The following is a 57,671-nucleotide window of genomic DNA, read 5'->3' as shown; positions in this document are numbered from 1 at the left end:
AGAATTTGTCAAAATTATAGAAAATAAAGTTAAATTCATTGCCGAAGTTATTGCTTACCCGGGAGAAGACGAGCTGCTTGCACTTGCAGAGGGCGGCTTGAGAGTTCTGAATAAGGAAGAAGAAGCAAAGCAATATAAATAGCATATGGCTTCGGAAGGAGGATTAATATGCTTGATAAAAGATTAGTTATAATTATAGGGCACTATGGAAGCGGCAAATCTGAATTTGCAGTTAATTATGCGGTTAAAATGAAAGAGAATCACGACTTTGTAAGCATTGCCGATTTAGATATAGTAAATCCTTATTTCAGATCAAGAGAAAAAAGAGAGTTTTTTGAAGAAATAGGTATTAAGGTATATGACTCCAGCATAAGAAACGTCGCTGTAGATTTACCTGCGCTTCCGGCAGAACTGATGGGTGTTATTTTAAATCCGAACAGCAGATCGGTTCTTGATGTAGGAGGGGATCCTGTAGGAGCAAGAGTGCTTGCGAGATACTCGGAACAAATAAAAAATGTTGAATACGATATGTTTTTCGTGATTAACGGAAGAAGACCCGAAACCAGTACGGTTGAAGGCGTTCTTAAATATTTGAAATTAATTGAAGCAACATCAAAATTAAAAATTTCAGGTTTGATAAACAACACGCATTTACTGAAAGATACAACTGTTGAAGATGTTGAATTCGGTCATGAACTGACCAAGAAGGTTTCTTGGGAAACAGATATTCCAATCAGGTATGAAGCTTGTATCAAGGATACTGCTTTACAAATAACAAATAAAGAGATTTTAGAAAAATTATTCCCCATAAATCTATATATGAGGGAAGAATGGATGAGTTAAGAATGGAGGTATTATAATGGCTAAAGGTAAGGTTACATTTATTGATGATGCATGCAAGGGTTGTGAGCTTTGTGTGACTGTATGTCCCACAAAAATAATCGAGCTTAACAAAGAAAAGATAAACGACAAGGGATACAGTCCTGCTCATGTAATTGATCAAGAAAAATGCATTGCATGCGGAAACTGCGCAATTATGTGTCCAGATTCTGTAATTACGGTAGAAAGATTATAATATTGGAGGGTAAATTATGTCTAAGGTATTAATGAAAGGTAATGAAGCTGTTGGAGCTGCAGCTATAAAAGCCGGCTGCAAATATTTTTTCGGTTATCCTATAACTCCATCAAGTGAAATTCCGGAATATATGTCAAAAGCATTGCCTGAAGCAGGCGGAGTATTTTTACAAGCGGAAAGTGAAGTAGCGGCAATAAACATGGTTTACGGAGCAGGCGGAGCAGGAGCAAGGGTAATGACTGCATCATCAAGCCCCGGAATTTCCTTAAAGCAAGAAGGTATTACGTATATTGCGGGAGCGGAAGTTCCGTGCGTTATAGTTAACATGATGAGAGGCGGCCCGGGACTCGGTAGTATACAACCCGGACAGGCAGATTATTTCCAATCAACAAGAGGCGGCGGAAACGGTGACTACAGAACACTTTGCTATGCACCTTCAAGTATACAGGAAATAGTTGATTTAGTTATACTGGGATTTGATAAAGCAGATTATTACAGAAATCCTGTTTTGATAGTTGCGGACGGTATGATTGGACAAATGATGGAAGCTGTTGAATTTAAAGATCCTGCACCGATTGATTTACCTGAAAAAGATTGGGCAACTACAGGAACAGGCGGAAAAAGACAGCCTAACGTTGTTAACTCATTGTTCTTACAGGCAGAAGAATTACAGGCGCATAATGATAGATTAGAAAAAAAATACAAATTAATTGAAGAAAATGAAGTGTTATACGAAGCTTATGGTTTGGAAGAAGCTGAAGTTGTTTTAGTTGCATACGGTACTACATCAAGAATAGTTAAAACAGCTATGAAGCAAGCTGAAGCAAAAGGCATAAAAGTTGGTATAATCAGACCGATAACATTATGGCCATTCCCACATGATGTTTTCAAAACTATAGGGAATAATGCAAAAGGTATACTCACTGTTGAAATGAGTGCAGGTCAGATGATAGATGACGTTAAAATCGCTGTTGAAGGAAGACTACCTGTTTATTTCAACGGAACACAGGGCGGTATGGTTCCTACACCGGCTAGTGTATTGGCGGATATTGAAAAAATAGCAGGAGGTACAAAATAATGACAATGGTATATGAAAAATCTAAGGGCTTAACAGATGTTCCTTTTCACTACTGCCCGGGATGTACTCATGGAGTTATTCATAAATTAGTTGCAGAGTCTTTGGTTGAATTAGGTGTTTTAGATGATACAATCGGAGTTGCTCCTGTTGGATGTTCAGTATTGGCATATAAATATTTCAATTGTGACATGCAGGAAGCTGCTCACGGTAGAGCGCCGGCTGTAGCAACAGGTATTAAAAGAGTTCACCCTGACAAAGTTGTATTCTCATATCAGGGAGACGGAGACTTGGCATCAATCGGTGCCGGTGAAATAGTACATGTAGCTCACAGGGCTGAAAAAATTACTACAATTTTTGTTAACAACGCTATATACGGTATGACAGGCGGACAAATGGCTCCTACGACATTAGTAGGACAAAAAACAACTACATCACCTCTGGGCAGGGACGAAGCTCTGAGCGGTAAACCGATAAGAATATCAGAAATGTTGGCAACCATAGACGGAGCTAAGTTTGTAGAAAGAGTATCCGTAGATACTCCGGCAAATATCAGAAAAGCAAAAAAAGCAATAAAAAGAGCTTTTGAATGTCAGATTAAAGGCGAAGGCTTTGCTATAGTTGAAGTATTGTCAACATGTCCTACAAACTGGGGATTAACTCCTGTTAAAGCATTGGATTGGTTAAAAGATAATATGATTCCATATTATCCGTTAGGAAACTTCAGAAATTTTGAGGAGGGTAAATAGTATGGAACAAAAAGTAATAATGGCCGGATTTGGTGGTCAGGGTATAATGGCTATCGGTAAATTATTGGCATATGCAGGAATGCTTGAAAACAGAAACGTAACATGGATGCCTTCTTATGGTCCTGAAATGAGAGGGGGTACCGCTAACTGTGCAGTGGTTGTATCTGATGATGAAGTTGGTTCACCACTTATATCAAGAGACGGTACCGCAGCCATAGTTATGAATCTGCCATCTATGACAAAGTTTGAAAAAGAGTTGGTGACCGGCGGAAAATTAATTATAAACAAATCATTAATAGATGCAAAACCAACAAGAACAGACATAGATGCTTACTATGTAAATGCTAACGAGCTTGCAATGGAATTAGGAAATGCCAAGGTAGCTAACATGGTTATGTTAGGTGCATATCTTGAATTGGCTAAAACAATAGAAACAGAATCAGTGCTTCAGGCATTTGTAAAAGTATTCGGTGAAGAAAAATCTCACTTGGTGCCGCTAAATAAAGAAGCGTTGATAAAAGGTGCGGAAGCAGTGAAGGCTTAAGTATAATAAAAAAATATCCCTCTTAGGTCATTCTGAGGCGTAGCTGAAGAATGACCTTTTATTTTTTTGTGAATATGGTATAATAAATATTATGTCGTATTATAGAGTAAAAGATATGAAACAAAAGATAACTGAAATAGCAAATTCCATGGGAATAGATATAATTGGTTTTACATCTTTGCTGGACTATGGATATTTAAAGGATTTGCTGATTAACAGGGCAGATAAAGAATATAATAGCGAATTTGAAGAAAATGAAATTAATAAAAGATTGGATGTAAGAAATATATTACCTGAGTGTAAAAGTATTATTGCAATAGGTATTCCATATGCAGAGGGTTATAAAAAACCCGTAACAAAGGATATGGGACTATTAAGCGTGTCTTCATACGGAATTGATTATCATAAAAAATTAAGTGGTATTTTATATAATTTAGCAGAAGAAATAAAAAAGCATAAATGCTTTGAGTACGTCATATGTGTTGATACATCACCTCTGATTGACAAAGAAATTTGTAAAAACGCTCAGTTAGGAAACTACGGTAAGAATAGTCTGTTAATAAATGACAGATATGGTTCCTTTATACATCTTGGCTACCTTCTGACTGATTTGGATATAGAAAATTCAAAAACAATTGGTATGGATATTTGCGGAGAATGCGACATATGTGTTAAAAGCTGCCCCAATAATGCAATTTTTAAAAATGGTGGATTAAATTCAAAAAAATGTGTATCTTATTTAACACAGACGAAAAATTATATCCCTGTTGATTATAGGAAAAGTATGAGCAATCAAATATACGGCTGTGATGTGTGCCAGCTTGTATGTCCAAAAAACAGATTAAATTCAGAAAAAGATACGAAAAATGATTATAGGTCGCTTTTAGTAGATTTAAATGAATTAATGCATACAGGTAACAGGGATTTTATTAAAAAGTATGGAGCATTATCCGGCAGCTGGAGGGGTAAAAATGTTTGGAAAAGAAACGGACTTATTGCAACCGGTAATTTGCAGTTATTGTCCATGTATGATACAGTTAAGGAAGAATTAGGCAATCCTTCAGAATTAATAAGAATATATGCAGCGTGGTCCTTGCTGAAATTAAAAAAAGAAGATGCAAGAGATGTGTTGAATAACAAGCTTAAATATGAGGATGATAAAATTAAACGAGAATATATGAAATTAATGGAGCTTGAGTTATGATTGTCGGAACATGTGAAATAGAACTTATTATATATGAAGCAAATTCTTTAAAGGAAAAAAGACACGTAATAAAAAGTATAATTGAAAGAATCAAAGCAAGATTTAATGCATCTGCAGCAGAAGTGGACTATAATGATTTATGGAACAGATCTGTGATTGGTGTTGCAGTGGTTTCAAATAAAAAGGCGTTATGTGAATCAATGATAACCAAAATAATTGATTTTATAGATAATGATGAAAGAGTTGAAATAATCAATCATATAATGGAGGTTATGTGATGACAAAAGCGGATAAAGCGTATGAATTATTAAAAGAATCATATCCGCATGCAAAATGCGGTCTTGATTATGGAACACCGTTTCAATTGTTAGTTTCTACTATGTTAAGCGCACAAGCAACAGATAAAAGCGTTAATCAGGTTACCGAAGATTTGTACAAGCAATATCCTGATTTGAACAGTTTTTTAGAGCTTACTCAGGAAGAAATAGAAAATAAAATAAGAAAAATTGGTCTTTATAAGAACAAAGCTAAGAATATATATAAAATGCTAAGAGAGCTTAAAGAAAGACACAATGGAGAAGTGCCGAAAAATATGGAAGATTTAATGTCGCTTTCAGGTGTCGGCAGAAAGACTGCTTCTGTCGTATTGGTAGAGGCATTCAAAATTCCTGCTTTTCCTGTGGACACTCATGTTTTCAGGATTACGAGGCGCATAGGACTTTCTACGGCAACAACTCCGGATAAAGTATCTGATGAAATGATGTCCAAGCTTCCCAAATATAAATGGCATCTCATGCACCATCTTTTGATTACACACGGTCGCGAAACGTGCATAGCACAAAATCCAAAATGTGAAGCTTGCAGTGTAAGTAATATTTGTAATTATTTTAGAAATAATAAAAAATAAGTGATAAAAAATTGTAATTGCCAAAAAATTACATATAATTTATCTTTGATATATGTACATTCGGTGATATAATACTTTTGGTTTATCACAATTATTACTCAAATAAACCCTTAATTGAACAGGAGAAAAAAATGCCATTAAATATAGTGTTATTTGAACCGGAAATACCGCAAAATACAGGCAATATTGCAAGAACGTGCGCGGCTACGGGTTCAAACCTTCATTTAATTAAGCCCCTTGGCTTTTCGGTAACGGACAAGTATTTGAAAAGAGCAGGTCTTGATTATTGGAGCTTGGTAAATATAACTTATTATGAAAGTTTTGATGAATTTAAGGAAACAATAAAGGATAAACACGTTTTTATAGCGACTACCAAAGAAAGCAGATTTTATACAGATGTTAAATATTCAGAGGGTTGTTATATTTTATTCGGCAAGGAAACAGCAGGACTTCCGGATTATATACATTCGGCTTTTCAAGAAAACAGGATTAAGATTCCGATGATAGATAATGAACATGCAAGATCATTGAATTTGGCGAACTCGGTAAATATAGTAATGTACGAGGCCCTAAGACAATTTGGATTTCCACAAATGATGTAGGAGGAGTTATGAGTATTGCTATTAGTTTAATTGGAGGCTTGGGATTATTCCTGTTTGGAATGAGCTATATGAGTGATGGTCTTCAAAAAGCAGCCGGAAGTAAAATGAAGGATATTTTAGCTGCCTTGACAAAAAACAGGTTAATGGGTGTATTGGTAGGAGCTTTAGTAACGGGTGTAATTCAGAGCAGCAGTGCTACTACGGTTATGGTGGTTGGCTTTGTAAATGCAGGATTAATGAATTTAAATCAAGCAGTCGGAATTATAATGGGTGCTAACATCGGTACTACTGTCACTGCTTTTTTAGTGTCATTAAATATTACGCAATTTGCCACCCTTATGGTTGGTGTCGGCGTGTTTATGTACTTAGCTTCTAAAAAGAAAAAAATAAAAAGTATTGCAGAGGTTATAATAGGCTTTGGTATTCTGTTTATAGGTATGAAATTAATGGGTGATGCTATGAAGCCATTGCAATCCAATCCAATGTTTACAGGACTTATAACGAAATTTAATAATCCATACCTGGGAATACTTGTGGGATTTATTATAACTGCAATTCTTCAAAGCAGCAGTGCCACCACAGGTCTTTTAATTGCCGTTGCCACAACCGGTGTTATAACTTTTGAGCAGGCATTTCCCATAGTTTTCGGACAAAATATAGGTACGTGTGTCACTGCACTTCTAGCAAGTATAGGAGCAAATAAAACTGCAAAAAGAGCTGCTGTAATTCACTTACTGTTTAATATTTCGGGTACGCTGCTGTTTATGATATTCTTAAGAGGACCTGTTGAATGGATAATATTTAACATGGTTCCCAATTATGTTCCGCAAGAGATAGCGGCAGGTCATATATTTTTTAATATAATCAATGTGGTTATTATGTTGCCCTTTGCAAATTTATTAGTTAAAATTTCTCAAATTTTAATAAAAGATAATGGCGATGAAACGCAGCAAGTTACAAAATATATAGATGACAGATTATTGGTCACTCCGTCAATTGCATTAACACAGGCCTCTAAGGAAGTGTTGCATTTAGGAAACTTGGCTCTTAAGGAATTTGAAACAGCAATTAAAGCCTTTTTTACTAATGATGAGGAAACCGCCCTTAAGGTATTTGAAATTGAATTGAATGTTAATGAATTAAATAAAAAAACTATTGAATATTTAGTAAAATTAGATAAGGTATCTTTAACTAATTATGAAAAAGATAAATTGGTTGTATTGTTAAATTCTATTAACGATATCGAAAGAATCGGAGACCATGCTGATAATATCGGAGAATTGGTTTTAGATAAAATTGAAAACAAAATAATTTTTTCCGACCAAGCAAATGAAGATTTAAGAGAAATGTTTGAAGAAACAAAGAAAATGTACAAAGAAACTTTAACCGTTATTGCAACCATGGATTGTGATGAATGTAACAAAATAATAGCCAATGATGATATAGTAGATGAAATGTATAAAAATTTAAGAAAAAATCATATTGAAAGATTGAACAATTTTGTTTGCGAACCAAGCGCGGGAATAGTGTTTTTGGATATTATAAGCAATCTTGAAAGAATAGGCGACCATTCAACAAATATTGCAGAGTCAATACTTGAAGCTGTTGCGAATAAAAATGAAAAAAAGTCATAAATACTACTTGATTTCCTATGTGTTTATATATATAATTAAATAAAATTGAATAGTTTGGATGAAGTTTGCGGGAGAGACTGTTATGATATTAACAGCGCCGAAGGAGTAAGTATATAATGTTAGCCATATTATAGATGATGCTCTCAGGCAAAAGGACCGTATACTGACAAATCTCTGAAAAGCGAAAGCACCGTAGGGGCAACTCATTATAATTATATGAGGAAACTCTCAGGTTTAATACAGAGCAGCAGGCAGAATATTTTTTATTTTCCTTGCTGCTTTTTTATATAATAAGGGGTTCCTATTATTAAAAAAACTTAGGAAGGACGTCAATCCTTTCTATTGAGCAAGAGAATTATTATGTTTGCGTTAGTTATATTTTTAACGGGTGGTTGTATGATAATAACGAATAATGATTGGGTATATCAAAAATTTAAAGATAGTTGCAATGTACTGTTTATTAAAGGAAGTTACAGGGATGTGCTTGTAAAAGTCAGGGACAAGATTCAGGAGGGGCATGAACTCCTGACTCATCCGTTATCAAGCAGTTTAAAGCCAAATGAAACACCTTATAAATCTATCATAATTTCAGAAAATAAGGGTACATTAAATTTTGATTCAGTATATATAATTGAGAATTCAATAATGTCTTATGACAAATTTAACAAGAATAAACTAATAAATTTGACAGATAAAATAATAGAAGATTTTAAGTTAATTGATTTAACAGTGCTTGAAAGCGCGTTAGATATATAATTAAAATTGCAAGAAATTATGGAGGTGAAAATTTTTGAAGTTAGAATTAGGCAGTATTTTTATTAAGGACATACAGTTTGCGGCAGAGTCAAAGGTTGAAAATGAAACACTGTATGTTAACAAGGAAGAAGTAAGGCAAATAATTCTTGAAGATCAAAATTTTAAATCAGCTGATGTTGAATTAGCTAAGCCCGGTGAAAGCATCCGTATAATGCCTGTTAAGGACGTTATAGAGCCAAGAGTTAAGGTTCAAGGACCCGGAGGAATATTCCCCGGCATGGTGAATAAGGTTGAAACTGTTGGTTCCGGAAAAACTAATGTTTTAAAAGGTGCAGCTGTTGTTACAACCGGTAAGATAGTCGGCTTCCAGGAAGGTATCATTGATATGACAGGACCCGGAGCCGAGTATACACCGTTTTCACAGCTAAATAATTTAGTCCTGGTTTGTGAACCGATTGATGGATTAAAACAGCATGAACATGAAAAAGCATTACGATTTGCCGGCTACAAGGTAGCAATTTATCTTGGAGAGCTTGCAAGAAACTTAACTCCTGATGTTGTTGAAACATTTGAAACACCTTCAATTATAGAAGGATTTAAAATGTATCCTGAATTACCGAGAGTTGCTTATGTCTTAATGCTTCAGAGTCAAGGCTTAATGCACGATACATACGTATACGGTGTTGATGCAAAGCAATCATTGACAACTATGATTTATCCGACCGAATTAATGGACGGAGCAATCGTAAGCGGCAATTGCGTATCTGCATGTGACAAAAATACTACGTATCATCATTTAAATAACCCTGTGATTCATGACTTGTTTGCAGAGCATGGCAAGACATTAAACTTTGTAGGTGTTATTATTACGAATGAAAATGTTTATCTTGCAGATAAGGAAAGATCTTCTAACTGGAGTGCTAAGCTTGCTGAATTTTTAGGAGTTGACGGAGTTATTATTTCACAGGAAGGCTTTGGAAATCCTGATACGGACTTAATTATGAACTGCAAGAAAATAGAGGCAAAAGGAATTAAGACAGTTATTATAACTGATGAATATGCAGGCAGAGACGGGTCTTCCCAGTCCCTTGCAGATGCCGATGCCAGTGCTGATGCAGTTGTAACAGGCGGCAATGCAAATGAAGTTATTGAACTTCCTCCTATGGACAAAATAGTCGGTTATGCTGATGTTGCAGATATAATTGCAGGTGGATTTGACGGAAGCTTACATGCAGACGGAAGTATCACCGCAGAACTTCAGGTAATTACAGGAGCTACAAATGAAATGGGCTTCAATAAATTGAGTGCAAGATAGGAAGGAGGAGAAAAAATGTTAAAAGTTGTTCATTATATAAACCAGTTCTTTGCTAATATCGGCGGAGAAGAAATGGCTCATGTTCCGGCTGAAGTAAGAGAAGGCATTGTTGGCCCCGGTCTTGCTTTTCAACAGGCATTTGGAGAAGAAGCTGAAATTGTTGCTACTATTATTTGCGGAGACTCATATTTTAATGAAAACCTTGAAGAAGCAAAGCAGACAATAATCAATATGGTTAAAAAATATAGCCCTGATTTATTTATAGCAGGTCCTGCATTTAATGCCGGAAGATATGGTGTTGCGTGCGGAACTATTGCTATGGCTGTAAGAGATGAATTAAACATTCCCGTACTCAGCGGAATGTATCGAGAAAATCCCGGTGCAGATATGTTTAAAAACAGTATATACGTTGTTTCTACAAAAAATTCAGCAGCAGGTATGAGAGATGCAGTTAAAAAAATGGCTCCTCTTGCACTTAAATTGGCAAAGGGAGAAAAAGTTGGTGCATCTGCAGAAGAAGGCTACATGCCAAACGGTAAGAGAGTTAACTTCTTCGAAAAAGAAAGAGGTTCAAGAAGAGCAGTTAATATGCTTATCAAAAAGTTAAACGGTAAAGAATTTGAAACAGAATTTCCTATGCCTGACTTTGATAGAGTTGATCCAAACCCTGCGGTTAAAGATATTACGAAGGCAAAAATTGCTTTAGTTACATCAGGGGGTATTGTTCCAAAAGGAAATCCGGATCATATTGAATCATCAAGTGCTTCAAAATACGGCAAATATGATATTGACGGCATTATGGATTTAACTGAAGCCGACTTTGCAACGGCTCATGGCGGATATGACCCTGTATATGCTAATTTAGATCCGGACAGAGTATTGCCTGTAGATGTTTTAAGAGAATTTGAAAAAGAAGGTAAAATCGGCAGCATTCACAGATATTTCTATACAACGGTTGGTAATGGAACTGCTGTTAAAAATTCCAAAGCATTTGCTGAAGAATTTGCAAAAGAATTATTAGCTGACGGAGTGGATGCAGTTATACTTACTTCAACCTGAGGCACCTGTACACGTTGCGGTGCAACGATGGTTAAAGAAATTGAAAGAGCGGGAATTCCTGTAGTACATATGTGTACGGTAGTTCCTATTTCATTGACGGTTGGAGCTAACAGAATAGTGCCTACAATAGCCATTCCTCATCCGCTTGGCAATCCAAGCCTAACAATGGAGGAAGAAAAAGATATCAGGAGAAACCTGTTAACAAAAGCATTAAAAGCATTAGAAACAGAAATTACAGAACAAACAGTATTTGAAAAGTAAGCAGATGACCCAAATCTCTGATTTGGTGTCAGTCGCTTATCCTGAGCGAAAGCGAAGGATCTCGTTGTACAAAAGATGAGATTCTTCACTACGTTCAGAATGACATGTAAGTTATCCTGAAACTGAGGATTTGAGGGCAATTCTGATTGCTTGATATAATTAGGCTTGCCCTTATAAAAATGTTTTTTGTAATCATGATTATTAAAAACATTTACTTACTGTTTATTACGTTATACAATGTATATATGACAAAATTTCTAGGAAAAGAGGTGTAAAATGAGCAAGATATATGACGTATTAATTATAGGCGCCGGTCCTGCAGGGCTGTCAGCAGGTCTATATGCAGGAAGAGCTCGACTTAGCACGTTGATAATTGAAAAAGAAAAGGATGGAGGACAAATTGTTCTTACGTCCGAGGTAGAAAATTATCCCGGTTGCTTAGAAGGTGAATCAGGACCTACGTTAGTAGACAGAATGGCCGAGCAAGCTAAGCATTTTGGAACTGAAAAAGTATATGACGAAATAGTTGAGGTCAGACTGGAAGGCAAGGAAAAAGTTCTTGTAGGGAAAAAAGGTGAATATGTTGGCAAGACAGTTATAATTGCAAGCGGAGCTACTTCAAAACCAATCGGTTGTCCGGGTGAAAAAACATTTACCGGCAAAGGAGTGTCTTATTGTGCAACATGTGATGCGGCATTTTTCGAAGATTTTGAAGTGTTTGTAGTAGGCGGTGGAGATACTGCAGTTGAGGAAGCATTATACTTGACTAAATTTGCGAGAAAGGTTTCGTTAATTCATAGAAGAAATGAATTAAGAGCGGCTAAATCAATACAGGATAAAGCTTTTGCAGAGCCAAAATTAAATTTCATATGGGACTCTGTAGTCAAGGAAATCAAAGGTGACGGAATCGTTAATTCTATGGTTTTAGAAAATGTTAAAACAGGTGAATTGACTGAAGTTGTTGCCGATGAAGATGACGGCATATTCGGTATATTTGTATTTATCGGTTATGAACCAAAAACTAAATTATTTGAAGGTATATTAAATTTAGAAAACGGCTATATTGTAACTGATGAAAATATGAAAACCAATATTGACGGTGTTTTTGCAGCAGGTGATATCAGGGTAAAAAGCTTGAGACAGGTTGTTACTGCAGCAGCAGACGGTGCAATAGCAGCGGTTCAGGCGGAGAAATTTATAGAAAACATATAGGAGGTGTGCAATGTTAATACTTGATAAAACTAATTTTGAACAAGAAGTATTGCAAGGTGAAGGCTACATATTAGTTGACTTCTTTGGAGACGGATGTGCTCCATGTGAAGCTTTGATGCCCCACGTGATGGAGTTATCCGAAAAATATGGTGACAAAGTTAAATTCACTAAATTAAATACTACTAAAGCAAGAAGAGTTGCTATAGGACAAAAGGTATTAGGTTTACCTGTAGTTGCTGTTTACAAAGATGGAGAAAAAATTGAAGAATTGATTAAAGAAGATGCCACTCCTGAAAATGTAGAAGCAATGATTAAAAAATACGTTTAACGGAAAGGGGACACACCTCTTTATGACGGGGATAGTCTCTGCGGGATAGGAGGAATGTCCCCAATTGAAAAGGTGACACACTTTAGTACAGGGATAGTCTTTGGAGTGTAAGGAATGTCCCCAAATAAAATAAAATAATTATGGAGGAAAGAAAATGAGCTTATTACAAGGTAAAAAAGTAATTATAATAGGCGACAGAGACGGAATACCGGGACCGGCTATAGAAGAATGTGTAAAAACAGCCGGAGCCGAAGTTATATTTTCGTCTACAGAATGCTTTGTCTGAACTAGCGCAGGCGCAATGGATTTAGAAAATCAAAAAAGGGTTAAAGAATTTGCAGATAAGTACGGTGCTGAAAATATAGTAGTTGTACTTGGAGCAGCAGAAGGTGAAGCGGCAGGTCTTGCTGCAGAAACCGTAACAAACGGAGACCCTACTTTTGCAGGTCCATTGACAGGAGTTCAGTTAGGACTCTCAGTATTTCATGTATGCGAACCGGAAATAAAAGATGAAATTGATGAAGCGGTTTATGATGAACAAATCAGTATGATGGAAATGGTATTGGATGTTGATGATATTATAAATGAAATGACTCCAATCCGTGAAGATTATTGTAAATATCTGTAAATAGGAAAGGGGACACACCTTTAGTATAGGAAAGTCCATGAAGAAAAAAGAATGTCCCAGATTAGAACATATAGGTTTGCTTCGCAGAGATGCGAAGCAAATTTCAAATAACGGAGGTTATTATGAACAGTGTAATTAAAGGTACCAGTTATGTATTGGTGCATGTACCTGATATGGTTATTCATAACGGTACTACTCAAACAACCGAAAGAACCGTTAATCCGAATTCTGAGTATTTAAAGCAGATAAAAGATCACCTGAGATCTTTTGAACAAGTAGTGGCATATTTGCCGAATCAAACGTATATCGGAAATTTAATTCCCGAAGAGTTAGGTAAATATGAACAGCCTTGGCACGATAAAAATTTAGATAATGCAGATAGATTTGGAAAATACGGAGAAATCATGCCTCAGGACGAATTTATTATCTTGATGCAAATGTGTGACGTATTTGATTTAGTAAAGCTTGAAAGCAGTTTTTTAGAAGGAACAAAAAAGAAGCTAAAAAATCATCCGCTGTTTGATGATGACTTAATGCAAAGAATTAAAGCAGGCGAGGATGTTGCGGTTATAAAAAAATATGTTGAAGAAGAACATGCAGAGCCGCTGTATCACAATGGTAATTTAGTGGGATGTGTTAAGAGAGCTCATGATCTGGATGTAAATTTAAACGCTCATGTTATGCATGAAAATCTTGTTTCTAAGGCATCTAATGTTCTTGCATTATTAAATTTAGTTTATAAAAACAATATAAACAGAGAAGATATTGACTATGTAATAGATTGCTCTGAAGAAGCCTGCGGAGATATGAATCAAAGAGGCGGCGGTAACTTTGCCAAAGCATGTGCGGAGGTAGCAGGATTTGTAAATGCAACCGGTTCGGATACAAGAGGTTTCTGTGCGGGACCAACACATGCATTGATAGAGGCAGCTGCATTAGTTAAGGCAGGTGTGTTTAGAAATGTTGTGGTTTCAGCAGGAGGAGCTACCGCAAAACTTGGTATGAACGGTAAGGATCACATTAAAAAAGGTCTTCCTGTATTAGAGGATGTGCTTGGTGGATTTGCTGTTTTGGTAAGTGAAAATGACGGTATCAATCCGGAAATCAATCTTGATTTAGTAGGCAGACATACTGTAGGAACCGGTTCATCACCACAGGCAGTTATTACTTCATTAGTTTCATCACTGGATAAAGCAGGAATGAAGATTACTGATGTAGATAAATATTCGGTTGAAATGCAAAATCCTGATGTGACAAAACCTGCAGGGGCAGGGGATGTTCCTTTGGCAAACTATAAGATGATAGGTGCTTTGGCGGTTAAACGCGGGGACATAGACAAAAAGGATTTAGCCTCATTTACAGAACAGCATGGTATGCAGGGATGGGCTCCTACACAGGGACACATACCTTCAGGAGTTCCGTATATAGGCTTCTGCAGAGAGGATATATTAGAAGGAAAAATTAAGAATACCATGATAGTAGGAAAAGGAAGCTTATTCCTCGGAAGAATGACAAATTTATTTGACGGGGTGTCCTTTATTATTGAAGCAAATAAAGGTAAATCAGAACCACAATCAACTATATCAGAGGATAAGATAAAAGAATTAATTGCACAGGCATTAAAAAATTTCGCTTCGAATCTGATGGCTGAGTAGGAGGTAACATGTCCGAAAAACAAGTAAATCAAATTATCGGTAAAGTGTTCAATCAATTGGCTGATACGTTAATAAGCGGAGAATATGGACAAAAGCCGAAAGTTTTAGTTACGGCAACAGGCAGTGAGCACGGTGAAGACAATATTTTCAGCGCGTCTTTAAATGCAAACAGGAACGGTGCCGATACAACGGTTATTGCTACAAAAGAAGCAGATGGAGTTAAAACCGTACTGGTAAAATCTGAAGATGAAGCTCACAAGGTAATGGAAGAAATGCTTAACAACAAGGAAGTTGATGCTGCGGTTACTATGCATTATCCGTTCCCCATTGGGGTGTCAACTGTTGGTAGAATTATAACTCCGGGCACCGGTAAGGAAATGTTTATAGCTACTACAACAGGTACTTCATCAACCGATAAAGTTGAGGGTATGATTAAGAATGCCATTTATGGTATCATAACAGCTAAAGCATGCGGCATCAAAAATCCTACGGTAGGTATACTTAATGTTGACGGAGCAAGGCAAACAGAAATTGCTTTAAATAAGCTTAAAAAGCAGGGCTATGACATAAACTTCGCATCGTCTAAAAGATCAGAGGTTGGTGCGGTTATGAGAGGAAATGATCTTTTAATGGGCTCCTGCGATGTAATGGTTATGGATTCCCTGACAGGCAATTTAATGATAAAAATATTCTCATCATTTACGACAGGCGGCAGCTATGAATCACTTGGCTACGGATACGGACCCGGCATCGGAGAAGGCTTTGACAAATTAATATTAATTATCTCAAGAGCTTCAGGTGCACCATTGGTAGAAGGAGCGATTAAATTTGCTTCTGATCTGGTAAGGGGCAATTGCATGAAAATAGCTAAGGAAGAATTTGAAAATGCTAAAAATGCAGGTTTAACAGATATTTTAAACGGTTTAAAGGCTTCTAAAAAAACTGAAGAAGCTGAGGAAGTAAAAGCTCCCGAAAAAACTGTTGTAACTTCTCAAATTTCAGGTATAGAAGTTATGGATTTAGAAGATGCCGTTAAAATATTGTGGAAAAATAATATATATGCAGAAAGCGGCATGGGCTGCACGGGACCTATAATTTTAGTCAATGATGCAAAAGCGGAAGAGGCAATCAAAATTCTTGAAGCCAATGAATTTATTGCAGCAGAAAAAACCGATTGCTAAGAACGGCTGCAGAACAATAGCACAACAATTGGAGAACTATAGGAAAATAAATGCTGAATAGTTGGAGAGTTATTGTATAGCATTATGTGAAATAGTCATCCTTAATATTACGAAAGAAACTGATATTTCTTTCCGGTGTTCAGGATGATTTTTTTTGTCTTTATTCAGAATGACATTTTTTTATTGTAAAATTAATATTATTTGATATAATAATATATTGAGGAGTGATATTATGAAAATGGGTTTTGAATTAAACCTTACTCAGACTCAAAAGCTTATTATGACACCTGAATTGAGACAAGCGATTCAGATATTACAATTTAATAATGTGGAATTGATGGAATTTATATACAAGCAGTTGGAAGTAAATCCTTTTCTTGAATCGGTTGATAATAAAAATCAAGATTCTTCTAATGAGGAAATCGATACAAAATATGAAAAAGAAGAGAGAAATGACGATGTAGATTGGAAGGATATTACTGAACGATATGATGATTTGAGCTATAAAGCTTATGAGAGAAATATAGATTCCGATGAAAAACAATCCTTTGAAAGCTATACATCCAAAAAAATGTCTCTGAAAGACCATTTGATGGTTCAACTTGGTGTGTCAGTTAAAACTAATAAGGAAAAAAGAATCGGAGAGTTTATAATTGAATCTCTTGATAATAAGGGCTACTTAAGCTGTTCGGTACAGGATATCAGCTTATTGTTAAATGAAGATGTTGTTGAGGTTGAAAGAGTTTTAAGATTAATACAAACTTTTGACCCTGTAGGTGTTGGGGCAAGAAATTTAAGCGAATGTCTTATGATTCAACTAAAGGAAAAAGGAATTCAGGACAAAAATGCTTATATTATCGCAGAAAGCTATTTAGAAGATATTGCATCTAACAGAATTCAAAAGATAGCGAAGGATTTGCACATAACGGTGTCTCGAGTCCAAGGTATTTGTGATATAATAAAAATGCTTGAACCAAAGCCCTCAAGAGGATTTATAGTTGATAGTGATAACATAAGATATATAGTTCCCGATGTAACCGTAGAAAGAATAAACAATGAGTATATAATTATTGTTAATGATAACAATTTACCTACGCTTACAATCAGCAATTATTATAAAAGCATGGTCAGTGACTTAGATGATAAGGAAGCAAATAAATTTTTGACCGATAAATTAAATTCTTCAATGTGGCTTATTAAGAGTATAGAACAAAGAAGAAAGACTTTGTACAAGGTAACTGAATCTATTTTGAAGTTTCAAAGAAAGTTTTTCGATGAAGGTAAAACGTCTTTGAAGCCGTTGGTTTTAAAGGATGTGGCTGACGATATAGGCGTACATGAATCAACAGTCAGCAGAGCTACAAACGGTAAATATGTTCAAACACCAAGAGGGTTATTTGAGCTTAAATATTTTTTTGCAAGCAGTATAAATGAATCTGACGGAGATGGAATATCTTCAACAAGCGTTAAAACTCAAATACAAAAATTTATAAATGAAGAAAATACTCAAAAACCTTTAAGTGATCAAAAAATTGCTGAAATGCTAAGTGAAAACGGTATAAATATTTCAAGAAGAACTGTTGCCAAATACAGAGATGAGATGAGAATACCGGCATCATCAATGAGAAGAAGATATTAAGGAGATTCCTCATTGTGTTCAGGATGACATATTTCATGTCATTCTGAGCGCATCGAATACCAAAAATATACGACCGCAGGGAGTGTATATTTTTGTGAATGAGACTGGGAATCTCTTTTTTTATTTAAAAAAGGTCCTGTACATTAATATATTACTGTGCTATAATTTAAATAACAAAACACATATAAAAAATCAAGGTATATAGTATAACACATATCAATTTTTTCTAATCTGATACTAATCAAAAATAATTTCCAAATTTATAAAAATACTATTGCAATTAAAACTAAATATGATAAAATAAAGTTAGGGACAAAAAACATACACATGGGACGCAATACATCCCGGAGGGTTTATGAATATAGATAAAATACTTGATATACAAAATAAAATAGTTCCCGAAACAGCAGATTTACTGATGAGAAGATATGAGATTTTAAAAATTATCAGTAGCTTTGAACCTATCGGCAGAAGAACTCTGGCTAATAAGCTAGGGATGTCTGAACGAACCATGCGAACTGAAATTGACAGGTTAAAGGAATTAAATTTAATACATATTCACTCTTCCGGAGTAAAATTGACGGATATGGGTATAGACATACTATCAGAGGTGCATAATACTTTTTATTATATTAAAAATTTATCCGATTTAGAAATAAAATTGAAGGATAAATTAAACTTAAGACGTGTTTTGGTTGTTGCCGGCGACACGGAAAATGATATATATGCATTTTATGACCTAGGAAAAAAAGCAGCTGAAATTATGCTGAATTTCATTAAAAATGATACTGTGCTGGGAATAACGGGCGGCACAACGATGGCATGCACAGTTAATCATATGAAAAGTAAGAAAGGCCTGAAAAACCTTTTAGTCCTGCCTGCAAGAGGCGGATTGAGCGAAGAATTAGAAATTCAGGCAAATACTATAGCCGCAAATTTAGCCGAAAAATTAGACGCACGCTATAAGCTGCTGCATATTCCGGATAATTTAGACAAAGAAGGGCTGAATGTTTTAAAAAACAATAAATTGATAAATGAAGTTTTAGAAGATATTAAAAAAATAAATTTGTTGGTTTTCGGTCTGGGTAATGCTAAGAAAATGGCTGCAAGAAGAAAGTCCGATAAAGAAGTTTTAAGAAAAATTGAGTCTGAAAATCTGATTGCCGAAACCTTTGGATATTTTTTCGATCAGGACGGTAATGTAAAAATTGAAACTAACTCTGTGGGAATCACGTTGGACAATTTCAAAACAATTAAAAATGCCATAGGCGTAGCGGCAGGAAGCTCAAAGGCGGAAGCGATCTATGCGTTTTCTAAATTTAACAATAACTTTATCCTTGTAACAGACGAAGCTGCGGCAATCAGGATATTAGAGTTATAACTGCGTTGAATAACGGGCAAAGCCCGTATTGAATTTTATAATTAAAAACAATATAAATATAAATTAGGAGGATTTTATGGTTAGAGTAGCAATTAACGGATTTGGCAGAATAGGAAGATTGGCATTAAGATTGATGGTACAGGATCCTGATTTTAAGGTTGTAGCAATCAACACCAATTCTAACGCTGAAACATTGGCTTATTTACTTAAATACGATACGGCCCACGGAAACTTTATGACAGACAAAGTAACGTACAATGATAATGCATTAATAGTTGACGGCAATGAAATATTGACTTCAAGCATTAAAGAGCCCGAAAACTGTAATTGGAAAGAATTGAGTATTGATTTAGTAATTGACTGCACAGGTAAATTTAATGATAAAGAAAAGGCAGAAGCCCATATAAAAGCCGGAGCAAAAAAAGTTTTACTGTCAGCACCGGGCAAGGGAGATTTAAAAACTATAGTTTACAACGTAAACCATGATATACTTGACGGCAAAGAAACAGTTATTTCTGCAGCATCGTGCACAACTAACTGTCTTGCACCGTTAGCAAAGGCATTAAACGATGAATTTGGAATTGTAAAGGGTCTGATGACTACGGTACACGCCTATACAAACGACCAAAACATTCATGACAATTCACATAAAAAGGGAATCATGTCAAGAAGAGGACGTGCGGCGGCGGCAAACATAGTGCCTGCTGATACCGGAGCGGCTAAAACGGTTGGTAAGGTGCTTCCTGAATTAAAAGGAAAGCTTGACGGTATGGCCCTTAGGGTACCTACTATAACAGGCTCGGTAGTTGATTTAACAGTTGAATTAAGCAGAAATACCACTATAGAAGAAATCAATGCGGCAATTAAAAAAGCAGCAAATGAATCATTTGCATATACAGAGGATCCGATAGTTTCAAGTGATGTAATCGGAAGTCACTATGCATGTATATTTGATGCTCTATCTACACAAATGCTTGAATCAGAAGGTAAACAACTGATAAAACTGATTGCCTGGTATGACAATGAAATGTCATTTACGGCACAATTAGTGAGATTAGCAAAATATTGGGGAGGAATGCAATAACGATAGACAGGCGATAGATAAGCAATAGACAGGCAATGGATAGGCAATAGATGTGTATTTCGGGACATAAATCAATTGCCAATCCATTGCTAATCAATAGCTAATCCATTGCTTTTCTATTGTTCAACGGAGGGTTTTATTATGAACAAGAAAACTTTGAAGGATTTGAATGTTAAGGGTAAGAGAGTGTTGGTCAGATGCGATTTCAACGTACCTTTTGATGAAAATAACAATATAACCGATGACACAAGGATTACAAGCTCATTGCCTACCATTACATATTTGCTGAATAGCGGAGCTTCCTTGATATTAATGTCTCACTTGGGCAGACCAAAAGGAGAAGCAAATCCAAAATATTCACTGCTTCCCGTATCCAAAAGATTAAGTGAACTTTTAGACAAAGAAGTAATATTTTCCGATTGTGATATTGTAGTTGATGAAAATGTAAAAAAATCTGCGCAAAGCTTAATGCCCGGAGATGTTATGCTTCTTCAAAATACAAGGTACAGAAAAGAGGAAGAGAAAAACGGTGAAGATTTTGCTAAAGATTTAGCTTCTTTAGGAGAAATTTATGTAAATGATGCTTTTGGTACAGCACACAGAGCCCATGCATCTAATGCGGGTATTTGCAAGCATTTACCATCGGCTGTAGGTTTCCTGGTAGAAAAAGAAATAGAAGTTATGGGCAATGCTCTTCAAAATCCTAAAAGACCTCTCACGGCTATTTTAGGCGGCGCTAAGGTATCGGACAAAATTGCGGTTATAGAAAATTTACTTAACATAGCAGACAACATACTGATAGGCGGAGGAATGACGTATACATTCCTTAAAGCTATGGGCTATTCAATAGGAACGTCGCTATTGGAAGAAGAAAAACAAGACTTGGCAAAAAGCTTAATTGAAAAAGCAAAAAATAAAAATGTTAGTCTTATTCTTCCGGTTGATACTGTAGTTGCAAAAGAATTCAAAAATGATACGGAGTTTTTTGTAACAGATGCGGATAAAATGCCCGAGGGTTTTATGGGACTTGATATAGGTGATAAAACTATTGAATTGTTCAAAGAAGTTATAAAAAAATCAAGCACAATTATTTGGAACGGACCTTTAGGTGTATTTGAAATGGATAATTTTGCAAAGGGAACAAATGCAATTGCACAAAGCATCGCTGAAAATACGAATGCAGTTTCAATAATCGGCGGTGGAGACAGTGCTGCTGCTGTTGAAAAAATAGGGCTTGGAGATAAAATAACTCATATATCTACAGGTGGAGGTGCTTCATTAGAATTCTTAGAGGGTAAAATTCTTCCGGGAATCGATGCGGTTGATGACAAATAGGAGGATGTAATGAGAAGGAAGTTAATAGCCGGCAATTGGAAAATGAATAATGATTTAGATGACAGCTTAAAATTAGTTGAAAAATTTAAATCTTTATCTGATAAATTTGACAAGGATGTCGATGTTTTAATATGTCCAGCCTTTATTAATTTATATCCCGTTAAACAAAGTTTAGAAGGATACAATATAAAGATTGGAGCCCAAAACATGCATTTTGAAGATTATGGAGCCTTTACAGGCGAAATATCACCAACAATGCTTAAAAGCATCGGAATTGATTATGTCATAATCGGGCATTCCGAAAGAAGACAATATTTCAATGAAGTGGATGAAACTGTAAATAAGAAATTGAAAGCTGCACATATACATGGTATAATTCCCATAGTATGTGTAGGGGAAACATTGGAGCAAAGAGAAAGCGGAATTGAAAAAGAAACCGTGAAGAATCAGATTGTTAAAGACTTTGAAAATGTTCATGCTTCTGAAGCAGTCAAAACCGTGATTGCTTATGAACCTATATGGGCTATAGGAACAGGCAGGACTGCAAGCAGCCAACAAGCAAATGAAATGGCATCCTTTATCAGAAACTGTGTGTCAGAAATTTATGGAACAGATATTTCGGATAAGGTAATCATACAATATGGCGGAAGCGTAAAGGCGGACAATGCCGGAGAAATACTTACACAATCGGATATAGACGGAGCACTGATAGGCGGTGCAAGCTTAAAAGCTGAAGAATTTTATAAAATTATTAATTATGCAAAGTAAGGCAGGTCACAATATGAATAAAGTTACAGCACTTATTATCCTTGATGGCTGGGGAATAGGTAACGATTACGAGGGAAATGCAATAAGCCGGGCTAAGACACCTAATTTTGATGTACTGATGAGAAAATATCCTAATACGGTTTTATCTACAAGCGGTTATGATGTTGGGCTTCCAAAAGGACAAATGGGTAATTCGGAGGTAGGACATTTAAATATCGGTGCAGGCAGAATAGTGTATCAGGATTTCACACGTATAACCAAAGCAATTGAAGATGGAGAAATAGATAATAATGAAGCTTTAAATTCAGCTTTTGACTATGTTTTGAGAAATAAATCCACATTGCACTTCATTGGTCTTTTATCTGACGGAGGAGTTCACAGTCATAACTCTCACTTGTACAGCTTGATGGAACTGGCAAAGAAAAAAGGTATTGATGATTTAGCTATACATTGCATTACCGACGGTCGTGATGTAAGCCCCACAAGCAGTCCGAATTATATTAAAGAACTTAAAAGAAAAATCAAAAATATAGGTATCGGACATATTTCAACAATAACGGGCAGATATTATGCAATGGACAGAAATAAGCAATGGGATAGAGTTGAATTGGCATATAATGCATTAGTTAAAGGGGAGGGAGAAGTATTTGATGATCCTCTTGAGGCAATAACATCATCGTATTTAAACGGCGTAACAGATGAATTTATTAAACCGGTTATGGTAAGAAATCAAGACGGAGAATTGGTAACCGTAAAAGATAATGATGCTGTGATATTTTATAACTTCAGGCCTGATAGAGCCAGACAAATTACAAGAGCCTTTGTAGACGAAGATTTTGACCATTTTGACAGAAAAAAGGTAAATGTTAAATTTGTTTCTATGACTTTATATGATAAGACCATAGAAAATGTTGAAATTGCCTTTAAGCCTCACTTTGTAAAAAACACTCTGGGTGAATATTTAAGCTCAAAGGGTTATAAGCAGCTAAGAGCTGCAGAAACTGAAAAATATGCTCATGTAACATATTTTTTCAACGGTGAAATTGAAGAGCCATTCAGGCATGAGGTAAGAAAGTTAATCCCGTCGCCTGACGTGCCCACATATGATTTGAAGCCGGAAATGAGTGCCTTTGAATTAAAAGATATGATTATGGAGCAATTAGAAAATGATATGTACCAGGTTATGATTATAAACTTTGCAAATCCTGATATGGTAGGTCATACCGGTGATATAGAAGCGGCTATCAAAGCTGTTGAAGCAGTAGATAAATGTCTTGGGGAAATTGTTAATTTTATTATCAGAGCAGAAGGAACAGCAATAATAACGGCAGATCACGGAAATTGCGAAGAAATGCTGGATAAGATGACACTAACGAAGGTGACGGCACATTCAACCAACAAGGTACCTTTGATAGTTGTACATAATCCCAGAAATTTTAAGTTAAAGGAAGGTATATTAGCAGATATAGCCCCTACGATGCTTGAACTTATGGGAATTGAAAAACCGGTCGAGATGACGGGAAACAGTTTAATAATTAAATAAGCGGAGGAAAAAATGACAATTATATCAGATGTATATGCAAGAGAAATATTAGATTCAAGAGGAAATCCTACGATTGAAGTAGAAGTCTGGACCGAAAGCGGCGGATACGGAAGAGCGGGAGTGCCTTCAGGTGCTTCAACAGGTGCATTTGAAGCAGTTGAGCTGCGTGACGGTGATAAATCGAGATATTTAGGAAAAGGGGTTCAAACAGCTGTTGATAATGTAAACAATATTATAGCTCCCGAACTGATAGGCAGAGATTCAACAGAACAGGTTTTAATCGATAATATACTTATCGCGTTGGACGGAACTGATAATAAAGGCAAGCTTGGGGCAAATGCAATATTGGGTGTTTCAATTGCCTGTGCTAAAGCTGCTGCCGATACATTAGGTTTAGAATTATATCAATATTTAGGCGGAGTTAACGCAAAGATATTACCGGTTCCTATGATGAACATATTAAACGGCGGACAGCATGCAGATAATAATGTAGATATTCAGGAATTCATGGTAATGCCTGTCGGAGCCATCAACTTTAAGGAAGCATTAAGAATGGGTGCCGAAATATTCCACAGCTTGAAAAGCGTTCTGAAGAGTAAGGGATTAAATACGGCAGTAGGAGATGAAGGTGGTTTTGCTCCAAATCTCACATCTAATGAAGAAGCTTTGGCAACCATAGTTGAAGCAATAGATAAAGCGGGTTATACTCCAGGCAAGGATGTTATGCTTGCACTTGATGTAGCCGCTACAGAGCTATATAATCCTGAAACGAAGATATATTCACTTGAAGGCGAAGGAAGAAAGCTCACTCAGGCTGAAATGGTGGATTACTATGTTGACTTAGTAAACAAATATCCGATAATATCAATTGAAGATGGAATGAACGAAGAGGACTGGGAAGGCTGGAAGATGCTTACTGACAAATTAGGAGACAAAATTCAGCTTGTAGGTGATGATTTATTCGTTACCAATACGGAAAGATTGAAAAAAGGTATTGGTTTAAAGGTTGCAAATTCAATTTTAATAAAATTGAATCAAATCGGTACAATAACAGAAACATTAGATGCCATTGAGATGGCAAAAAGAGCCGGATATACAGCAGTGATTTCACATCGTTCAGGTGAAACTGACGATACGACTATTTCTGATTTGGTAATTGCTGCAAATGCAGGTCAGATTAAGACGGGTGCTCCGTCAAGAATAGACAGAGTTGCAAAATATAATCAGTTGCTGAGATTGGAAGATATTTTGGGTGAAGCGGCACAGTATGACGGAATGGAAGTATTCTATAATATCAATGGATAGGCAATATCAATTGATTAGCAATAGAGTATCGATGGATAGGCTATTGATAAGCGATAGATTGATGAACTGTCATCCTGAGCGATAGCGAAGGATCTCATGTTTTGAATGATGAGATCCTTTGCTTACGCTTAGAATGATGGATTGTCTTTAATCCATTGCCTATCTATTGCCAATCTATTGCAAGTCTATCGCTTATCCAATAAAAATATTTATATTTTTATTGCTTATGTTGTCTTTTAGTGTTATAATTCTAATGTTATTCAGAAAAGACGGTTAGCAGGAGGTGGAATGATGGAAACTGTAATGAGAATTTTATTAATAATTGCAAGTTTATTTCTAATAGCAAGTATTTTGCTTCAATCAGGTAAGTCAGCCGGTATGTCAGGTGATATAGCAGGTGGAGCCGAGTCAATTTGGGGAAAAAACAAAGGTAGAAGTTATGAAGGTAAACTAGAAAAAGCTACAGCAGCTTCAGCGATATTTTTCTTGATTGCTTCATTAGTCTTGGTGGCTATTCAGTAATATTTTGTAATTAATTGGTAATATTAATATTATTCTATATTCTTTATGAATTTAGAATTATTTTTTCATGTAAAAAGCTCAATTATTCGAGCACTTAACATTAATTAACAACGGAGGAAAGTATTAAATGGATATTTTATTGATTGCTCCCATAGTGGGAGTATTAGCGTTGCTGTTTGCATTTTACAAGGCATCAGTAATAAACAAGGCAGACCCGGGCAATGACAGAATGAAGGAAATAGCTTCTTACATTCATGAAGGTGCTATGGCATTCCTTGCAAGACAATATAAATCAGTTGGGATTTTCGCAATTATAATGTTTATTGTTTTAGGATTTGCAATCAGCTGGCCAACTGCATTAGCTTTTGCTGCAGGTGCTGCTTGTTCTATACTTGCGGGATACTTTGGTATGACAGTTGCAACAAAGGCAAACGTAAGAACAACAAATGCTGCATATCAATCAGGCATGAACAAGGCATTGGATATTGCTTTTTCAGGCGGCTCGGTAATGGGTATGACAGTTGTTGGTCTTGGTCTGCTGGGAACAGGTACATTTTGGTTAATATTTGGAGAAGCCAGTGTAATAACAGGATTCAGCTTAGGAGCTTCTTCAGTTGCGTTATTCGCACGTGTAGGAGGCGGTATTTATACTAAAGCTGCTGACGTTGGAGCTGACCTTGTTGGTAAGGTAGAATCAGGGATTCCTGAGGATGACCCAAGAAACCCTGCAGTTATAGCCGATAACGTTGGAGACAACGTTGGAGACGTTGCCGGTATGGGAGCAGATTTATTTGAATCATATGTCGGATCAATAATTTCTTCTATTACGTTGGGAATTATCGCGTTTGACGGAGGAAAAGGAGTATCATTTGCATTATTAATTTGTGCAGTGGGTATCTTGGCTTCTATAATAGGTACGATGTTCGTAAAAGGAAAAGAAGGCTCAAACCCACAAAAAGCCTTAAACATGGGTACATATGCAAGCTCATTAATCGTTATGGTTGCAGCATTCTTCTTAAGCAACTCAATACTTGGCAGCTTATTACCGTTCTGGGCGATAGTATTCGGTTCGGTTGTCGGTTTAGTAATAGCTAAAATAACAGAAATTTATACATCCGGTGATTACAAATATGTTAAAGAAATTGCCGACCAATCAGAAACAGGCGCTGCTACAACAATTATAAGCGGTCTGTCTGTTGGTATGAGATCAACAGCATATCCTATAATCGTTCTGGCAGTTGGTATAATAGGTGCATATATGATAGCGGGTTATACACCGAACGGAATAGACAATATAAAAGGTCTGTACGGTATAGCTTTAGCAGCTGTAGGTATGCTTTCAACGACAGGTATGACAGTTGCGGTTGATGCTTACGGACCGATATCAGATAATGCGGGCGGAATTGCCGAAATGTGTGAATTACCACATGAAGTAAGAGAAATTACCGATAAATTAGACTCTGTTGGTAATACAACAGCTGCTATAGGTAAGGGATTTGCAATAGGCTCAGCAGCATTAACCGCACTTGCTTTGTTTGCTTCTTACACTCAATCTGTTGGCATTACATCAATAAATTTAACAAACCCGACAGTTATTGCAGGTGTATTCATAGGAGGTATGCTGCCGTTCTTATTCTCTGCTATCACAATGAGTGCAGTTGGTAAAGCAGCTTTCTCAATGATTGAAGAAGTTAGAAGACAGTTCAGAGAAATACCCGGCATAATGGAAGGTAAAGGAAAACCTGACTACAGAAGTTGTGTTGACATTTCTACAGCAGCAGCTTTAAAAGAAATGGTTGTACCAGGTCTGTTAGCAGTTATAGTACCTGTGTTGGTTGGTTTCTTGCTTGGAACAGAAGCTCTTGGCGGCTTACAAGCCGGAGCGTTGGTAACAGGTGTATTAATGGCAATATTTATGTCAAATGCAGGTGGTGCATGGGATAATGCTAAGAAATACATCGAAGGCGGTGCTCATGGCGGAAAAGGAAGTGACGCTCATAAAGCGGCAGTTGTCGGTGACACTGTAGGTGACCCGTTTAAGGATACTTCGGGACCTTCAATCAACATTCTTATAAAACTTATGACAGTTGTTTCATTGGTATTTGGACCGTTGTTGGCTGAATATGGCGGATTGTTATTGAAATTTTTCTAATTAAGCTCGCTGAAAACAGTTTGACTGCTTTGTGTTGTTCAACCTTGCAGTGGAGCATTTTAATAATTAACATATAAAAGAATCACTCAAGATTAGAGGGTCTGAAAAAATCCTTTTGCCTTGAAGGGTTCTTTTTTTATGTTATATTTCTCCTGACAAAAACTAAATGATGTGATAAAATACATAGTGTATATTTGGGTGCCTGAGGGAGGGATTATATGCCAATCATTCTCATTATAGAAGATGAAAAACGAATACAAGGTATTGTATCGGATTATTTAAAAAAAGACGGTTACAAAGTCATTTTGGCTGATGATGGAATAGACGCATTGACGATACTAAAAAACAACTCTGTTGATTTAATGATATTGGATATTATGATGCCGAACATGGACGGATATTCTGTATGTAAACAAGCACGGGAAATCAGCAACCTCCCCATTATTATGCTGACAGCCAAACGAGAGGAAGTCGACAAATTAAGAGGATATGAGTTGGGTGCGGACGACTATGTTACGAAGCCCTTTAGCCCGAATGTATTGATGGCAAAGGTGCGGGTATTACTCAAAAGAACGGGACACTCTGAAAGCGTTGTATCAACTTTACAAGCTGGAAAGATTACTCTCAACCCTATGTCAAGGGAAGTTTTCGTCGAGGAAAATCCGGTGAGCTTAACCCATACAGAATATGAAATGCTGTTTTTATTTATGAGAAATCCAAAGCAGGTATTTTCAAGAGATCAGCTGCTAAATCGTATTTGGGGATATGAGTTTGAAGGTACAAGCCGAACCGTAGATGTTCATGTTAAAAATCTGCGGCGTAAATTAGGGAACGAAGGTTGCCATATTGTTACACTAATTCGCTCCGGGTATAAGTTTGAGGTGATGGAATATGAATAAAAAATCAAGGTTTTTAAACTGGTTTTCTATCTATCCAATCAATAAAAAGATTTTCCTCTTATCTAAAATCATTATCGGGGCTTGTATGTTAGCATATATCATATCATCTGCTTTTTCCGGCTGGATAAGCGACTTTGTTTTTGTGTTCCTTTTGATTATGCTGATTTTGGGATGGGACATGGTGTTAGTCCGTATGGTATCGAGTCCTATCCGTGAAATCAGTAAAGCCGCACAGCGCATGGCCGACCTTGACTTTTCTCAGCCTTGCAAATTGAATACAAAAGATGAACTGCAAACCCTTGGGGATAATTTGAATACAACAGCGACAAATCTTCAACATGCATTAGCACAGCGAAAAGAACTTACTGATACACTATCCCATGAGCTTAAAACGCCTCTTGGCGTTATCAGAGCCTATGCAGAGGGACTGAAAGATGCTGTGCCGGATAAACAAATAGTATACAGTCAGGTAATTGTTGAGGAAACAGAAAAAATGGCGGGAATGATAAATGCTCTGCTGGATTTATCCTCATTGGAAGTCGGGGCTGCTACGATGAAAATGGAAAAGTTTGATTTTGTGGAATTAGTGGAAACAGTAGCAGGTCGGGAATATGTTGATACTACCTCAGAACCATTCCGTTTGAGCTACTCACTTCCTGACGAGTCAGTATATGTGGTGGCCGACCAAAACCGGCTGCGGCAGGTTTTGCATAACTTTATGGGGAATGCGAAAAAGTTTGTCTCTAAAAACGGTAACATCCATATTGAGGTGAGTATTTTAGAAAGCCTTATGCAATTTTCCATCTATAACGACGGTCCACATTTGACAGATGATGTCTGGATAAAGTTCCATAGAGATAAAAGTGAAATCAATAGAAATGGTTCAGGGCTTGGTCTTGCTATATCAGCTCAAATACTCTCCATGCACAAATCCGAATATGGTATACATAACAAGGAGAATGGAGCCGAGTTCTATTTTATGCTTCCTATAACTGAATAAATCCATCTATTATTAAAAAACGTGCTGCGCAGCACGTTTTTTTCTTTACTTCATTTTCACTCTATCTTTACATCATCTTTATACCGAAATCGTAGTTTTAGGGTGTAAAAATAAATTGTTAAATCAGGATGGAGGTGTGTTCTTATGTTTTTAGGACTTTCGTGGTATTGGTGGGTGATTTTAATCGTTTTGCTGGCAATATCTCTTCCCTTTAAAGTGAAGTTTATGAAGTGGTGGAGTCAGCGACAGAAAGAAAAACAAAGCACCCAGAGGGACAAATGGGGTGAAGAAGAATGATTGAAGTAAAAGACCTTATATTTTCCTATGGCAAAGACAAGCAGGCATTACACGGTATCGATTTTACGGTTGGAAAGGGGGAAATCTTTGGTTTCCTTGGACCAAATGGTTCAGGTAAATCTACAACACAAAAAATTCTTACGGGGATTTTGAAAGGGCATAACGGCCATGTTTCATTATTCGGAAAAAATATTACCAACTCCTATAATAAGGAATTTTTCAAAAATATCGGTGTTCTTTTCGAGTATCCTTACCTGTATGCTAATTTGAGTGGACTGGATAATCTCAACTATTTTGCGTCCTTCTACCCAAAAGAACAACGACAAGATATCGAGGTATTATTAGACCGGTTGGCGTTTAAAAAGGATTATATCAAAAAACCGGTATCTTCTTACTCCAAAGGTATGCGTCAACGGGTGAGCATGGCGCGGGCACTTATGACAAGCCCGAAGCTGCTGTTTTTAGACGAACCAACCAGCGGACTTGACCCCGCCGGGGCGGTGTTATTCCGTAACATTATAGAAGAAGAGCGGAAAAAAGGTACTACAGTTTTTCTCACAACCCACAATATGCTGGACGCAGACCTGCTTTGTGACCGGGTGGCTTTTATCGTAAACGGTAATATTGCTGTAATTGATACACCTAAAAATCTAAAGATGCAAAACAGCAATCAAAAGATTGTGATTGATTATATGCTGAACGGCAAGCGGGAAAACAAGATGATTGAAGCGTCTGAATTGAAACAGGGTATCTCTTTACCTCATGATGAAATTATAAGCATCCATTCTCAGGAACCATCTTTGGAGGATGTGTTTATTCAGTATACAGGGAGGGGGTTGTTATAAATGGGATATAGCTTTTTTTCCCTGCTGAAAAAAGACTTCACTATGATGTTGTCCAGTAAATTTTTGCTGCTCATTGTCGGGTCTCTTATACTTTATTCCCTATACATCAATCTGGTTTATGTCAGAACAGATCAGGCTATTTATCCTGTTTACCTGTTAGACCCGGCAGAAAGTATAGAAAATATATCCGGTCAAATCATTCGGGTAGACAATATGGAGGAATTACAGTCGCATACATCCGACGGATACGCTGTCGGCATCGACGCTACGGGAGCAGCGCCAAAAATAATTATGACAGCATCGGGACTGGACAGCACAGACCACACACGCACCGCCTATGCTCTCTCCCTTCTGTCGCCGGGGCAAAGTACACCGGCAGAAGTGATTGGACAAAACAGTAAAGAAATGAAAAGTCGGCGTGAAATAACAAGTGAGTTTCTATTTTTTGAGTTGGCTGCTGTCGGCTTCTTAGGTTTGGCTTCCACTCTGTTCGAAGAAAAGTATATGGGCGTGATACGGATACATGGAGTAATGCCGATAAGCAAGAGCTTGTTTATTTTTTCAAAACTCATACTGTTCTTACTGGCTGACCTTGTATTTGCATTTTTGCTTACAGTTATCAATCTTGGATTGGAGGCAGGTTTTTCGGTACTTCCTGCCATCTTAGTACAGACTGTTATACTTTCCATTATTATGGCATTGGTAGGCTTCTTTTGTGCTGTATGGTTACCGGATTTTAAGCAGTTCTCCTTATTATATATTGTCTTTGCTATCTTCATTACAACTCCAGTTTTTCTTGTGGGGCAGACGAGCATTACTTGGAACTGGATTAACTATCATCCCATGTACCACCTATTCATGGCAATAAAAAACGCCTGCTTTGAAATGCCTGTAGGGGAACCCGTCTATTACATTATTTGTGTCGTATCCATTGTGGTCCTGTTCCTGGTGGCACATAAGACATTGACACGAGAAATGGCAAAGGAGGGATAGCATGAGAGGTATATATCATCAGCTTAAAAATATCCGACGGGATAAAATGTGTATCTTGTCTTTTTTGTTGCCCGTTATTGTCGGGCTTGCCATAAACTTGTTATCTGATGTGAGTTTTTCGACCCTTGGAGAAACGGCTTTTGGTATAGTTCAAAATGATTTGACAGAAGAAATGGCAGACTGGGTAGAGCAAAACGGAAGTGTCACAGTATATGAGGATATGGAAGGATTGCAAATGGCGGTCATTGACCCTGCCACGCAAATGATTGGAGTAGTTCGGGATAGTGGTACGATAAAGTCTATCTTGTCCGGAGATGAATTTCAACTATACAAAACAATAGGCGATAAGCTTCCTCAGCTCTTCGAAGAACGAGAAGCGATGAGGTTAGTCGCCGTTGAAGCCCGTCCAGCTCAAAGCGATAGTTTATGGCCCAAATCATTACTTATCGTAATAACGATGGTTACGGCCATGTTTATGGGATGTACTTTCAATGCAATGAGTATTATCGGAGAAAAAGAGGATGGCATTTCGTTTATCAATGAAATATTACCAATGACACAACAGGAATATGTGTTTCAAAAAATTTCTTTAGGACTTGTCGGTGGTATTTTATCTACCATTGCTACCGCATTTGCATGTATGAAAATTGAGATTGAGCAGCTCTTTCCGTTATTGTTGTTAATTGTATTGTCTGCATTTATATCTGCGCTGATTGGGATGTATATCGGACGATTTTCCAGCGGGCTTATGGCAGGTATTGTCTATATTAAAATGATTATGATATTGTTTATTGCACCACCTATTCTTTTCTATCTGATGATTCCAGCGGACAGTATCGGCAGAATCTTATCCTACCTGCTTCCTTCCAGTGCTGCTTTTTATGGTCTGATGGACTTGGTGAATGGACGCGGACAGAATATAAGCTCATATTTTGCTGTTTTGTTGATACATTGCGTAGTTTGGATGTTGTTTTATTTTATAACAAGCAGTGGTAGTAAAAATTCTACAGAATAGAAAAATCCTATTTTCGGTTTTTAACTAAACAGCTTTATCATACTATCATATGCAGGGCTATCATTTGGGTAGTCCTTTTTTTAGTTATCTGCTTGCAGATTTCACACTATTAACATATAATATAACGATAGAGTGGCAATGGATTTGCGATTGATAAAAAACAAATGCCAATCCATTGCCAGTCAACAGCCAATCAATCGCCTATCAATTGTAACGGGGGTTATAATGCAAATTAATATTGACGGTATTAATATTAACTACATAGATGAAGGTCAGGGTACTGCTGTTTTGCTTTTGCACGGCTGGGGAGCTGATATACAGACAATGATGCCTATAGCCAATATATTAAAAGATAAGTGCAGAGTTGTAGCTTTAGATTTACCCGGCTTCGGCGAAAGTGACAAGCCTGAGAAGCCGTGGAACTCATATGATTATGCAAATTGTGTCAATAAATTTATTGAACTAAAAAAATTAGACAATATAATATTATTCGGACATTCACACGGCGGCAGAATATCCATAATATTATCAAGTATGCATGATTACGTCAAAAAACTTGTACTCATTGACAGCGCAGGCATAATTCCGAAAAGGAAACTAAATTATTACATAAAGGTTTATTCATTTAAACTATTAAAGAGCTTCTACTTGTTGTTTGTTAAGGGAGATTCCAAAGAACAAAAGATAGAAAAATTTTATAAAAAATATGGTTCAACAGATTACAAAGCTTCAGACGGCATTATGAGGCAGACTATGGTCAAGGTTATCCATGATAATTTAGTTGCTTTGCTTCCTGATATTAAGGCACCCGCACTGCTCATATGGGGAGAAAATGATGAGGATACCCCTGTTTACATGGGTAAGATAATGGAAGAAAAAATCAAGGACAGCGGACTGATTGTTTTTAAGGATGCCGGTCATTATTCTTATATAGATAATTACGAGCAATTTAAAGCAGTTATAAATGTATTTCTGAAAGATGATTTTAATTAGGGAGTGATAATATGAATTCTACAATATTTTTGTTTTCGATTTGTTGGTTTGCCCTTTGTTTTTACAAGCTGAGATTTTCATTACACATGCTTCAGATTGAAGGATATAAAAATGAAAAATATATAGAGTGGACTGAAAAAAATAAAGATAAAGTATACACTCAAAAAGATAAAATATATACAGCTATTTGTATAATAAATACCGTATTTTTTTTATTTGCCGTAACTGGAGGTAAAAATAATATTACTCAATATGCTATGGCTGTTTCTGTTTTTACGTCACTTCTGCTAATATTTAAATATAAAGAAAAATATAATTCAAAAAAACCACTGGTATTTACACCAAGGGCAAAGAGATTGCTGGCCATTGCTATGGGCTTAGCCATCATAGATTTCATAATATTAGTTTTAATTGTACAATTTGTTTCTAAAGATTTTGTCAAATTTTTTCCGTTATGGTCAGGATTTTTGTCTATAGTTTATTTTTTCAGCTCATATTATATAATAGGAGCCAATTTTGTTGCACAGCCAATAGAAAAAAATATACATAAGAATTTTTATAATTCAGCATCAAAAAAAATAAAAAACATGACAAAATTAACCTCTGTAGGTATAACAGGAAGCTATGGTAAAACAAGCACGAAATTCTTAACTGCTGCAATATTGGGCAGGAAATTCAATGTATTGAATACACCGGACAGTTACAATACTCCGATGGGCATAAGCAAGGTTATAAATAATGATTTAACGGATGATTATGAAATATTTATAGCTGAGTTAGGTGCAACCAAGGTTGGTGATATACATGAGGTTGCAATGCTGACCAATCCCAAGATAGGAATACTTACATCAATTGGTCCATGTCATTTGGAAACATTTAAATCAATTGACAATATTATGCGAACGAAGTATGAGCTTATAGAATGTCTGCCTGATGACGGGATAGCAATTTTTAATTATGATAATGAATATGTAAAGAAATTGGCAGATAAAACATATAAAGAAAAAATACTGTATGGGATTAAAAACGCAGATAAAGCAGATGTGTATGCAACAGATATAGTAGTTGGAAATACCGGCTCTAAATTCACGTTATGCATAAATGATTCAGGAACCGTAGAATGTGAAACTAAGCTTTTAGGTGAACATAATATATTAAACATCCTTGCGGGAGCAGCAACTGCCAAGGTGCTCGGACTATCCTTAGACGAAATCAGAAAAGGGATAGCTGATATAGAAAGCGTAGAGCACAGATTACAGCTTATTGATCCGGGAACCGGGGTAATTGTAATAGATGATGCCTTTAATTCAAATCCTGACGGAGCAAAAGCCGCACTGAATGTTTTAGCGTCATTCAAGGATAAGAGAAAAATAATTGTAACTCCGGGTATGGTAGAATTAGGAGATCATGAGCAAACAGAAAACGAAAAATTCGGAGAAAATATTGCAGCAGTTTGTGATATTGCCATATTGGTAGGCAAAAAACAAACGGCTCCTATACAGACTGGTTTACAAAAGAATGGCTTTGATGAAGATAATTTGTATGTGGTTAATTCATTGAATGAAGCAACTAAAGTTTTAAAAAAGCTTACTAAAGTAAATGATGTAGTATTATTCGAAAATGATTTGCCCGACACATACAACGAAAATTGATATGGAGGTTGTTATGAAAAGAATCGGAATAATTATAGGCGGAAAAACCGTTGAACATGAGGTTTCCATAATTACAGGACTTCAGGTATTGGATAACATCGATAAAACAATTTATGAACCAAGGATAATATACATACAAAAAGACGGAAAGTGGTATGTGGGGAATTGCCTTCACGACATTAATAACTACAAGTCTAAAAAATTTGAAGATGCATACGAAGTGCTGCCCGGTTTTAAAGATGGAAAACTGATATTGTATCCTCATCCTGATTTAAAGCAAGGTTTCTTCGGAAAAAAGTACAATACTTATAGCATTGACATAGTTTTTCCGGCGGTTCACGGTACAAATGTTGAGGATGGAGCACTGCACGGCATATTTCAGATGAATGGAGTTCCATGTGCATTTGGCTCTGTTTTAAGCTCCTCTGTAGGTATGGATAAGGTTATAATGAAAAAGGTTTTTGAAAGTAACAATCTGCCCATAGTCGGTTATACATGGTTTTACAGAAGCGGTTTTGAAAAAAACAAGCAAGAAATAATGGAGGAAATCGAAAAAATTGGTTATCCTTTAATAGTAAAGCCGGCTAATTTAGGTTCAAGCGTTGGAATCAGCAAAGCTAATAATCAAGAAGAACTGATGTTTTCTATAGAAGTGGCTTTAAACTATGACAGAAAAGTAATAGTAGAAAAATGCATTGAAAATGTGAGGGAAATCAATTGTGCTGTTATGGGATATGAAAATGATCTTACTGTCTCGCTTTGTGAAGAACCTGTTGGATGGAAGGAGTTTTTAACCTATGAAGATAAATATGTAAACAAAAAGAAAGATGCATCGGAATCGAAAAGAAGAATACCCGCAGATATAGATATAGAAGTTGAAGAAAAAATAAAATTGTATGCTAAGGAAGCTTTTAAATCAATCGATTGCTGTGGTGATGCAAGAATAGATTTCCTTTTTGATGGCAACAATATATTTGTAAATGAAATCAATACAATACCCGGCTCCATTGCATTTTATCTATGGGAAGGATTAGGAATATCTTTTACGGATTTAGTAACTAAAATAATAGAATTTGCTGAAATTCAGCAAGAGCAACAAAAATCAAACATAGTATCCTATGACGTTGATTTATTAAACAGGATGGGAAGCGGCGGGAAACATAAATAAGAAATCAAAGGTTTCAGTGGGCGTCCCAGAACCTTGAATGACGGGCAGTGCCCTTATTGATCTTGATTTTGAAGGAGTAGATAATGAACTTTAAAGAAAAAATTTTATCATATATGAAGGAAGAAGCATATAAACCACTGACATTTCATGAGCTTTTACAAGAATTTGAAATAGAAAGCAGCATGAAAAAAGAATTGTTAAGAGCTCTAAATGAGCTTGAAGATGAAGGAAGTATAATATTTACAAGGTCACAAAGATATGGTATTCCCGAAAAGATGAACTTGATTGCCGGTACCTTGGACGGAAATCAGAAGGGATTTGCTTTCTTAAGACCCGATAACAAAGACATCAGTGATATTTTCATATCGCCTGTAGATATGAACGGAGCTATGCACGGTGACAGAGTTATCGTAAGACCTATGAAGACAACTGAAGAGGTTAAAAGCCCTGAAGGTAAGGTTATAAGAATTCTTGAAAGAGCAAATGAATATGTAATAGGAACATTTCAGAAAAGCAAAAATTTCGGTTTCGTTGTCCCTGATGACAAGAAAATTGCCTTTGACATTTTTATACCCGGAGACGAGTTCAACGGTGCCAAAACAAACGAAAAGGTAAATGTTAAAATAACCGAATGGCCGGATAAAAGAAAGAATCCTGAAGGTAAAATTGTAGAAATAATCGGAGATATAGAAGATACAAGGACACATATAGAAGCCGTGCTTCTTGACAGAAAGGTAAGACAGGTATTTCCTGAGGATGTCATAAAGGAAGCAATAAGAGTTTCATCTGAAGGAATACATGAGCAGGAGTACAAACGCAGGAAGGATTTAAGAGATCTTAACATAATTACCATAGACGGTGAGGATGCAAAGGATTTAGATGACGCTGTCTATGTCGAAAAAATTAATGATGATGAATATATGTTGGGAGTACACATTGCAGATGTAACCCATTATGTAAAAGAAGGCAGAAGCCTGGATAAGGAAGCATTAAAAAGAGCAACGAGTATCTACATAAGCGACAGAGTTATACCAATGCTTCCAAAGGAATTGTCCAACGGTGTCTGCAGCCTAAACCCGGGAGAGGATAAGCTGACACTTTCCGTTGAGATGATAATAAATAAAGAAGGAAAGGTAACAGATTATAAAATATTTGAGAGTATTCTGAAAAATCGTTACAGAATGACGTATACTGATGTATCTGAAATATTAGAAAATAACGATGAAGAATTGTCGGAAAAATATAAAGAAATTCTCCCCATGCTTAAAAATATGGAAGAGTTAAGCTTGATTTTAAGAAGAAAAAGAGAGCTCAGAGGTGCAATCGATTTTGAATTTCCCGAAACAAAAATTATTACGGATGAAACGGGTAAAGCAACCGACGTAACAAAGTATGAAAGAAGAGTTTCAAATAAGATAATAGAAGAATTTATGCTTGCTTGCAACGAAACCGTTGCAGAACATTATTATTGGCTCAACATGCCTTTTGTGTACAGAATACACGAGGACCCCGACGAAGAAAAAATGCATGAATTCAGCATATTGATTCATAATTTGGGGTATGCGTTGAAGGGCTCAAACGAGGTTCACCCGAGAGAATTGCAGCAGCTTTTATTAAAAATTAAAGGGAAAAAAGAAGAATCACTAATAAACAATATGATGCTGAGGTCACTGAGAAAGGCAATATATTCACCCGAAAGCTCGGAACACTTCGGACTGGCAGCACAGTATTATTGTCACTTCACTTCGCCCATAAGAAGATATCCCGACTTACAGATACACAGAATTATTAAAGGTCAGCTTAACGGTAAATTATCGGAAGACGATTATCACAGATTGTCGGAACGTACAGCCATAGTGGCGGAGCAATCATCCAAAATGGAAAGAATTGCGGATGAAATCGAAAGAGATGTTGACAAAATAAAAATTGCAGAATATATGTCCGATAAAATAGGTGAAAAATACAGCGGTGTAATTTCAGGTGTAACAAGCTTTGGAGTATTTGTTGAACTGGAGAATACAGTTGAAGGTCTTGTGCATATATCAAATATGGTTGATGATTTCTACATATTCGATAATGAAAAAAGAGAATTATTCGGGCAAACAAGCAGAAAGGTATACAGAATAGGTGAAGACGTTAAGGTCAAGGTATTAAACGTAAGCATCGCAAAAGCCGAAATAGATTTTGTTTTTATATCAAATTTTACAGAAGTTAAAATGAATGAAGAAAAAGATTTAATTGAGGTTTAAAGTAAAAATTAAACTTAGCTTAAGATTTATATTGTAATATATATAATATGTAGGGGTAGGTTGTTGAAAACGCAGAACAAACTTTTTCAACAGCCTATTTATTGATTACTTTGACTGACAAATCATGCATAAAAAATAAATATATGCATATTTTTCAAACAAACTGACATTTGACATTGCAAATAATTAATGCTATAATCATCCTACACTTGATGGTAGGTGAGAATATGGCTGAAAATACAAAAAATATTGCAAGCAACAAAAAAGCATATCATGATTATTTTATAGAAGATAAATATGAAGCCGGAATTGTACTTGTCGGTACAGAGGTAAAATCAATACGACAGGGAAAAGTTAACTTAAAAGATAGTTATGTAAACATAAAAAACGGTGAAGCATATGTTTACAATCTGCATATAAGTCCTTATGAAAAAGGCAACATTTACAATGTTGATCCCTTAAGGCCCAGAAAGCTTCTTTTAAATAAAAGAGAAATAAGAAAATTGATTGGATTGGTAACTTTAAAAGGTTATTCATTGATACCATTGAGTCTATATCTTAAAAACGGTCTTGTTAAAATGGAAATGGCAGTGGCAAAAGGTAAGAAAAACTACGACAAACGTCAGGATATTGCAAAAAAAGATGCCGAGCGCCGTATACAAAGACAAGACGATTAACCATTACGGGGGCGTAAATGGTTTCGACGGGGGTATAGAAGTAAGTTAAGCGAGTCGTTGTCGCCAAACAACGTAAAAAGTGGCAACAAAAATAAACGCAAAAGAAAACAATAATTTAGCATTCGCAGCGTAAGCTGCTCGCTTGTCCCGCTTAGACGACCTGCAGTTTAAGTTGGGGCATCATTTAAAGCAGGGAACTGCCTAAGGGGTTCTTCGACCTTAAGCTGAACAACCGGAGATAGCCGATACCATAGCTTGACGATAGGCGATGGTTGAGGCGAAACATAAATTATCGTCTGCACTCGGAGAAAGACTTGTGGAAATATTTTCGGACGTGGGTTCGACTCCCACCGCCTCCATACATTAAATACACAATAAATTATGGAAGCATGTTAAACTCCTCAATCTGAGGAGTTTTTTTATGGATTAACCCCATTTTAATAAGCGGGTAGCGAAATTAAAATGGGGATAGGTCATATGCACAGAATACCAAATTTATGTGAGTGAAAGCGAACAAATAAATTTGATGCATTCCACTACTTGTGCACTAACCTTATTTTGGTTATACTATATAAAGAGCTGACAAAATATACACGCTTTCTAAACACATTGTAATTAAAAAATTTGGAAGTGTAAAACCTGAAAAAGTTGATCATGTAAAGAAAAAAGTGATTGAATTATTAAAATGATGTTGTAGGATACGTCAAGTTTTTTATTTTCTATAAGTGGTGTTACAGGAGAGGTTTAATGAAGTATTTACCTATTAGTAAACAAAATAGACAACAGATTAATCACTTCATTTCAAAGCATTGGCTTTCAACCGACATGATTATTCGTGGAGTAAGAATAGATATGACCAAAGTGGACGGTATAATTGCCATGAATGGTGATGATATATGCGAAATAATATCTTTAGACAGCATGAAAGAAGGCGGCAGTTATGTATTTATTGTGTCGGTGTGAAGCAGGCCGGTAAGCGGCTTGCACTATGATATAAACGGAGGTAAAAATGAAGAAAGAATTTCTGAGAAATTCTCTGTATGTAATGGTTATTATATTTGTTATTGGTTTCGTAATCATATTTTCATCAGGTGCCATAGGAAAGTCAATGAGGTATGATTATTTGAAAAAATACAAGAATGGTGTATCTTCTAATCAATTAGAAATATACTCAAATGATATTACATCCAATTTTAGAATAGCCGGGCAAGTAATATCTACATTGGGAGGATTCGGTATACTTCTTTGTGGATATGCTTACTATAAAGATTTGTAGTTGATTATGTACAGTCTTAAAAAACAGTATTAAGCATTTCGACTTGTGAATACTGTACCTGAAAATTGATATAGGAGAAAACGAAATGAGAGGTTACAAAAAGCCGACTTTCTGGTTAATGGCGGTGCTTGTGATACTGCTAATTGTTGTTGTCGTATCGGTGGGAACAAATCCAAGAAGAAATTACGAATTCAGCGGTATGACATGGGTGCAGGAGGGACGTAAATATTTTTATGCTGAAGATACTCCCGAGAGTAAACAGGAGGAATTAGTTTATTTGTATTTTTTATACGGTGTTGAAGGTGATTACGAGAAGAAATATGATTTGATTTCAGAGAGAAATAAGATAGGTCTCGATATTGAACGAAATGCAGGTAAGGATATTTACAGCAGCTATGTGTTGCACAGTATTACAACGGTTGATAATGACTCGGACTCTTATAAATATTTTAAGGAGAAGAACAACCTAACCGAAATTGAAGTAATAAATGTTGTTTATACAAAAAAGGACAGCTTAAATTTGACAGCTATGGGACCTCAATGGGGGAATGGAACATATACTAGTGGCTATATTGTTGGAAAAACAGCCGAAGATCAAGATTATAAAATTCAGGATTTTATGATGCCTTTGAGACCGGATGGCAGTGAAATGAATTCGAAAATTTTATCAAGTTCCGTAAATTTATACATATATGAGGATAATGAAGCGGTTTCTGAAAGAGTAATAACAGACAGTGTTTCAAAAACAAATATAAATATGCTTTTAAGAAATGTTGATGAGTCCGGAATAATATCAAATGGAAATGCTCCGCCTGAGACAGGCAGTTATGTAAAGGCTGTAATAAACGACAAGGTATATTATGTTTATGAGATAAATTCAAGGTATTATATTAAAAAATCAAACAAAGACATAGGCAATATGATGTTTGATGAGTACAGAGATATAAAAAATTACAGCAGATACGGCACAATACCCGAGCCTATATATATAAGTGCAATTGTTTCAGGTATTACCTATGATGAATACAAGAAGACCGGCGGCGAAAGTCCGGATGCTCCTGACTTAAGTGATTACAGAAAAATTAAATTTGAATTGTATGTTGAATTCCCTGATAATATAAAAAACAGAAAAATTGAAACATCAGGCTTAGCTATGATTAAAAAGGGTAATGAAGAGAACCGGCTGAGAGGCGGAGGTACGTTTGAACGAGACAATGAAGCTGAAAATTTTGCTATCTATGAAGAGGAAATAGTATTTGACGCAAGAGGATTGACTGACGATGACATTATAAATATATTTAAAACAAGAGAGGCATCTGTTTCATGGACGGACAGTGACAATAATTATATAAAATATGAATATGATATTGGAGAAATAATTGAGATAAAAGATAAATAATATAATATGTTATTTTTTTTCGCAGTTAGTCTTTAAAATAAATTGCAAAATGCATTGGAGAGATTATGTTTTTTGAATTAAAGGATTTTTGTATAGATTTAGTTGAATCTAAGGATTTAGATGAAATCGCTGAAGTTTATAATTCTAATAAGCAATTTTTAAAAAGTCACATGAATAGGGAAAGAGTAACAAATGAATGGATACTTCAAGAGCTTGAATCAATGAAAAAGTCCGGCTTTTACTCTTGTAAAATAGTTGAGATAAAATCGGGAGAAATAATAGGAATTATAGATTTTAAAGCAGGAGAAGAAGTATATTTATCATTACTAATGTTAAAAGATAATTTTAAGGGCAAGGGTTTTGGAAATTTGATTTTTCAGTACTTTGAGGAGTACGCCAAATCGCAAAAAAGCAAATGTATAAGAATAGATGTGGTCACTGATTATGATAATTCAGTGCTTGATTTTTGGATTAACAATGGTTTTGCTAAAGTTGAAGATATCGAATTAAATTGGACAGAGAAAATTCTGCCTGCAGTTGTAATGAGAAAGTATATTTAATATTATATAACATTTCATCCGATATATTTTATATCATAAATGTCGAGTAATATTAATTCTCTTTTGTTATTATAAAAATGTGAAAAGGAGGGGAACTGATGCTGAAAGAATTAAATTGTGTGATGGGCTATATTGATGATCATTTAACGGATGATATATCTCTTGATAAAATTTCCGAATATGCCGGTGTTTCGGATTATCACTTCAGAAAGATATTTTTTTATCTTTCAGGGATGACGCTGAATGAATATATCAAAAAAAGAAAGCTGTCTGAAGCAAACAGAGATTTATTAAATGGTGAAAAAGTGACTGAGGTTGCATTTAAATATGGCTATCAGTCTATGGACGGATTCACACGAGCGTTTAAAAAATGGAGTGGTTTTTTGCCGTCTGATGTAATAAAAACAGGCATTAGCAAGTCATTTCCCAAGCTTTCATTCATAATAACCGTTAAGGGAGGAATATCTATGGAATTTAGAATTGAAGAAAAACCGGCTTTTAATTTAGTTGGTGTAAGTAAACGCGTACCTATGCAATTTGAAGGCGTGAATAACGAGATTGTGAAGCTTGCAATGAGTATAACGGATGAACAAAAAGAAGAAATGCATTCTCTGCAAAATATTGAGCCGTATGAAATTGTAAACGCATCTTATGATGCTGATGCGAATTTCTTAAAGGAAGAAGGAGATTTAACTCATTTGATAGGTGTTTTAACAACTAAAAATCAAGTGAGCGATCTATTGGATAAAATACCGGTGGAAGCATGTACTTGGGCAATATTTCCGAACGAAGGACCGTTTCCTTCTACCTTGCAGGAAACTATGGCAAAGGTATATTCGGAATGGCTTCTTTCTTCTGATTACGAAGTAATTAATATCCCTACTTTTTCTTTTACTAAAATGGATAAACATAAAAAGGATTACGCATACAGTGAAGTTTGGATTCCTGTGAAGAAGAAATAAGAATTTTTATACGCAAAATAAAAAAACCTTTAAATTTGAGGTTTTTTTATTTGTGTCGAATTTTTATTTTTTTGATACATATCTGAATTCACGATGATTTATATTGTTATCGGCATTCCATAAATTTTCTTTATTGAATAGAGTAGGTTTATATAATACAGGACAGCATTCATTATTACTTGGCTCTATACCTTGAGGGAAAGAAAAAATATTTAACGGATCATATTTTTCTTTGATATATTTTAACTTTTCTTTATGGCATCCGAAATATTCTTTTAAATAATTGTCTAATTCAATATATGGAAAGTTTATATATGAACCTGTAGTTATTGATTTCAGGTATGGAAACCTATTTTTAATCCAACTTTTATTTTCTTCAGCATATTCATTTTCTTCCCAGACGGTTTCAAGCCAAATTATATACTTTGCGTTTCTGAAATAAAAAGCAGTATCATCAATATCAATATCGGAAACCCTGCCACCCAATGCATACATTGATAATCCCGCATAAACTGAGCCCTCAGCTCGATCCCTGATCAAATTAACTACATTTTTAATTTCATTATTATTAAAATCTTTTAATACAAAACGGCTTGCAGACTTAAATTTTTCATGTTCAGGATATGTACTGCCGATAATTGTTACCGCTTCTAAAAATGTAACTTCTTCTACACTATAAATTGCATTATTGAGCATAAGAAAATCCTTTAAAATTATCTTTGCTTCAGCAGGGTCACCATAAAAAATTCCTCTTACTAACATAGCTAACCCATCTGCCTCAGAATTATATATCCTTGAAATAAGAGTCATTCTATCATCTGCATTATTTAGCCAGGCTTGCCACAATATAAGAAAATTTTCTTGCTCCTCAGAATCAACGTTTAAATAATCAATTTCAATAAGTGTGACTTTATCAACAGGTTCAGGAAGCCTGAAAGTCATACTTACTATAACTCCAAAATTACCGCCGCCTGCTCCCCTGACAGCCCAGAATAAATCTGCATTACAATTACTATTTGCCCTGATTATTTCACCTTCAAAATCAACTAATTCAATTTCTGTCAAACTATCGCAGCCTAATCCTAAATAGCGACAGGATAATCCCCATCCTCCGCCTAATGAATATCCGCTTACACCTACTGCAGGACATGTACCGCCCGGAAACGGATAACCCTTTGATGACACAAATTCATATACATCCTTGTTGGTAGCTCCGCCTTCTATATATATTAATTCCTCACATTCGTCTATCACAATATTATTCATGCAGCTCAGATCTATAACAAGTGTACAGCTGCCGTTAGAATATCCTTCATAATTATGTCCGCCGCTGCGAATTCGTACTGGCATGGAATGTCTTCTTGCCCATTTTACCGCATTAGAAACATCACATATCATAAAACAATATACAATAACAAACGGATATTTTTGAACAGCACTGTTATAGCCTTGTCTTAATTCATCATAGGAAAAATCAAAAGGTAACACAATTTCACCGGTAAGTCCTTCTAAAAATTCATCCATAATCTTTTCCCCAATTAACGAAAATTTATCTATTATATGATGAATATTTTGATAATGTTCTTTTAAGTTGTTTACTACTTCTTAAAAACGATAATTCCGGCAATCATGAGGGCTACACCAATAAGCTTGCTCCATTCAAAGCATATTTTTTCGGTGCCGAACAATCCAAAGGTTTCAATTGAACATGAAACTACAAGCTGAGCCAATAAAATCAGCATTGTTGCATATGCGGGTCCTAAATCGGATATGCTTTTAATAACGGTGAAGGTTATAAATGCACCGATGACACCACCAATTAAATATAATTTGTTGCTTACGTTAAACACCGAAAGCAAATTTTCCCGACCGGTGAAGAACCATATAATTATGCTTGCGGCAAAAGCAGTCAGGTGCACCCAGCTGTTTGTAGCCCACATATTCGATGAATCCATTACACGGGTATTAAAAACTCCTTGAACACTCATTAACAATCCTGCAAGCAATGCAAGTAAAATACCAATCATACTAATTTCCCTTCCACTATAAAAAATATATTATCTTATAGTATTGCTCAAAAAAACAATTTAAATAATAATAGCAGGAGAAAATTAAGGAAAGAATTGGACACTTACAAAGTTTATGGTATAATACATATAACATACCATCACCTCGGCAATGCAAGCTCGCTTGCGCTGCACTCGGTTCAGGTATGTTATAATCTAAAAACAGGATAATACTATAGATGAAAGATTGAGACGAGTTCTCAGTAAGAAGGAGCGAGAATATGCATTGTGTTCAAAAAATAACTGAAAACATATATTGGGTAGGCGGCAATGACAGACGTCTTGAGCGTTTTGAAAATATGTTTCCCATACCAAACGGTGTATGCTACAATTCGTATTTGATTTTAGATGACAAAACATGCTTGATGGATACTGTAGATACAGCAATAAGCAGATTGTTTATAGATAATATAGTTCACGTTCTGAACGGAAGAGATTTAGATTATTTAGTTATAAATCATATGGAGCCGGATCATTGTGCCAACATTGAAGAACTGGTTAAAAGGTATCCTGATATAAAAATTGTAGGAAATAAAAAAACATTTCAATTTATAGGACAGTTTTATGATTTTGATTACAGTATGAACATTCATGAAGTTAAGGATTGCGAGACCTTGTGTATAGGTAAGCACAATTTAAAGTTTATGACTATGCCTATGATTCATTGGCCGGAAGTTATGTTTACTTACGAGGAGACAGAAAAAATTCTATTCTCGGCAGATGCTTTTGGAGCCTTTGGAGCAATGTCAGGAAATATTTTTGCAGACGAAACCGATTTTGAGCATCATTATTTAGAGGAAGCAAGAAGATACTATTCGAATATTGTAGGTAAGTATGGTTCACAGGTACAGGGTGCATTAAAAAAATTAAGCTGTTATGATATAAGGATGATTTGTTCTTTACACGGACCGATATGGAGAGAAAATTTAGAATACTTTATTGAAAAATATAACGTATGGAGCAAGTATGAACCGGAAAAAAACGGGGTAGTATTAGTATATGCGTCAATGTATGGCAATACGGAAAACATTATGAATGTTATTGCAAACAAGCTTGCCCAAAAGGGTGTTAAGGATATGCGTATGTATGACATTTCAAAAACACATCCCTCATACATTGTTTCTGATATATGGAAATACAGCCATGTAATATTCGGCTCGGTAACATACAATATGGGATTGTATTATGGAATGGAATCGCTGCTTAATGAGCTTAAAGCTTTAAATCTTCAAAATCGTAAGGTCGGTCTTGTAGGAAACGGCACTTGGTCTCCGCAAGCTCTGAAGGTAATGAATGAAATAATTTGTTCCATGAAAAATATGGAGATAGTGGGAACTCCATTCGAAATAACTTCATCCATGAAGAATAATGAAGAGGAAATCGTAGATAAATTTGTTGAAGGCTTTTTCATCAATCTGATAGGCTGTTGAAAAAGTTCATCCTGCAAGGCGCCGGAAGACGGGCAACCGCAGCGTATTAGACATACGTGAGGATTGACCGGATGAACGGCAACGATGCAGGTGGGCTTTTTCAGCAGCCTGACCCCTTGATAATTCAAGGGGTTATATGATTTATATCCTTCCAGTTAATTAAAAAATCTTTAAATGCTTCCACCACAGGAGATAAGGTCCTGTTTTTACTATATACGAAATAGAAGCTTCGTTTTAATTCTAAGTCCTTTATTTTGAGAGGCTTAAGTAGTTTTAAATCAATTTCATTTTTTACTGCTATTTTTGAAATAAAACTGACGCCCAAGCCAAGCTCTATCATTTTCTTAATCATTTCATTACTGTCTATCTGAGAAACAATGTTTAAATCATCTAAGCTTATATCCATGACAGAAAGCTTTTGTTCAATTAATCTTCTTGTTCCTGAACCTTTTTTCCTTAGTATTAGTTTTTCAGAAAACAAAGCGTCAATATCTAAATAGTCATTTTCAGACAACGTATAGTTATCATTATTTGGAGTACACAGGATGAGCTCGTCTTCATAAAAATCTATATATTCCAGCATATCAGAATGGTACCTTGCACCCACTATGCCGAAGTTTAATTTACCTTCCAGAATATCATCTATTATATCTTTGGAATTTTTATGAGTCATAGAAAAGGAAACCTTAGGATATATATTTAAAAAATCCTTAATTATATAAGGTAAAATATATTGTTCAGGTATAGAGCTGGCTGTTATTTCTATTTCACCTTCAACCTTGTTGGAATGCTCGGAAAGTATATACTTGGCCTTGTCTCTGATATTAATCAGCTCAACGGCGTATTTATAAAAGATTTTTCCTGAGTCAGTTAAATTTATTGTTTTGCTTGTTCTGTTTAAAAGGGTAGTATTAAGCTCTTTTTCAAGATTTTGAATATTGTTGCTGACAGTAGGCTGAGTTATATATAGTTCTTTTGCCGCGTAAGAAAAACTATTATGCTTGACTACGCTTATAAAGCTTTCCAATTGGTTAAATTCCACAATATTACCATCCTCATTACAAATTATTTTACTATTTTATTTATACAATCTATAGTATAATCAATTTCTTCTATTGTTGTAAAATGACTTACGGCAAATCTTACAGTACCTCCCGGGAACGTGGCTAAGGTTTTGTGAGCCGATGGCGCACAATGCAAACCACTCCTTGTCATAATTCCATAATTTTTGCTCAGCTCATGTGCAACGAGACCGTTATCGTTGTCAATGAAATCAACGGACAATATTCCGGTTCTGTCGTCAGTCGTTTTCTTGCCGATAATTTTAATATTTTTAATATTGAGTACGGATTCCATAAATCTATCAAGAAGATACATCTCTTTCTCACGGATGTTTTTGATGCCATGGCTTAATAAGTATTTCAATGATGTATTTAATCCGTAAATCCCAGGTATGTTCAACGTTCCCGCTTCATATTTATCAGGCATATATTCCGGTTGTATTTCCGTATCAGACAGACTGCCTGTACCACCTTCGATTAAAGTATTCATTTCTTTATTAATTCGGTCATTTAGTACAAAGCCTCCTATTCCCTGAGGACCGAGCAAGCTCTTATGACCCGTAAATCCTATTGCGTCGGCATTTAATTTTTGCAAATCAACATCTAAGAAGCCTGCAGTCTGAGCGCTGTCGATTATAAAAAACAAATTATATTTTTTGCAGATTTGTCCCACTTTTTCCAAATCTAAAACAGTACCGCATACATTTGAAGCATGAGTCATTATTATGGCTTTAGTATTTGGTCTTATTGAACTTACTACATCCTCAATGTTCAATTCTCCTGATTCATTACATACGGCTTTTGTATATTCAACTTTATTGTTAAGAGCATTTAAAGGTCTCATAACTGCATTGTGTTCCATTGATGAAACTATTACATGATCATTTTCCTTCAATAGTCCTTTTATTAATACATTCATACTTTCGGTTATATTTTTTGTAAATATGACATTTTCAGGCTTATTAAAATTAAATAGTTCACATATGAGTTCTCTGGTTTCATACACAACATTTTCAGCTTTGTAAGAGGACATATAAGCCCCGCGTCCTACATTAGTTCCAACATTAAGAATATAATCAGACATACTTTCTGCCACACCGGGCGCCTTGGGATAAGATGTAGCTCCATTGTCTAAGTAAACATATTTCATAGTTGGTCTCCTTTAAAAAATATAATTGTATTTATTCTATCATAAGTGCAAGCCGCTTATCGGCTTGCTTCACACTGATATAATAAATACATGTTCAAGCAAGACATAAGTCTTTGCATCCTTAATTGTATTTATTATATTATGAAAAATGAATTTACACAACAAGTATAAATTTTACAAATTCTTAGGCATGCAACTATTAGATTAATCTATTTTACTTTAAAATTTACGAATGTTAAACTATTGACAGATTTTAAATAGCAAGGAGGACGCTAAATGAAAGATAAAAAAGGAATTATTATTGCAGGGGGAATTATCGGAATAATATCTGTATTACTTGTACATTTTGGAAACCCTGCAAATATGGGATTTTGTATAGCCTGTTTCTTAAGAGATACATCCGGAGCATTAGGATTCCACAGAGCTGATGTTGTTCAATATATCAGACCTGAAATCATCGGTCTGGTATTGGGGGCGTTTTTATTATCATTAAAAAACAAAGAATTTGCATCAAAGGGTGGTTCTTCGCCTTTTACAAGATTTATGCTTGGAATAGTGGTAATGGTTGGAGCTCTTGTATTTCTTGGCTGTCCGTTAAGGATGGTATTAAGATTAGGCGGAGGAGATTTAAATGCTTTATTCGGTATTGCCGGATATGCCGCAGGAATATTTGTCGGAGTTCAATTCTTAAACAAAGGCTTTAACCTTAAAAGAAATTATAAAATGCCTGCAATCGAAGGCTATGTTTTTCCGGCAGTTACTGTTGGTTTATTGGCTCTTTTGATTGCTTCACCTGCTTTTATATTCTTCAGTGAAAAGGGACCCGGTTCTATGGCGGCACCTATAATTATTTCACTTGCAGCAGGCTTGGTAGTAGGCGGTATAGCACAAAAAACAAGAATGTGTATGGTTGGCGGCATTCGTGATATGATTCTTTTCAAAGATAATTATCTTTTGCTTGGATTTATTTCAATATTCGTATTCAGTTTAATCGGAAATTTAGCCTTTGGATTTTTTAACCTTGGTTTTGCAGATCAACCCGTTGCACACAATGACGGATTATGGAATTTCTTAGGTATGGCATTGGCGGGATGGGGTTCAGTTCTGCTAGGCGGATGCCCTCTCAGACAGTTGATATTATCAGGAGAAGGTAATGCGGATTCTGTAGTAACTGTAATGGGCTTGCTGGTCGGAGCAGGTATCGTACACAATTTCGGCTTGGCTTCAAGTGCTGCAGGACCTACCTTAAACGGAAAGATAGCCGTGGCTGTATGCTTTGTCTTCGTAGGAGTTATATCATATTTCAACTCAGAAAGTTTATTTAAAGTAAATGCCAAAGCAAGTGCTGAATAGGAGGAGAAAAGAATGAATACAGTAGATACATGTGGTATGAGCTGTCCTCAGCCGGTATTAATGACAAAAAAGTCACTTATAGAAAATCCTGAAGGAATCGACATAATAGTAGATAACAATGTAGCCAAGGGTAATGTTCAAAGGTTTTTAAAAAATGCCGGGTATAATGCAGCAATCATAGAAAAAGGTGATGTTACCGTAATAGAGGCAAGGAAGTAATGACATATACCGTTTTATTTTTTACACATTCAGGATCTATAAAGTTTGAACGAAAATGCAGTAAAAATAATATTCAATGCGAGCTTATGCCGGTTCCGCGAAGCTTAAGTTCCAATTGCAGCATCAGTGCCAAAATTAATTTCGAAGGCAATATACAAGACTTAATAGATGATGAAATAGAAAAAATATTTTTGACTGAGAACAGTAATAATAAGCTTATATATGAAGCAGAATAAAATACAGTATGATGGAGGTCGGTTTTTAAGACCTCTTTTTTTCCCGAGATTACAATACATATGTCGGCACAATATTTTATTTGAAGAATATATATAATTATATATATTATTTAAATAAAGGGGTGTAATAAATGGATGGTTTTTATGATGGAGCAGAAGCGTTCAGACATATGAATAACATGGCAATAAATGTCGAGGATGCAGTTATAGAAGAAGTTTTTCATGATAACAGATCAAGCTTTGTAACAATTTCATACGGTGTACCGGGTGGTTTTGGTTTGATTAATATAGAACTTGTCACATTGGTGGTTGACGGAAATACTATTATCAGGAACAGAAGAGGAAGAAAAATAAGCGTCAGAGAATTAAGACCCGGTAACGTTGTTGATGCAAGCTTTTCAGCTGCCATGACCAGAAGTATACCGCCGCAATCAAGAGCTTTTATGATAACTGTGGTAAGAGAAAATGTAAATCCGTCACCTGTTTTTCCAAATGTTGTAGAGGATAGGATTATGGAAATTGACAGGAATAATAATTTCCTTATAACCGGAAACCCAGATGATATGATGAGCCAGATGCGTTTTGTTGTAAATGATATGACAGAAATTTATGACAGGAGAGGAAACAGAATACGTCTGAGAGATTTGAGACCCGGACAGATGGTTAGAGTCGAGCATGCTGATTTTATGACAGCGAGCATACCACCTCAAACAACGGCATTCAGCATTTGGGTTATATAATTGGCAGGGGAGAATTAAAATGAGAACGGATGAAATGGTTAAAGCATTGGAGAGATATTTAGAAGAAGCAGGACTAGAAAATGCAAAAGAAAAATATTTGAACAACAAAAGTGATGAAGATATACTTGTTCTCTATAATGTAGCGTCAGAGGATTTCAAGAAATAAATAAAGTTAGCATCACCTGATTTTTTAAAAGAAAATCGGGTGATGATTTTTTGTTAAAATATATCTCTTGATTTAAGGTCATCCATATGCTATTATGTTAAAGATTTTGCAATTATTATTTTATTTGGAGGAAAAATGATAAAAGAGAAAGTAGTATCAATTGCTAACCCATCTCCTCTGGGATTGTTGGGATTTGGATTAACAACAGTGCTTCTTAATTTGCATAATGCAGATATTATTCCGTTGTCTATCGTAATAGTGGCGATGGGTTTTGCATTGGGCGGAGCGGCACAAATAATTGCCGGAATTATGGAATTTATTAAAGGCAACACTTTTGCAGCTACCGCATTTACAGCATACGGATTCTTCTGGTGGTCATTGATTTTGATTTGGATAAATCCTTTTGAAAAAATTGCCGCTGCTGATTTGAAAAGTATGGGATTTTATTTATTACTATGGGGCATATTCACAGCTTTTATGTTCATCGGAACATTAAAGCATAACCGTGCAACACAAGTTGTTTTCTTTTCACTCACAATGTTGTTTTTTATGTTGTCGATTGCAGATTTTACCGGATCACACGCCATAAAAACAGCAGCAGGCTGGGTGGGTATCGCATGCGGTTTGTCAGCTATTTACAACTCATTGGCCCAAGTAGTAAATAATGAATTTAATAAAGAAATTATGCCTTTATAATAAAGGGTGAAAAAAGCAATAAAAAATACGCCATAGGCGTATTTTTTATTGCTTTTTAGTATGAATATATCATTCTTCCGATTTTTACAGAAACAGGTTTTGATAAAATCCATGTATTAGTTGTTGAATCATCATAAAAAAATAATGCACCGTTAGTAGGATCAACTCCATTTAAAGCTTCCTTAGCAGCTTTTATGCATTCTTCATTGGCAGATCTTTTGATCCATCCGTTTTGTACAGGTGAAAATTGATAATATTCACCAAACTTTTGATTTATAACTTCTGTTATCGTGCTTGCAAATACACCGCTCTCAACTCTGTTCAATACAACTGCACCAACAGCCACCTTTGCTTGATAGGGCTGGCTCTCGGTTTCTGCCATTATTAATCTTGAAAGCAAGTCCAATTCATCAGCACTGTAGTTTTGCCACAGTTCGTTTTTTTCTGTTTCAACAATCGGTGAAGATGTTTTTACCGGGATATTAAGTATTTGTCCAATGCCTATGTAATCTGTATAAATATTATTTGCCTGTCTTAAACTTGAAAGAGAAATATTGTATTTTTGTGATATTAAATAAAGTGTATCTCCTTTAACCACGGTATAGGTTGCTGCCTCCGCAGTTGCTGTGAAAGAGAAGGTAAGTCCTGCAGCAAGCCCTGCAGATAATAGAATTGACCGTATTTTCTTATTCATTTTGTCCTCCTATGCTCTTTTAAGCTTCCAGCTTTTGATAATCAGCGTTACTTATTAAAGATTCAGCTTAAAATTGTAATCATTATTGTAATTAAAATTTAATGCTTAATCAATGGTAACTACATGAATATATGGTCATATAAAACACCACATGAAAAAACCACCATAAAAGGTGGTTCAGGCCGCTGACAAAGTCGGGTGATTATAATATAGGCTCCTCCCACCAACCAAAGGCAACTCTTGCAATAGCAGGAAGAGTAGGCCTATCCGGATTGGATAAGTAAACAGTAAATGAACCACCCGGAGGAAATATAAATCTTCCTTGCTCTTCTTCTTCTATCATAGTTCCGGCGGCACCACTTCTGCCAAACGCTAAATTCCCGTCTGTAGGGAATCCTCTTACACCAACTCCGAATTGGAGTATTGTTTTCGGTTGTGGTCGAGGAATAATTGCAGTATTTGCAGAAGCTACAAACGGAGATTCCTGAATGATACCGGGAGGAGTAGAATTAAACCAGATTTGAACTCTGAATGGAGTGGATATAATATCACTTATGACCCAGGCATTAACGTACAAATTCACTCCTGAACCCGGAGGATTATATAGTCTTGACCATCCGTTTGTCGCTTCGCCGAATCTTACATTTACTGCAGTTCCGACGAAATATTTACCCTCCATAGATTTTGCCGTAGCTATCGGAATTTCAGCTACATAATTGAAAGAAGCAGGGCTTTGTGATTCCGGAGATATCTCTTGAGAAGAAACATTAGAAGGAAAATAAGTAACGGTATTGCTTCCGGAAAAGGTGTAAAAATCAGCACTTTTCCAAGGTATAAAATTGTCCAATATAGATTTATCCATAATACACACACCTTTCAATAGATATATACATTATATGTATTAGTGAAATAATTGTTAAATTGATAATTGTAGTCAAGTATTTTCTTTGATATAATAATATATACACTTGGAATTTTATAACATCATGGAGGAAAAATGGAATCATCATACAAAGAAAACAATGAACAGTCTCTCATCAATCACATTAATATTTTCCAGCACATTTTATTCGTATTATTTTTAATAGTTATTTATTTGCTAAAGTATTTAAATTATTATTGGTTTCACACAGCAGCCGAAATTTATAGTTGTATAATTGCAGGTTGCATTTTTATTACATCAATTAACACATATAGAATTTCGTTTAATAACTATTTTATGTTTTTAGGATTTGCGTTCATATTTATTATGATCCTTGATATTTTTCACATATTAACATATGCAGATATGATAATATATCCTTTTGTATCAGTTGGTATTGGTGCAAAGTTTTGGATAGCTGCCAGAACCTTGGAATTGAGTACATTTTTAATTTCGTTTATTTTACTATATTATAGTGATTTAAGACCTAATTTTTACTTAATATTTGCAGTGTATACAATAATACTGATTTTTTTAATAGTTGATATATTATATTTAAATATTTTTATTCCACAAATGAAGACATCCTCAGGAATAACAACAGTAAAAATTTTTTGGGAGTATATTTTATCAACGGGATTTTTGCTTTGTTGCTTCATATTGTATAAATTAAAAAAAAAAATTGATTACAAATTGTATACAATGTTAATGATGGCTTTTATTTTTAAAGCAATTTCAGAAATTTCTTTTACTTTGTGCTCAGGTGTTACGGATCAATTTAATGTATTAGGGCACATTTTTAAGATAGTTTCTTATTATTATTTGTATACGGGGATAGTGGTAAATGGTCTTCAAAGACCATTAGACATGATAAAATACAATTTAAATAAAGCAGATACGGCTATTCAAGAAAAAGAGAGACAACGATTGTCCATGGAAGAAATTATAAATCAAAATGAACATTGTTATGATTGGATTATTGATAATTCGAGCAACGGTATAGTCATAATTATTGATAAGCAAATATCTTATGCAAATTCTACAGCGGTTAATATTTTGAGCGCTAAAAATTTAGACGATCTTAAAGGTAGGAAAATTTATGATTTTATAGGCGGTAATTCATTAAAATCACCTAGATTTACTAATCAAAAGAATAATTATGAACATAATGAAATCATTATAAAAAATTTAAACAATGAATTGATTAATGCGGAGTTCAACGTAAACAAAATAAATTACAGGAATACATCAGCGCAATTACTTATTATAAAAGATATAAGCTATAGAAATGAAATAAAGACACTAAAAAATGAATTGTCAGTAAGTGAAGACCAATTAAATAAAACTAATGAATACAATAAAATGCTGACCGAATTTTTTTCAAATATATCTCATGAACTTAAGACTCCGATAAATGTAATATTAAGTGCAGTGCAATTATTAATATGTCAAAGTGAGGAACCGGCAGATAATTTCAACGAAAAACTAAGTTTGTTACTAAATGTGGTTAAACAAAACGGGTATCGGCTTATTAGATTAGTAAATAATTTATTGGACATATCAAAATATGATTCCGGTTATATGAAACTTGAAATACATAATTACAACATTGTAAATATTGTTGAAGAAATCACCTTATCAGTTGCTGAATACATAGAGTCAAAGGGAGTCACCTTATTATTTGATACTGATACGGAAGAAAGAATTATGGCAGTAGACGCTGATAAAATAGAAAGAATTATGCTGAATTTGTTATCAAATGCAGTAAAATTTACAAATGATGGGGATGAAATAACAGTTACCGTAAAAGATAATGAGGATTATGTCAGCGTTTGCGTTAAAGATACAGGGATAGGAATTCCCGAAGATAAATTAAAAATGATTTTTGATAGATTTGCCCAAATTGATAAAACGCTGATAAGAAATAAAGAGGGAAGCGGAATTGGATTATCATTAGTAAAAACACTGATAAATATGCATGGCGGAAATATTAGTGTAAACAGTGTAGTTGGAGTTGGAAGTGAATTTGTTATAGAACTTCCGGTAAGATTAGTTGAAGAAGCAGAACAGGTTAATAATAATTGCAGTGAAAGTAAAATAGAAAAAATACTTATAGAATTCTCCGACATTTACGGTTAGTAAAAAATATATAATTATAGTAAGATTTGATTAAAATTAGATTATTTACAAGCGATATAAAAGCTGTTATAATATACGATGTTGGAAAAAATAAAGGAGGAAGAAATGAAAAAAGGTATAATAATAGTAGTTGTATTAGTGTTGTCTTATGCGATATTAGCGGTTGGAAATGGTATGCTTGCAGGTAATGATGATGTTGCAACATCAGGCAAAGAAACATTGACAGGAGCTGCTGAGGGATTTGGCGGAGAGGTATCTGTTACAGTTACTACTGAAGGCGGTAAAATTGTTAATGTTGAAATAGTTGGTGATGGCGAAACTCCCGGAATCGGAACAAATGCCATAGAACAACTTCCTGAAAAAATAAAAGCAGCTAATTCGGCTGATGTAGAAATCGTAGCAGGTGCAACTGTAACAAGTGAAGCAATAATAAAAGCTGTTAAAAGTGCATTGGAAAGCAGCGGCGCAGGTGGCGGAGCAACTTTAACAGGAACTGCCGAAGGGTTCGGTGGAACAGTAACCGTAACTTTAACAATGGATGGCGATAAAATAACCGGCGTTGAAATAGTTGGTGACGGCGAAACTCCCGGAATCGGAACAAATGCCATAGAACAACTTCCTGAAAAAATAAAAGCAGCTAATTCAGCAGACGTAGAAGTTATATCAGGTGCTACAATTACAAGCAACGCTATAATTGAAGCTGTAAGCAACGCATTAGCAAAATAATAAGCAGATTTTAAGCAGACGACCCAAATTTCTAATTTGGTGTCGGTCGCTTATGCTGTATGCGAAACATAAATGAAATGGTGACGTATCGTCACCATCAGACTGCTGACAAAGTCAGCAGCAAGTAACAAAAATTACGAAAACTTAACAGAGAAACAGTTGGAAAACCAACAG

The 57,671-nt window shown here is 35.5% G+C and carries 59 protein-coding genes, 1 other RNA gene and 1 riboswitch (1 of these 61 running past the window's edge); of the genes, 54 read left to right on the top strand and 6 right to left on the bottom strand.

Features of this window, described 5'->3' with window-relative positions; all coding sequences use genetic code 11:
* From buk to HZF24_RS15090, 45 genes are all read left to right on the top strand, one after another.
* Nucleotides 1–142: the 3' portion of a butyrate kinase gene (gene buk, locus HZF24_RS15305; protein WP_179239220.1), read on the top strand. The gene continues 926 nt to the left of window position 1, outside the view; 142 of the gene's 1,068 nt are visible here — the last part of the coding sequence; its start codon lies beyond the left edge, outside the window; the stop codon is at nt 140–142.
* A gap of 26 nt (nt 143–168) precedes the next feature.
* On the top strand, nt 169–843 hold the full coding sequence (locus tag HZF24_RS15300; protein WP_179239219.1) for an ATP-binding protein: 675 nt from the start codon (nt 169–171) through the stop codon (nt 841–843).
* A gap of 16 nt (nt 844–859) precedes the next feature.
* Nucleotides 860–1,075 (top strand): 4Fe-4S binding protein, encoded by a 216-nt coding sequence (locus HZF24_RS15295; protein ID WP_179239218.1) that lies wholly within the window; start codon nt 860–862, stop codon nt 1,073–1,075.
* A 16-nt stretch (nt 1,076–1,091) separates the two neighbouring features.
* Nucleotides 1,092–2,153: a 3-methyl-2-oxobutanoate dehydrogenase subunit VorB gene (locus tag HZF24_RS15290; RefSeq protein WP_179239217.1), complete on the top strand. Its 1,062-nt coding sequence runs from the start codon at nt 1,092–1,094 to the stop codon at nt 2,151–2,153.
* Nucleotides 2,153–2,899, top strand: coding sequence for a thiamine pyrophosphate-dependent enzyme (locus HZF24_RS15285; protein ID WP_179239216.1), 747 nt, complete (start codon nt 2,153–2,155; stop codon nt 2,897–2,899). The genes HZF24_RS15290 and HZF24_RS15285 overlap by 1 nt, the downstream gene beginning before the upstream one ends.
* A gap of 1 nt (nt 2,900) precedes the next feature.
* Complete coding sequence (locus tag HZF24_RS15280) at nt 2,901–3,443, top strand: 2-oxoacid:acceptor oxidoreductase family protein (RefSeq protein ID WP_179239215.1); 543 nt, start codon at nt 2,901–2,903, stop codon at nt 3,441–3,443.
* Between the two features lie 115 nt (nt 3,444–3,558).
* Nucleotides 3,559–4,647: a tRNA epoxyqueuosine(34) reductase QueG gene (queG, locus tag HZF24_RS15275; RefSeq protein WP_179239214.1), complete on the top strand. Its 1,089-nt coding sequence runs from the start codon at nt 3,559–3,561 to the stop codon at nt 4,645–4,647.
* The gene (locus HZF24_RS15270) at nt 4,644–4,925 is read left to right on the top strand and encodes a DUF503 domain-containing protein (RefSeq protein WP_179239213.1); all 282 of its coding nucleotides are present in this window, start codon (nt 4,644–4,646) and stop codon (nt 4,923–4,925) included. Before queG ends, HZF24_RS15270 begins: the two co-directional genes overlap by 4 nt.
* A complete protein-coding gene (nth, locus tag HZF24_RS15265) occupies nt 4,925–5,554 on the top strand; it encodes an endonuclease III (protein ID WP_179239212.1) in 630 nt (209 codons plus the stop codon). Before HZF24_RS15270 ends, nth begins: the two co-directional genes overlap by 1 nt.
* Before the next feature lie 131 nt (nt 5,555–5,685).
* Nucleotides 5,686–6,156, top strand: coding sequence for a tRNA (uridine(34)/cytosine(34)/5-carboxymethylaminomethyluridine(34)-2'-O)-methyltransferase TrmL (gene trmL, locus HZF24_RS15260; protein WP_179239211.1), 471 nt, complete (start codon nt 5,686–5,688; stop codon nt 6,154–6,156).
* An 8-nt stretch (nt 6,157–6,164) separates the two neighbouring features.
* Nucleotides 6,165–7,790, top strand: coding sequence for a Na/Pi cotransporter family protein (locus tag HZF24_RS15255; protein WP_179239210.1), 1,626 nt, complete (start codon nt 6,165–6,167; stop codon nt 7,788–7,790).
* 58 nt (nt 7,791–7,848) lie between these two features.
* Nucleotides 7,849–7,959: riboswitch (glycine riboswitch) on the top strand.
* A gap of 227 nt (nt 7,960–8,186) precedes the next feature.
* Nucleotides 8,187–8,546: a GrdX family protein gene (locus HZF24_RS15250; RefSeq protein ID WP_179239209.1), complete on the top strand. Its 360-nt coding sequence runs from the start codon at nt 8,187–8,189 to the stop codon at nt 8,544–8,546.
* A 34-nt stretch (nt 8,547–8,580) separates the two neighbouring features.
* Nucleotides 8,581–9,861, top strand: coding sequence for a glycine/sarcosine/betaine reductase component B subunit (locus HZF24_RS15245; RefSeq protein WP_179239208.1), 1,281 nt, complete (start codon nt 8,581–8,583; stop codon nt 9,859–9,861).
* A gap of 15 nt (nt 9,862–9,876) precedes the next feature.
* On the top strand, nt 9,877–11,181 hold the full coding sequence (grdB, locus tag HZF24_RS15240) for a glycine reductase complex selenoprotein B (RefSeq protein ID WP_179239207.1): 1,305 nt from the start codon (nt 9,877–9,879) through the stop codon (nt 11,179–11,181).
* Between the two features lie 276 nt (nt 11,182–11,457).
* Nucleotides 11,458–12,393 (top strand): thioredoxin-disulfide reductase, encoded by a 936-nt coding sequence (gene trxB / locus HZF24_RS15235; protein WP_179239206.1) that lies wholly within the window; start codon nt 11,458–11,460, stop codon nt 12,391–12,393.
* A 10-nt stretch (nt 12,394–12,403) separates the two neighbouring features.
* Nucleotides 12,404–12,721: a thioredoxin TrxA gene (gene trxA, locus HZF24_RS15230; RefSeq protein WP_179239205.1), complete on the top strand. Its 318-nt coding sequence runs from the start codon at nt 12,404–12,406 to the stop codon at nt 12,719–12,721.
* Nucleotides 12,722–12,875: 154 nt separating this feature from the next.
* A complete protein-coding gene (gene grdA / locus HZF24_RS15225) occupies nt 12,876–13,349 on the top strand; it encodes a glycine/sarcosine/betaine reductase complex selenoprotein A (RefSeq protein ID WP_179239204.1) in 474 nt (157 codons plus the stop codon).
* 122 nt (nt 13,350–13,471) lie between these two features.
* Complete coding sequence (gene grdC, locus HZF24_RS15220) at nt 13,472–15,004, top strand: glycine/sarcosine/betaine reductase complex component C subunit beta (RefSeq protein ID WP_179239203.1); 1,533 nt, start codon at nt 13,472–13,474, stop codon at nt 15,002–15,004.
* An 8-nt stretch (nt 15,005–15,012) separates the two neighbouring features.
* The gene (gene grdD, locus HZF24_RS15215) at nt 15,013–16,185 is read left to right on the top strand and encodes a glycine/sarcosine/betaine reductase complex component C subunit alpha (RefSeq protein ID WP_179239202.1); all 1,173 of its coding nucleotides are present in this window, start codon (nt 15,013–15,015) and stop codon (nt 16,183–16,185) included.
* A 232-nt stretch (nt 16,186–16,417) separates the two neighbouring features.
* Nucleotides 16,418–17,824 (top strand): RNA polymerase factor sigma-54, encoded by a 1,407-nt coding sequence (gene rpoN, locus HZF24_RS15210; RefSeq protein WP_179239201.1) that lies wholly within the window; start codon nt 16,418–16,420, stop codon nt 17,822–17,824.
* Nucleotides 17,825–18,179: 355 nt separating this feature from the next.
* The gene (locus HZF24_RS15205) at nt 18,180–19,205 is read left to right on the top strand and encodes a sugar-binding transcriptional regulator (RefSeq protein ID WP_179239200.1); all 1,026 of its coding nucleotides are present in this window, start codon (nt 18,180–18,182) and stop codon (nt 19,203–19,205) included.
* Between the two features lie 76 nt (nt 19,206–19,281).
* A complete protein-coding gene (gap, locus tag HZF24_RS15200) occupies nt 19,282–20,289 on the top strand; it encodes a type I glyceraldehyde-3-phosphate dehydrogenase (protein WP_179239199.1) in 1,008 nt (335 codons plus the stop codon).
* A gap of 141 nt (nt 20,290–20,430) precedes the next feature.
* Nucleotides 20,431–21,624: a phosphoglycerate kinase gene (locus HZF24_RS19100; protein WP_246346162.1), complete on the top strand. Its 1,194-nt coding sequence runs from the start codon at nt 20,431–20,433 to the stop codon at nt 21,622–21,624.
* Nucleotides 21,625–21,633: 9 nt separating this feature from the next.
* Nucleotides 21,634–22,392 carry a triose-phosphate isomerase gene (tpiA, locus tag HZF24_RS19095; protein WP_246346161.1) on the top strand — a complete coding sequence of 253 codons (759 nt, stop codon included), beginning with the start codon at nt 21,634–21,636 and terminating at the stop codon, nt 22,390–22,392.
* 13 nt (nt 22,393–22,405) lie between these two features.
* Nucleotides 22,406–23,935 (top strand): 2,3-bisphosphoglycerate-independent phosphoglycerate mutase, encoded by a 1,530-nt coding sequence (gpmI, locus tag HZF24_RS15190; protein ID WP_179239198.1) that lies wholly within the window; start codon nt 22,406–22,408, stop codon nt 23,933–23,935.
* A gap of 12 nt (nt 23,936–23,947) precedes the next feature.
* On the top strand, nt 23,948–25,240 hold the full coding sequence (gene eno / locus HZF24_RS15185; RefSeq protein ID WP_179239197.1) for a phosphopyruvate hydratase: 1,293 nt from the start codon (nt 23,948–23,950) through the stop codon (nt 25,238–25,240).
* Between the two features lie 288 nt (nt 25,241–25,528).
* Nucleotides 25,529–25,762, top strand: coding sequence for a preprotein translocase subunit SecG (gene secG / locus HZF24_RS15180; protein WP_179239196.1), 234 nt, complete (start codon nt 25,529–25,531; stop codon nt 25,760–25,762).
* A gap of 127 nt (nt 25,763–25,889) precedes the next feature.
* The gene (locus tag HZF24_RS15175; protein WP_179239195.1) at nt 25,890–27,914 is read left to right on the top strand and encodes a sodium-translocating pyrophosphatase; all 2,025 of its coding nucleotides are present in this window, start codon (nt 25,890–25,892) and stop codon (nt 27,912–27,914) included.
* Between the two features lie 218 nt (nt 27,915–28,132).
* Nucleotides 28,133–28,813, top strand: coding sequence for a response regulator transcription factor (locus tag HZF24_RS15170; protein WP_179239194.1), 681 nt, complete (start codon nt 28,133–28,135; stop codon nt 28,811–28,813).
* Nucleotides 28,814–28,898: 85 nt separating this feature from the next.
* Nucleotides 28,899–29,813 (top strand): HAMP domain-containing sensor histidine kinase, encoded by a 915-nt coding sequence (locus HZF24_RS15165; RefSeq protein ID WP_179239193.1) that lies wholly within the window; start codon nt 28,899–28,901, stop codon nt 29,811–29,813.
* Between the two features lie 144 nt (nt 29,814–29,957).
* Nucleotides 29,958–30,110, top strand: coding sequence for a hypothetical protein (locus tag HZF24_RS15160; protein WP_179239192.1), 153 nt, complete (start codon nt 29,958–29,960; stop codon nt 30,108–30,110).
* Nucleotides 30,107–30,955: an ABC transporter ATP-binding protein gene (locus tag HZF24_RS15155; RefSeq protein ID WP_179239191.1), complete on the top strand. Its 849-nt coding sequence runs from the start codon at nt 30,107–30,109 to the stop codon at nt 30,953–30,955. The genes HZF24_RS15160 and HZF24_RS15155 overlap by 4 nt, the downstream gene beginning before the upstream one ends.
* 45 nt (nt 30,956–31,000) lie before the next feature.
* Entirely contained in the window at nt 31,001–31,948 is a 948-nt protein-coding gene (locus HZF24_RS15150; protein WP_322790751.1) for an ABC transporter permease, read from the top strand.
* 1 nt (nt 31,949) lies between these two features.
* Nucleotides 31,950–32,963, top strand: a complete 1,014-nt coding sequence (locus HZF24_RS15145; protein WP_179239189.1) for an ABC transporter permease — start codon at nt 31,950–31,952, stop codon at nt 32,961–32,963.
* 225 nt (nt 32,964–33,188) lie between these two features.
* Nucleotides 33,189–33,956, top strand: a complete 768-nt coding sequence (locus tag HZF24_RS15140) for an alpha/beta fold hydrolase (protein WP_179239188.1) — start codon at nt 33,189–33,191, stop codon at nt 33,954–33,956.
* 11 nt (nt 33,957–33,967) lie between these two features.
* Nucleotides 33,968–35,608: a UDP-N-acetylmuramoyl-tripeptide--D-alanyl-D-alanine ligase gene (locus HZF24_RS15135; RefSeq protein WP_179239187.1), complete on the top strand. Its 1,641-nt coding sequence runs from the start codon at nt 33,968–33,970 to the stop codon at nt 35,606–35,608.
* Between the two features lie 13 nt (nt 35,609–35,621).
* Nucleotides 35,622–36,776 (top strand): D-alanine--D-alanine ligase family protein, encoded by a 1,155-nt coding sequence (locus HZF24_RS15130; protein ID WP_179239186.1) that lies wholly within the window; start codon nt 35,622–35,624, stop codon nt 36,774–36,776.
* An 83-nt stretch (nt 36,777–36,859) separates the two neighbouring features.
* The gene (gene rnr, locus HZF24_RS15125; protein WP_179239185.1) at nt 36,860–39,025 is read left to right on the top strand and encodes a ribonuclease R; all 2,166 of its coding nucleotides are present in this window, start codon (nt 36,860–36,862) and stop codon (nt 39,023–39,025) included.
* A gap of 227 nt (nt 39,026–39,252) precedes the next feature.
* Complete coding sequence (smpB, locus tag HZF24_RS15120; protein WP_179239184.1) at nt 39,253–39,702, top strand: SsrA-binding protein SmpB; 450 nt, start codon at nt 39,253–39,255, stop codon at nt 39,700–39,702.
* 7 nt (nt 39,703–39,709) lie between these two features.
* Nucleotides 39,710–40,064: a transfer-messenger RNA gene (gene ssrA / locus HZF24_RS15115) on the top strand.
* 385 nt (nt 40,065–40,449) lie between these two features.
* On the top strand, nt 40,450–40,665 hold the full coding sequence (locus HZF24_RS15110; protein ID WP_179239183.1) for a hypothetical protein: 216 nt from the start codon (nt 40,450–40,452) through the stop codon (nt 40,663–40,665).
* 46 nt (nt 40,666–40,711) lie between these two features.
* Nucleotides 40,712–40,978: a hypothetical protein gene (locus tag HZF24_RS15105; RefSeq protein ID WP_179239182.1), complete on the top strand. Its 267-nt coding sequence runs from the start codon at nt 40,712–40,714 to the stop codon at nt 40,976–40,978.
* A gap of 85 nt (nt 40,979–41,063) precedes the next feature.
* Complete coding sequence (locus tag HZF24_RS15100) at nt 41,064–42,377, top strand: hypothetical protein (protein WP_179239181.1); 1,314 nt, start codon at nt 41,064–41,066, stop codon at nt 42,375–42,377.
* Between the two features lie 65 nt (nt 42,378–42,442).
* Nucleotides 42,443–42,937, top strand: coding sequence for a GNAT family N-acetyltransferase (locus HZF24_RS15095; protein WP_179239180.1), 495 nt, complete (start codon nt 42,443–42,445; stop codon nt 42,935–42,937).
* Between the two features lie 98 nt (nt 42,938–43,035).
* Nucleotides 43,036–43,899 carry an AraC family transcriptional regulator gene (locus HZF24_RS15090; protein WP_179239179.1) on the top strand — a complete coding sequence of 288 codons (864 nt, stop codon included), beginning with the start codon at nt 43,036–43,038 and terminating at the stop codon, nt 43,897–43,899.
* A 63-nt stretch (nt 43,900–43,962) separates the two neighbouring features.
* Here HZF24_RS15090 and HZF24_RS15085 read toward each other — a convergent pair whose 3' ends face one another.
* On the bottom strand, nt 43,963–45,423 hold the full coding sequence (locus tag HZF24_RS15085; protein WP_179239178.1) for an FAD-dependent oxidoreductase: 1,461 nt from the start codon (nt 45,421–45,423) through the stop codon (nt 43,963–43,965).
* 74 nt (nt 45,424–45,497) lie between these two features.
* On the bottom strand, nt 45,498–45,926 hold the full coding sequence (locus HZF24_RS15080) for a DMT family transporter (RefSeq protein WP_179239177.1): 429 nt from the start codon (nt 45,924–45,926) through the stop codon (nt 45,498–45,500).
* 260 nt (nt 45,927–46,186) lie between these two features.
* On the opposite strand from HZF24_RS15080, the gene HZF24_RS15075 reads away from it, so the two are divergent.
* The gene (locus HZF24_RS15075) at nt 46,187–47,395 is read left to right on the top strand and encodes an FprA family A-type flavoprotein (RefSeq protein ID WP_179239176.1); all 1,209 of its coding nucleotides are present in this window, start codon (nt 46,187–46,189) and stop codon (nt 47,393–47,395) included.
* Between the two features lie 124 nt (nt 47,396–47,519).
* Here the strand turns inward: HZF24_RS15075 and HZF24_RS15070 are convergent, their stop codons facing one another.
* Nucleotides 47,520–48,437, bottom strand: a complete 918-nt coding sequence (locus HZF24_RS15070; protein WP_179239175.1) for a selenium metabolism-associated LysR family transcriptional regulator — start codon at nt 48,435–48,437, stop codon at nt 47,520–47,522.
* A gap of 23 nt (nt 48,438–48,460) precedes the next feature.
* Nucleotides 48,461–49,606 carry an aminotransferase class V-fold PLP-dependent enzyme gene (locus HZF24_RS15065; RefSeq protein ID WP_179239174.1) on the bottom strand — a complete coding sequence of 382 codons (1,146 nt, stop codon included), beginning with the start codon at nt 49,604–49,606 and terminating at the stop codon, nt 48,461–48,463.
* A gap of 276 nt (nt 49,607–49,882) precedes the next feature.
* Here HZF24_RS15065 and yedE point away from each other — a divergent pair, with 276 nt between their 5' ends.
* From yedE to HZF24_RS15035, 6 genes are all read left to right on the top strand, one after another.
* Nucleotides 49,883–50,959: a YedE family putative selenium transporter gene (yedE, locus tag HZF24_RS15060; protein WP_179239173.1), complete on the top strand. Its 1,077-nt coding sequence runs from the start codon at nt 49,883–49,885 to the stop codon at nt 50,957–50,959.
* A 12-nt stretch (nt 50,960–50,971) separates the two neighbouring features.
* Complete coding sequence (locus tag HZF24_RS15055; protein ID WP_179239172.1) at nt 50,972–51,178, top strand: sulfurtransferase TusA family protein; 207 nt, start codon at nt 50,972–50,974, stop codon at nt 51,176–51,178.
* Nucleotides 51,178–51,414: a DUF3343 domain-containing protein gene (locus HZF24_RS15050; RefSeq protein WP_179239171.1), complete on the top strand. Its 237-nt coding sequence runs from the start codon at nt 51,178–51,180 to the stop codon at nt 51,412–51,414. Before HZF24_RS15055 ends, HZF24_RS15050 begins: the two co-directional genes overlap by 1 nt.
* A gap of 131 nt (nt 51,415–51,545) precedes the next feature.
* The gene (locus tag HZF24_RS19090; RefSeq protein WP_246346160.1) at nt 51,546–52,154 is read left to right on the top strand and encodes a hypothetical protein; all 609 of its coding nucleotides are present in this window, start codon (nt 51,546–51,548) and stop codon (nt 52,152–52,154) included.
* A 19-nt stretch (nt 52,155–52,173) separates the two neighbouring features.
* Nucleotides 52,174–52,320, top strand: a complete 147-nt coding sequence (locus HZF24_RS15040; RefSeq protein ID WP_179239170.1) for a hypothetical protein — start codon at nt 52,174–52,176, stop codon at nt 52,318–52,320.
* A gap of 135 nt (nt 52,321–52,455) precedes the next feature.
* Entirely contained in the window at nt 52,456–53,016 is a 561-nt protein-coding gene (locus tag HZF24_RS15035; RefSeq protein WP_179239169.1) for an acetate uptake transporter, read from the top strand.
* A gap of 55 nt (nt 53,017–53,071) precedes the next feature.
* Here the strand turns inward: HZF24_RS15035 and HZF24_RS15030 are convergent, their stop codons facing one another.
* Both HZF24_RS15030 and HZF24_RS15025 read right to left on the bottom strand, forming a co-directional pair.
* Nucleotides 53,072–53,710, bottom strand: a complete 639-nt coding sequence (locus HZF24_RS15030) for a cell wall hydrolase (RefSeq protein ID WP_179239168.1) — start codon at nt 53,708–53,710, stop codon at nt 53,072–53,074.
* Between the two features lie 202 nt (nt 53,711–53,912).
* Nucleotides 53,913–54,572: a DUF6143 family protein gene (locus tag HZF24_RS15025; protein ID WP_218835315.1), complete on the bottom strand. Its 660-nt coding sequence runs from the start codon at nt 54,570–54,572 to the stop codon at nt 53,913–53,915.
* 135 nt (nt 54,573–54,707) lie between these two features.
* On the opposite strand from HZF24_RS15025, the gene HZF24_RS15020 reads away from it, so the two are divergent.
* Both HZF24_RS15020 and HZF24_RS15015 read left to right on the top strand, forming a co-directional pair.
* Nucleotides 54,708–56,771: an MASE3 domain-containing sensor histidine kinase gene (locus HZF24_RS15020; protein WP_179239167.1), complete on the top strand. Its 2,064-nt coding sequence runs from the start codon at nt 54,708–54,710 to the stop codon at nt 56,769–56,771.
* 105 nt (nt 56,772–56,876) lie between these two features.
* Entirely contained in the window at nt 56,877–57,497 is a 621-nt protein-coding gene (locus HZF24_RS15015) for an FMN-binding protein (RefSeq protein ID WP_179239166.1), read from the top strand.
* Nucleotides 57,498–57,671 lie beyond the last annotated feature (174 nt).

The sequence above is a fragment of the Sedimentibacter hydroxybenzoicus DSM 7310 genome (assembly GCF_013403245.1).
GTDB classification, from domain to species: Bacteria; Bacillota; Clostridia; order Tissierellales; family Sedimentibacteraceae; genus Sedimentibacter; species Sedimentibacter hydroxybenzoicus.
The sequence above is the reverse complement of the archived record's forward strand: the minus strand, read 5'-3'. Positions and strand labels throughout refer to the sequence as shown.

Bases quoted from the DNA above. Each gene is read 5' to 3' on its own strand.
- HZF24_RS15170 (WP_179239194.1), top strand. From the start codon at position 28,133: ATGCCAATCATTCTCATTATAGAAGATGAAAAACGAATACAAGGTATT.
- HZF24_RS15285 (WP_179239216.1), top strand. From the start codon at position 2,153: ATGACAATGGTATATGAAAAATCTAAGGGCTTAACAGATGTTCCTTTT.
- eno (WP_179239197.1), top strand. From the start codon at position 23,948: ATGACAATTATATCAGATGTATATGCAAGAGAAATATTAGATTCAAGA.
- HZF24_RS15160 (WP_179239192.1), top strand. From the start codon at position 29,958: ATGTTTTTAGGACTTTCGTGGTATTGGTGGGTGATTTTAATCGTTTTG.
- HZF24_RS15020 (WP_179239167.1), top strand. From the start codon at position 54,708: ATGGAATCATCATACAAAGAAAACAATGAACAGTCTCTCATCAATCAC.
- trxA (WP_179239205.1), top strand. From the start codon at position 12,404: ATGTTAATACTTGATAAAACTAATTTTGAACAAGAAGTATTGCAAGGT.
- HZF24_RS15295 (WP_179239218.1), top strand. From the start codon at position 860: ATGGCTAAAGGTAAGGTTACATTTATTGATGATGCATGCAAGGGTTGT.
- HZF24_RS15280 (WP_179239215.1), top strand. From the start codon at position 2,901: ATGGAACAAAAAGTAATAATGGCCGGATTTGGTGGTCAGGGTATAATG.
- HZF24_RS15270 (WP_179239213.1), top strand. From the start codon at position 4,644: ATGATTGTCGGAACATGTGAAATAGAACTTATTATATATGAAGCAAAT.
- queG (WP_179239214.1), top strand. From the start codon at position 3,559: ATGAAACAAAAGATAACTGAAATAGCAAATTCCATGGGAATAGATATA.
- trxB (WP_179239206.1), top strand. From the start codon at position 11,458: ATGAGCAAGATATATGACGTATTAATTATAGGCGCCGGTCCTGCAGGG.
- yedE (WP_179239173.1), top strand. From the start codon at position 49,883: ATGAAAGATAAAAAAGGAATTATTATTGCAGGGGGAATTATCGGAATA.
- HZF24_RS19090 (WP_246346160.1), top strand. From the start codon at position 51,546: ATGGATGGTTTTTATGATGGAGCAGAAGCGTTCAGACATATGAATAAC.
- HZF24_RS15165 (WP_179239193.1), top strand. From the start codon at position 28,899: ATGTTAGCATATATCATATCATCTGCTTTTTCCGGCTGGATAAGCGAC.
- HZF24_RS15080 (WP_179239177.1), bottom strand. From the start codon at position 45,926: ATGATTGGTATTTTACTTGCATTGCTTGCAGGATTGTTAATGAGTGTT.
- grdC (WP_179239203.1), top strand. From the start codon at position 13,472: ATGAACAGTGTAATTAAAGGTACCAGTTATGTATTGGTGCATGTACCT.
- HZF24_RS15035 (WP_179239169.1), top strand. From the start codon at position 52,456: ATGATAAAAGAGAAAGTAGTATCAATTGCTAACCCATCTCCTCTGGGA.
- HZF24_RS15050 (WP_179239171.1), top strand. From the start codon at position 51,178: ATGACATATACCGTTTTATTTTTTACACATTCAGGATCTATAAAGTTT.
- HZF24_RS15155 (WP_179239191.1), top strand. From the start codon at position 30,107: ATGATTGAAGTAAAAGACCTTATATTTTCCTATGGCAAAGACAAGCAG.
- HZF24_RS15100 (WP_179239181.1), top strand. From the start codon at position 41,064: ATGAGAGGTTACAAAAAGCCGACTTTCTGGTTAATGGCGGTGCTTGTG.
- HZF24_RS15055 (WP_179239172.1), top strand. From the start codon at position 50,972: ATGAATACAGTAGATACATGTGGTATGAGCTGTCCTCAGCCGGTATTA.
- smpB (WP_179239184.1), top strand. From the start codon at position 39,253: ATGGCTGAAAATACAAAAAATATTGCAAGCAACAAAAAAGCATATCAT.
- HZF24_RS15090 (WP_179239179.1), top strand. From the start codon at position 43,036: ATGCTGAAAGAATTAAATTGTGTGATGGGCTATATTGATGATCATTTA.
- HZF24_RS15030 (WP_179239168.1), bottom strand. From the start codon at position 53,710: ATGAATAAGAAAATACGGTCAATTCTATTATCTGCAGGGCTTGCTGCA.
- HZF24_RS15205 (WP_179239200.1), top strand. From the start codon at position 18,180: ATGAATATAGATAAAATACTTGATATACAAAATAAAATAGTTCCCGAA.
- HZF24_RS15145 (WP_179239189.1), top strand. From the start codon at position 31,950: ATGAGAGGTATATATCATCAGCTTAAAAATATCCGACGGGATAAAATG.
- HZF24_RS19100 (WP_246346162.1), top strand. From the start codon at position 20,431: ATGAACAAGAAAACTTTGAAGGATTTGAATGTTAAGGGTAAGAGAGTG.
- HZF24_RS15290 (WP_179239217.1), top strand. From the start codon at position 1,092: ATGTCTAAGGTATTAATGAAAGGTAATGAAGCTGTTGGAGCTGCAGCT.
- gap (WP_179239199.1), top strand. From the start codon at position 19,282: ATGGTTAGAGTAGCAATTAACGGATTTGGCAGAATAGGAAGATTGGCA.
- HZF24_RS15255 (WP_179239210.1), top strand. From the start codon at position 6,165: ATGAGTATTGCTATTAGTTTAATTGGAGGCTTGGGATTATTCCTGTTT.
- HZF24_RS15150 (WP_322790751.1), top strand. From the start codon at position 31,001: ATGTTGTCCAGTAAATTTTTGCTGCTCATTGTCGGGTCTCTTATACTT.
- rpoN (WP_179239201.1), top strand. From the start codon at position 16,418: ATGAAAATGGGTTTTGAATTAAACCTTACTCAGACTCAAAAGCTTATT.
- HZF24_RS15300 (WP_179239219.1), top strand. From the start codon at position 169: ATGCTTGATAAAAGATTAGTTATAATTATAGGGCACTATGGAAGCGGC.
- grdD (WP_179239202.1), top strand. From the start codon at position 15,013: ATGTCCGAAAAACAAGTAAATCAAATTATCGGTAAAGTGTTCAATCAA.
- HZF24_RS15075 (WP_179239176.1), top strand. From the start codon at position 46,187: ATGCATTGTGTTCAAAAAATAACTGAAAACATATATTGGGTAGGCGGC.
- HZF24_RS15065 (WP_179239174.1), bottom strand. From the start codon at position 49,606: ATGAAATATGTTTACTTAGACAATGGAGCTACATCTTATCCCAAGGCG.
- rnr (WP_179239185.1), top strand. From the start codon at position 36,860: ATGAACTTTAAAGAAAAAATTTTATCATATATGAAGGAAGAAGCATAT.
- HZF24_RS15025 (WP_218835315.1), bottom strand. From the start codon at position 54,572: ATGGATAAATCTATATTGGACAATTTTATACCTTGGAAAAGTGCTGAT.
- HZF24_RS15135 (WP_179239187.1), top strand. From the start codon at position 33,968: ATGAATTCTACAATATTTTTGTTTTCGATTTGTTGGTTTGCCCTTTGT.
- HZF24_RS15040 (WP_179239170.1), top strand. From the start codon at position 52,174: ATGAGAACGGATGAAATGGTTAAAGCATTGGAGAGATATTTAGAAGAA.
- HZF24_RS15175 (WP_179239195.1), top strand. From the start codon at position 25,890: ATGGATATTTTATTGATTGCTCCCATAGTGGGAGTATTAGCGTTGCTG.
- HZF24_RS15140 (WP_179239188.1), top strand. From the start codon at position 33,189: ATGCAAATTAATATTGACGGTATTAATATTAACTACATAGATGAAGGT.
- tpiA (WP_246346161.1), top strand. From the start codon at position 21,634: ATGAGAAGGAAGTTAATAGCCGGCAATTGGAAAATGAATAATGATTTA.
- HZF24_RS15105 (WP_179239182.1), top strand. From the start codon at position 40,712: ATGAAGAAAGAATTTCTGAGAAATTCTCTGTATGTAATGGTTATTATA.
- HZF24_RS15095 (WP_179239180.1), top strand. From the start codon at position 42,443: ATGTTTTTTGAATTAAAGGATTTTTGTATAGATTTAGTTGAATCTAAG.
- HZF24_RS15250 (WP_179239209.1), top strand. From the start codon at position 8,187: ATGATAATAACGAATAATGATTGGGTATATCAAAAATTTAAAGATAGT.
- secG (WP_179239196.1), top strand. From the start codon at position 25,529: ATGATGGAAACTGTAATGAGAATTTTATTAATAATTGCAAGTTTATTT.
- gpmI (WP_179239198.1), top strand. From the start codon at position 22,406: ATGAATAAAGTTACAGCACTTATTATCCTTGATGGCTGGGGAATAGGT.
- HZF24_RS15015 (WP_179239166.1), top strand. From the start codon at position 56,877: ATGAAAAAAGGTATAATAATAGTAGTTGTATTAGTGTTGTCTTATGCG.
- HZF24_RS15130 (WP_179239186.1), top strand. From the start codon at position 35,622: ATGAAAAGAATCGGAATAATTATAGGCGGAAAAACCGTTGAACATGAG.
- nth (WP_179239212.1), top strand. From the start codon at position 4,925: ATGACAAAAGCGGATAAAGCGTATGAATTATTAAAAGAATCATATCCG.
- trmL (WP_179239211.1), top strand. From the start codon at position 5,686: ATGCCATTAAATATAGTGTTATTTGAACCGGAAATACCGCAAAATACA.
- HZF24_RS15110 (WP_179239183.1), top strand. From the start codon at position 40,450: ATGAAGTATTTACCTATTAGTAAACAAAATAGACAACAGATTAATCAC.
- HZF24_RS15085 (WP_179239178.1), bottom strand. From the start codon at position 45,423: ATGGATGAATTTTTAGAAGGACTTACCGGTGAAATTGTGTTACCTTTT.